Annotated in this window: 48 protein-coding genes and 2 pseudogenes; 34 read left to right on the plus strand and 16 right to left on the minus strand. The window is 72.2% G+C overall.

All coding sequences use genetic code 11. From position 1 onward, the window contains the following. The 4 genes and pseudogenes from ACH4SI_RS35805 to ACH4SI_RS35820 form a co-directional block, all read left to right on the plus strand. Nucleotides 1-246 (plus strand): annotated as a pseudogene (locus ACH4SI_RS35805) (hypothetical protein); the annotation flags it as partial. A gap of 330 nt (nt 247-576) precedes the next feature. Further along, entirely contained in the window at nt 577-1,749 is a 1,173-nt protein-coding gene (gene sucC, locus ACH4SI_RS35810) for an ADP-forming succinate--CoA ligase subunit beta (RefSeq protein ID WP_398303320.1), read from the plus strand. Nucleotides 1,750-1,770: 21 nt separating this feature from the next. After that, on the plus strand, nt 1,771-2,655 hold the full coding sequence (gene sucD / locus ACH4SI_RS35815) for a succinate--CoA ligase subunit alpha (RefSeq protein ID WP_398303322.1): 885 nt from the start codon (nt 1,771-1,773) through the stop codon (nt 2,653-2,655). 180 nt (nt 2,656-2,835) lie between these two features. Next, nucleotides 2,836-4,650, plus strand: coding sequence for a DUF6350 family protein (locus ACH4SI_RS35820; protein ID WP_398303324.1), 1,815 nt, complete (start codon nt 2,836-2,838; stop codon nt 4,648-4,650). Between the two features lie 84 nt (nt 4,651-4,734). Here ACH4SI_RS35820 and ACH4SI_RS35825 read toward each other — a convergent pair whose 3' ends face one another. Beyond that, a complete protein-coding gene (locus ACH4SI_RS35825; protein ID WP_398303326.1) occupies nt 4,735-5,625 on the minus strand; it encodes a hypothetical protein in 891 nt (296 codons plus the stop codon). 354 nt (nt 5,626-5,979) lie between these two features. On the opposite strand from ACH4SI_RS35825, the gene purN reads away from it, so the two are divergent. The 15 genes from purN (at nt 5,980) to ACH4SI_RS35900 (ending at nt 24,302) form a co-directional block, all read left to right on the plus strand. Continuing rightward, the gene (purN, locus tag ACH4SI_RS35830) at nt 5,980-6,627 is read left to right on the plus strand and encodes a phosphoribosylglycinamide formyltransferase (protein WP_398303328.1); all 648 of its coding nucleotides are present in this window, start codon (nt 5,980-5,982) and stop codon (nt 6,625-6,627) included. Further along, nucleotides 6,624-8,186 carry a bifunctional phosphoribosylaminoimidazolecarboxamide formyltransferase/IMP cyclohydrolase gene (purH, locus tag ACH4SI_RS35835; RefSeq protein ID WP_398303330.1) on the plus strand — a complete coding sequence of 521 codons (1,563 nt, stop codon included), beginning with the start codon at nt 6,624-6,626 and terminating at the stop codon, nt 8,184-8,186. Before purN ends, purH begins: the two co-directional genes overlap by 4 nt. Before the next feature lie 152 nt (nt 8,187-8,338). Continuing rightward, nucleotides 8,339-9,226, plus strand: a complete 888-nt coding sequence (locus ACH4SI_RS35840; protein WP_398303332.1) for a bifunctional methylenetetrahydrofolate dehydrogenase/methenyltetrahydrofolate cyclohydrolase — start codon at nt 8,339-8,341, stop codon at nt 9,224-9,226. Then, nucleotides 9,216-9,749 carry a DUF3017 domain-containing protein gene (locus tag ACH4SI_RS35845; RefSeq protein ID WP_398303334.1) on the plus strand — a complete coding sequence of 178 codons (534 nt, stop codon included), beginning with the start codon at nt 9,216-9,218 and terminating at the stop codon, nt 9,747-9,749. Before ACH4SI_RS35840 ends, ACH4SI_RS35845 begins: the two co-directional genes overlap by 11 nt. Before the next feature lie 423 nt (nt 9,750-10,172). Then, on the plus strand, nt 10,173-11,369 hold the full coding sequence (locus ACH4SI_RS35850; RefSeq protein ID WP_398303336.1) for a helix-turn-helix domain-containing protein: 1,197 nt from the start codon (nt 10,173-10,175) through the stop codon (nt 11,367-11,369). A 277-nt stretch (nt 11,370-11,646) separates the two neighbouring features. After that, complete coding sequence (locus tag ACH4SI_RS35855) at nt 11,647-12,636, plus strand: malate dehydrogenase (protein WP_398303338.1); 990 nt, start codon at nt 11,647-11,649, stop codon at nt 12,634-12,636. Between the two features lie 172 nt (nt 12,637-12,808). Beyond that, nucleotides 12,809-14,509 (plus strand): hypothetical protein, encoded by a 1,701-nt coding sequence (locus ACH4SI_RS35860; RefSeq protein ID WP_398303340.1) that lies wholly within the window; start codon nt 12,809-12,811, stop codon nt 14,507-14,509. Then, nucleotides 14,496-14,915, plus strand: a complete 420-nt coding sequence (locus ACH4SI_RS35865; RefSeq protein ID WP_398303342.1) for a hypothetical protein — start codon at nt 14,496-14,498, stop codon at nt 14,913-14,915. Before ACH4SI_RS35860 ends, ACH4SI_RS35865 begins: the two co-directional genes overlap by 14 nt. Nucleotide 14,916: 1 nt before the next feature. Then, nucleotides 14,917-15,708, plus strand: a complete 792-nt coding sequence (locus ACH4SI_RS35870; RefSeq protein ID WP_398303344.1) for a hypothetical protein — start codon at nt 14,917-14,919, stop codon at nt 15,706-15,708. Between the two features lie 98 nt (nt 15,709-15,806). Next, a complete protein-coding gene (locus ACH4SI_RS35875) occupies nt 15,807-16,706 on the plus strand; it encodes a serine/arginine repetitive matrix protein 2 (RefSeq protein ID WP_398303346.1) in 900 nt (299 codons plus the stop codon). Nucleotides 16,707-16,855: 149 nt separating this feature from the next. Then, entirely contained in the window at nt 16,856-18,358 is a 1,503-nt protein-coding gene (locus ACH4SI_RS35880; protein ID WP_398303348.1) for an aldehyde dehydrogenase family protein, read from the plus strand. A gap of 201 nt (nt 18,359-18,559) precedes the next feature. Then, nucleotides 18,560-20,146 carry a GMC family oxidoreductase gene (locus ACH4SI_RS35885; protein ID WP_398303350.1) on the plus strand — a complete coding sequence of 529 codons (1,587 nt, stop codon included), beginning with the start codon at nt 18,560-18,562 and terminating at the stop codon, nt 20,144-20,146. After that, nucleotides 20,146-21,237: a glycine betaine/L-proline ABC transporter ATP-binding protein gene (locus tag ACH4SI_RS35890; RefSeq protein WP_398303352.1), complete on the plus strand. Its 1,092-nt coding sequence runs from the start codon at nt 20,146-20,148 to the stop codon at nt 21,235-21,237. The genes ACH4SI_RS35885 and ACH4SI_RS35890 overlap by 1 nt, the downstream gene beginning before the upstream one ends. Nucleotides 21,238-21,373: 136 nt before the next feature. After that, entirely contained in the window at nt 21,374-23,305 is a 1,932-nt protein-coding gene (locus ACH4SI_RS35895; protein WP_398303620.1) for an ABC transporter permease, read from the plus strand. 1 nt (nt 23,306) lies between these two features. Beyond that, nucleotides 23,307-24,302, plus strand: coding sequence for an ABC transporter substrate-binding protein (locus ACH4SI_RS35900; RefSeq protein ID WP_398303354.1), 996 nt, complete (start codon nt 23,307-23,309; stop codon nt 24,300-24,302). A gap of 64 nt (nt 24,303-24,366) precedes the next feature. Here the strand turns inward: ACH4SI_RS35900 and ACH4SI_RS35905 are convergent, their stop codons facing one another. Both ACH4SI_RS35905 and ACH4SI_RS35910 read right to left on the minus strand, forming a co-directional pair. After that, nucleotides 24,367-25,152 (minus strand): isocitrate lyase/phosphoenolpyruvate mutase family protein, encoded by a 786-nt coding sequence (locus ACH4SI_RS35905; RefSeq protein WP_398303356.1) that lies wholly within the window; start codon nt 25,150-25,152, stop codon nt 24,367-24,369. 15 nt (nt 25,153-25,167) lie between these two features. Continuing rightward, a complete protein-coding gene (locus tag ACH4SI_RS35910) occupies nt 25,168-25,650 on the minus strand; it encodes a carboxymuconolactone decarboxylase family protein (protein ID WP_398303358.1) in 483 nt (160 codons plus the stop codon). 47 nt (nt 25,651-25,697) lie between these two features. Here ACH4SI_RS35910 and ACH4SI_RS35915 point away from each other — a divergent pair, with 47 nt between their 5' ends. The 3 genes from ACH4SI_RS35915 (at nt 25,698) to ACH4SI_RS35925 (ending at nt 28,838) form a co-directional block, all read left to right on the plus strand. Continuing rightward, nucleotides 25,698-27,197 carry a PLP-dependent aminotransferase family protein gene (locus ACH4SI_RS35915; RefSeq protein WP_398303360.1) on the plus strand — a complete coding sequence of 500 codons (1,500 nt, stop codon included), beginning with the start codon at nt 25,698-25,700 and terminating at the stop codon, nt 27,195-27,197. 84 nt (nt 27,198-27,281) lie between these two features. After that, on the plus strand, nt 27,282-27,635 hold the full coding sequence (locus tag ACH4SI_RS35920; protein ID WP_398303362.1) for a hypothetical protein: 354 nt from the start codon (nt 27,282-27,284) through the stop codon (nt 27,633-27,635). Between the two features lie 15 nt (nt 27,636-27,650). Continuing rightward, on the plus strand, nt 27,651-28,838 hold the full coding sequence (locus ACH4SI_RS35925) for a glutathionylspermidine synthase family protein (protein ID WP_398303364.1): 1,188 nt from the start codon (nt 27,651-27,653) through the stop codon (nt 28,836-28,838). Nucleotides 28,839-28,978: 140 nt separating this feature from the next. On the opposite strand, the gene rocD is transcribed toward ACH4SI_RS35925, so the two are convergent. Both rocD and ACH4SI_RS35935 read right to left on the minus strand, forming a co-directional pair. After that, nucleotides 28,979-30,205, minus strand: coding sequence for an ornithine--oxo-acid transaminase (rocD, locus tag ACH4SI_RS35930; protein WP_398303366.1), 1,227 nt, complete (start codon nt 30,203-30,205; stop codon nt 28,979-28,981). Between the two features lie 497 nt (nt 30,206-30,702). Then, nucleotides 30,703-31,434 (minus strand): annotated as a pseudogene (locus ACH4SI_RS35935) (RNA polymerase sigma factor); the annotation flags it as partial. Between ACH4SI_RS35935 and trpS the strand changes: the two are divergent. From trpS to ACH4SI_RS35950, 3 genes are all read left to right on the plus strand, one after another. Beyond that, nucleotides 31,433-32,446: a tryptophan--tRNA ligase gene (trpS, locus tag ACH4SI_RS35940; RefSeq protein ID WP_398303368.1), complete on the plus strand. Its 1,014-nt coding sequence runs from the start codon at nt 31,433-31,435 to the stop codon at nt 32,444-32,446. The pseudogene ACH4SI_RS35935 and the gene trpS overlap by 2 nt on opposite strands. Before the next feature lie 222 nt (nt 32,447-32,668). Then, on the plus strand, nt 32,669-33,271 hold the full coding sequence (locus tag ACH4SI_RS35945; protein ID WP_398303370.1) for a 2'-5' RNA ligase family protein: 603 nt from the start codon (nt 32,669-32,671) through the stop codon (nt 33,269-33,271). Nucleotides 33,272-33,430: 159 nt separating this feature from the next. Next, on the plus strand, nt 33,431-34,510 hold the full coding sequence (locus tag ACH4SI_RS35950) for a YihY/virulence factor BrkB family protein (RefSeq protein ID WP_398303372.1): 1,080 nt from the start codon (nt 33,431-33,433) through the stop codon (nt 34,508-34,510). A 5-nt stretch (nt 34,511-34,515) separates the two neighbouring features. On the opposite strand, the gene ACH4SI_RS35955 is transcribed toward ACH4SI_RS35950, so the two are convergent. After that, nucleotides 34,516-35,892, minus strand: coding sequence for a D-alanyl-D-alanine carboxypeptidase family protein (locus ACH4SI_RS35955; protein WP_398303374.1), 1,377 nt, complete (start codon nt 35,890-35,892; stop codon nt 34,516-34,518). Between ACH4SI_RS35955 and ACH4SI_RS35960 the strand changes: the two genes are divergently transcribed. Continuing rightward, complete coding sequence (locus tag ACH4SI_RS35960; RefSeq protein ID WP_398303376.1) at nt 35,891-36,142, plus strand: SCO4848 family membrane protein; 252 nt, start codon at nt 35,891-35,893, stop codon at nt 36,140-36,142. The two genes, ACH4SI_RS35955 and ACH4SI_RS35960, sit on opposite strands and share 2 nt — an antisense overlap. Before the next feature lie 66 nt (nt 36,143-36,208). Beyond that, a complete protein-coding gene (locus ACH4SI_RS35965; RefSeq protein WP_398303378.1) occupies nt 36,209-37,519 on the plus strand; it encodes a metallophosphoesterase in 1,311 nt (436 codons plus the stop codon). A 19-nt stretch (nt 37,520-37,538) separates the two neighbouring features. On the opposite strand, the gene ACH4SI_RS35970 is transcribed toward ACH4SI_RS35965, so the two are convergent. The 6 genes from ACH4SI_RS35970 to ACH4SI_RS35995 all read right to left on the minus strand — a co-directional run bounded on the left by ACH4SI_RS35970 (nt 37,539) and on the right by ACH4SI_RS35995 (nt 43,187). Next, complete coding sequence (locus ACH4SI_RS35970) at nt 37,539-38,912, minus strand: serine/threonine protein kinase (RefSeq protein WP_398303380.1); 1,374 nt, start codon at nt 38,910-38,912, stop codon at nt 37,539-37,541. A gap of 223 nt (nt 38,913-39,135) precedes the next feature. Then, nucleotides 39,136-39,909 carry a succinate dehydrogenase iron-sulfur subunit gene (locus ACH4SI_RS35975; protein ID WP_398303382.1) on the minus strand — a complete coding sequence of 258 codons (774 nt, stop codon included), beginning with the start codon at nt 39,907-39,909 and terminating at the stop codon, nt 39,136-39,138. Continuing rightward, entirely contained in the window at nt 39,909-41,663 is a 1,755-nt protein-coding gene (sdhA, locus tag ACH4SI_RS35980; protein ID WP_398303384.1) for a succinate dehydrogenase flavoprotein subunit, read from the minus strand. The genes ACH4SI_RS35975 and sdhA overlap by 1 nt, the downstream gene beginning before the upstream one ends. Before the next feature lie 24 nt (nt 41,664-41,687). Beyond that, a complete protein-coding gene (locus ACH4SI_RS35985) occupies nt 41,688-42,158 on the minus strand; it encodes a succinate dehydrogenase hydrophobic membrane anchor subunit (protein WP_123107238.1) in 471 nt (156 codons plus the stop codon). A 5-nt stretch (nt 42,159-42,163) separates the two neighbouring features. After that, nucleotides 42,164-42,544: a succinate dehydrogenase, cytochrome b556 subunit gene (gene sdhC, locus ACH4SI_RS35990; RefSeq protein WP_398303387.1), complete on the minus strand. Its 381-nt coding sequence runs from the start codon at nt 42,542-42,544 to the stop codon at nt 42,164-42,166. Between the two features lie 157 nt (nt 42,545-42,701). After that, nucleotides 42,702-43,187, minus strand: a complete 486-nt coding sequence (locus ACH4SI_RS35995) for a 2-oxo-4-hydroxy-4-carboxy-5-ureidoimidazoline decarboxylase (RefSeq protein WP_398303389.1) — start codon at nt 43,185-43,187, stop codon at nt 42,702-42,704. Between the two features lie 296 nt (nt 43,188-43,483). Between ACH4SI_RS35995 and ACH4SI_RS36000 the strand changes: the two genes are divergently transcribed. From ACH4SI_RS36000 to ACH4SI_RS36015, 4 genes are all read left to right on the plus strand, one after another. Continuing rightward, the gene (locus tag ACH4SI_RS36000) at nt 43,484-45,133 is read left to right on the plus strand and encodes a glycoside hydrolase family 20 protein (protein ID WP_398303391.1); all 1,650 of its coding nucleotides are present in this window, start codon (nt 43,484-43,486) and stop codon (nt 45,131-45,133) included. 292 nt (nt 45,134-45,425) lie between these two features. Then, nucleotides 45,426-46,466 (plus strand): DUF4328 domain-containing protein, encoded by a 1,041-nt coding sequence (locus ACH4SI_RS36005; protein ID WP_398303393.1) that lies wholly within the window; start codon nt 45,426-45,428, stop codon nt 46,464-46,466. Nucleotides 46,467-46,521: 55 nt separating this feature from the next. Beyond that, entirely contained in the window at nt 46,522-47,166 is a 645-nt protein-coding gene (locus ACH4SI_RS36010; RefSeq protein ID WP_398303395.1) for an RNA polymerase sigma factor, read from the plus strand. Beyond that, nucleotides 47,166-48,386 carry a hypothetical protein gene (locus tag ACH4SI_RS36015; protein WP_398303397.1) on the plus strand — a complete coding sequence of 407 codons (1,221 nt, stop codon included), beginning with the start codon at nt 47,166-47,168 and terminating at the stop codon, nt 48,384-48,386. The genes ACH4SI_RS36010 and ACH4SI_RS36015 overlap by 1 nt, the downstream gene beginning before the upstream one ends. A 192-nt stretch (nt 48,387-48,578) precedes the next feature. Here ACH4SI_RS36015 and ACH4SI_RS36020 read toward each other — a convergent pair whose 3' ends face one another. After that, entirely contained in the window at nt 48,579-49,487 is a 909-nt protein-coding gene (locus ACH4SI_RS36020) for a peptidoglycan-binding protein (RefSeq protein WP_398303399.1), read from the minus strand. A 133-nt stretch (nt 49,488-49,620) separates the two neighbouring features. On the opposite strand from ACH4SI_RS36020, the gene ACH4SI_RS36025 reads away from it, so the two are divergent. Together ACH4SI_RS36025 and ACH4SI_RS36030 are read left to right on the plus strand one after the other, a co-directional pair. After that, nucleotides 49,621-51,207, plus strand: a complete 1,587-nt coding sequence (locus ACH4SI_RS36025; protein ID WP_398303401.1) for a methylmalonyl-CoA mutase — start codon at nt 49,621-49,623, stop codon at nt 51,205-51,207. Nucleotides 51,208-51,252: 45 nt separating this feature from the next. After that, on the plus strand, nt 51,253-51,465 hold the full coding sequence (locus ACH4SI_RS36030; protein ID WP_055546847.1) for a hypothetical protein: 213 nt from the start codon (nt 51,253-51,255) through the stop codon (nt 51,463-51,465). 28 nt (nt 51,466-51,493) lie between these two features. Here ACH4SI_RS36030 and ACH4SI_RS36035 read toward each other — a convergent pair whose 3' ends face one another. Together ACH4SI_RS36035 and ACH4SI_RS36040 are read right to left on the minus strand one after the other, a co-directional pair. Next, nucleotides 51,494-52,204, minus strand: a complete 711-nt coding sequence (locus tag ACH4SI_RS36035; RefSeq protein WP_398303404.1) for a B3/4 domain-containing protein — start codon at nt 52,202-52,204, stop codon at nt 51,494-51,496. Nucleotides 52,205-52,327: 123 nt separating this feature from the next. After that, nucleotides 52,328-52,465 (minus strand): SCO1431 family membrane protein, encoded by a 138-nt coding sequence (locus ACH4SI_RS36040; RefSeq protein WP_398303406.1) that lies wholly within the window; start codon nt 52,463-52,465, stop codon nt 52,328-52,330. 154 nt (nt 52,466-52,619) lie between these two features. Here ACH4SI_RS36040 and ACH4SI_RS36045 point away from each other — a divergent pair, with 154 nt between their 5' ends. Continuing rightward, complete coding sequence (locus ACH4SI_RS36045) at nt 52,620-54,014, plus strand: amidase (RefSeq protein WP_398303408.1); 1,395 nt, start codon at nt 52,620-52,622, stop codon at nt 54,012-54,014. 379 nt (nt 54,015-54,393) lie between these two features. Here ACH4SI_RS36045 and ACH4SI_RS36050 read toward each other — a convergent pair whose 3' ends face one another. Further along, entirely contained in the window at nt 54,394-56,868 is a 2,475-nt protein-coding gene (locus ACH4SI_RS36050) for a BTAD domain-containing putative transcriptional regulator (protein ID WP_398303410.1), read from the minus strand. Between the last annotated feature and the right edge of the window lie 17 nt (nt 56,869-56,885).

The following is a 56,885-nucleotide window of genomic DNA, read 5'->3' on the forward strand; positions in this document are numbered from 1 at the left end:
CTGCCCACCGACCTGCCGCAGGTCCCGGCGCACCTGCCCACCGACCTGCCGCAGGTTCCGGCCCAGCTGCCGACCAACATCCCGAACGTTCCGGCTGACCTGCCGCAGGTCCCGGCGCACCTGCCCACCGTCCTGCCGCAGGTTCCGGCGCACCTGCCCACCGACCTGCCGCAGGTTCCGGCCCAGCTGCCCACCGACCTGCCCATCAACCTGCCGGGCGCCGCGGGCACCCTCCCGGCCGTCTGATGACCCGGGCCGTATGACCGCCGCGTACGGCGGCGCCGACGCCGTACGCGGCCGCTTGAACTGATCGCGGGCAGTCCTCTTTGGGGAGGGGACTGCCCGCTTTGGTTGCGAGATAGGTGTGTACGGTCGCGATCTGTGACCGTAATCACCGCTCCAGTGTGATCTGCGATTTAGGGGCACACGTCTCGTGGTTATAGCCTGCGAGACGGACATGCCGCGTACCCGGCGCACGTGTGCCGCCCTCGTTATAGATCGCGTCCTCACGCTGCCGCCCGCGGCACGCCCGCGCAGATAACGACCGCGATATCCATGGAAAAGGGACGGACGCGCGTGGACCTGTTCGAGTACCAGGCGAGGGACCTCTTCGCCAAGCACGGTGTACCGGTGCTGGCCGGTGAAGTCATCGACACGCCTGAGGCGGCGCGCGAGGTGGCCGAGCGACTGGGCGGCCGCGCGGTCGTCAAGGCGCAGGTGAAGGTCGGTGGCCGCGGCAAGGCCGGCGGCGTCAAGCTGGCCTCCGACCCGGCCGATGCCGTGGAGAAGGCGACCCAGATCCTGGGTATGGACATCAAGGGCCACACGGTCCACAAGGTGATGCTCGCCCAGACCGCGGACATCAAGGAGGAGTACTACGTCTCCTTCCTGCTGGACCGCACCAACCGCACCTTCCTCGCCATGGCCTCCGTCGAGGGCGGCGTGGAGATCGAGGTCGTCGCGGAGCAGAACCCCGAAGCGCTCGCCAAGATCCCGGTGGACGCCATTGAGGGCGTGACCGCCGAGAAGGCCGCCGAGATCGTCGCCGCCGCGAAGTTCCCGGCCGAGATCGCCGACCAGGTGGCGGACGTCCTCCAGCAGCTGTGGACCGTCTTCATCAAGGAAGACGCCCTCCTCGTCGAGGTCAACCCGCTGGTCAAGACCGGTGACGGCAAGATCATCGCGCTGGACGGCAAGGTGACGCTGGACGCCAACGCCGAGTTCCGTCAGCCGGAGCACGCGGCGCTCGAGGACAAGGCCGCGGCCAACCCCCTCGAGGCGGCCGCCAAGGCCAAGGGCCTCAACTACGTGAAGCTCGACGGCGAGGTCGGCATCATCGGCAACGGCGCGGGTCTGGTCATGTCGACCCTCGACGTCGTCGCGTACGCCGGTGAGAACCACGGCAACGTGAAGCCCGCCAACTTCCTCGACATCGGTGGCGGCGCCTCCGCCGAGGTGATGGCCAACGGTCTTGAGATCATCCTCGGCGACCCGGACGTCAAGTCCGTCTTCGTCAACGTCTTCGGCGGGATCACCGCGTGCGACGCCGTCGCCAACGGCATCGTGCAGGCCCTGGAGCTGCTGAAGTCCAAGGGCGAGGACGTCAGCAAGCCGCTCGTCGTGCGTCTCGACGGCAACAACGCGGAGCTGGGTCGCAAGATCCTCACCGACGCCAACCACCCGCTGGTTCAGCAGGTGGACACCATGGACGGCGCGGCCGAGCGTGCCGCCGAGCTGGCTGCGAAGTAAGGGACGAGGTCACCAGAAACCATGGCTATCTTCCTCACCAAGGAAAGCAAGGTCATCGTCCAGGGGATGACCGGGTCCGAGGGTCAGAAGCACACCCGTCGGATGCTCGCCTCGGGCACCAACATCGTCGGTGGCGTGAACCCGCGCAAGGCCGGCACCAGCGTTGACTTCGACGGCAACGAGGTTCCGGTCTTCGGCTCCGTCAAGGAGGCCATCGAGGCCACCGGCGCAGACGTCACGGTCATCTTCGTCCCGGAGAAGTTCACCAAGAGCGCGGTCATCGAGGCGATCGACGCCGAGATCCCGCTCGCCGTGGTGATCACCGAGGGCATTGCCGTTCACGACTCCGCCAACTTCTGGGCCTACGCCGGTCAGAAGGGCAACAAGACCCGCATCATCGGCCCGAACTGCCCGGGCCTGATCACGCCGGGTCAGTCGAACGCGGGCATCATCCCGGCCGACATCACCAAGCCCGGCCGCATCGGTCTGGTGTCGAAGTCCGGCACCCTGACGTACCAGATGATGTACGAGCTGCGGGACATCGGCTTCTCGTCCTGCGTCGGCATCGGCGGTGACCCGGTCATCGGCACCACCCACATCGACGCGCTGGCCGCCTTCGAGGCCGACCCCGACACCGACCTGATCGTGATGATCGGCGAGATCGGCGGCGACGCCGAGGAGCGGGCCGCGGACTTCATCAAGGCCAACGTCACCAAGCCGGTCGTCGGCTACGTGGCGGGCTTCACCGCGCCCGAGGGCAAGACCATGGGCCACGCCGGTGCGATCGTGTCCGGTTCCTCCGGCACCGCCCAGGCGAAGAAGGAGGCCCTGGAGGCCGCGGGCGTGAAGGTCGGCAAGACGCCGACCGAGACCGCGGGTCTGGCGCGCGCCGCGCTGGCCGGCTGACGCCTCCGTCACACGCGGGCGCGGGCTCGTACCGCCGAATGGGTGGTGCGGGCCCGCGCCTTTCGCGTTCCTGGGTGCCGTGGGCGTCCTTCCGCAAAAGGTACATAAGCCGATTACGTCCGACACGCGACCATTCTCTTGATGTACGGATGAAACGACTGTTATTGGCAGCATGGGTCCGTGACCCAAACGACCGATCGCAGTCCATCGGTGTCCTCACGCGGCAGCGCCGCGCTCCAGCGCCCCTCCGTCGCCAGGGAGGCGTTCCTCGGCGGCGTGGTGGCCGCGGGGCTCGGGCTGGGCACGCTCGCCGTCGTCGTCCTGCTGCTGTGGATCACCTCCTCGTCCCCCGACAGCAGCCCCGACGGGGCGCTGCACGTCGCCGCCGACCTGTGGCTCCTCGGGCACGGCGCCGACCTCGTACGGACCGAGACGCTGTCCGGGCATCCGGCACCCGTCGGGCTGACCCCGCTGCTCATCAGCGCGGTGCCCTGCTGGATGCTCTACCGCGCCGCGCAGCACGCGGTCTACCAGGGCCAGGCGGAGGAGGCGGAGGGGCAGTGGGTGCCCGAGGAGTCCGTCGTCGACCCCCGCATCGCCTTCGGCTGGGTGACGGGCGGCTATCTGCTCGTCGGCACGGCGGCCGTGCTGTACGCCACGGCCGGGCCGCTGCACGTCGACCCGCTCAGCGCGGCGCTTCATCTGCCGCTCGTCGCCGCGGCCGTCGCCGCACTCGGCGTATGGGTGGCGGACGGCCGGTTCCCGGTGCGGCTGCCCGCGCGGGCGAAGGCCGAGCTGGCCCGGATCCCCGGCGCCGCGCTGCTGGCGGCGGGCGCCGTCCGATGCGCGTCGTGGCTGCGCGGCAGCTGGTGCCGACGGCGCCGGCTGCTCGCCGCGTGCCGCGCCGGGGCCAGCGGGCTCCTGGTGCTGCTCGGCAGCGGCGCCTTGCTCACCGCGCTCTCGATGCTGAGCCACACCGGATCCGTGCAGCTGGCGTTCCTCCAGCTCAGCAACGTATGGCAGGGCCGCTTCGCGGTGCTGCTGGTCAGCCTGGCGCTGCTGCCGAACGCCATCGTGTGGGGCGCGGCGTACGCGATCGGCGCCGGATTCACGGCCGGGGGCGGCAGCGTGGTCGCCCCGCTCGGCGTCACCTCCTACCCCCAGCTGCCGCACTTCCCCCTGGTCGCGGCGCTGCCCGCGGAGGGCCCGCACTGGCCGTTGAACTGGCTGGCCGGGGCCCTGGCGGGGGCGTCGGTGGCCTGGCTGACGGCGGTGGCGGCGGCCCGGCGGCCCGGCCAGGGCGCGCCCCGCCCGGCCTGGGGCTGGGGCGAGACCGCGGTGCTGTCGGCGCTCGCGGCGATCGGCTGCTCGGCCGTGATGGCGCTGCTGGCCGCCGTATCGGGCGGGCCGCTGGGCGTGGGCATCCTCTCCGACCTCGGCCCCGACTGGTGGCGCACCGGCACGGCCACGCTCGCCTGGACCGGGTCGATCGCGGTGCCCGGCGCGCTGGTGGTGCGCTGGGTGCGGCTGTACGTCCCCTCGCGGGCGACCTGGGCGGAGTGGAAGGCGGCCCGCGCGGCGAAGGCCCGGGCCCGGGCGGAGGCGCGCGCGAAGGCGCGGGCGGCCCACGAGGAGGCGCTGGCCCGGGTGGCGCTGGAGCCGGAACCGGAGGCCGAGCCGATCGACCTGCGGAAGGTCATGGCCGAGCCCTGGTGGCAATGGATGAGGCCGAGCCCGCGGGAGGGCGGCAAGCGGAAGCGCGCCATGCGCAAGGGCGGCCTGCGGAAGGTCGGCCAGTGGAGGCGCGGACCGGAGCGCCCCCAGGACCCGGCGACCAGCCCGGGCTTCGGCTCCGGGGTCGGCACCGGCATGGGGGCGGGCACCATGGCCGACTTCATGGGCGGCATGGTGGGCGCGACAGGACCGATGGGCCCGATGGGCGCGGTGGACCCGCCGCCGCACCGGAAGCCCGACGCGCCGGAGGAGGCCCCGTAGACCGGGCCACCGCCGCATGACGCGGGGCGCCGCACCCGGATGGGGGCGGCGCCCCGCGGCGCGTCTGTGTCCCGGCGCTCGCGGCTATTCGCCGCCGGTGCTGAGGAGGGGCCGCAGCTCCTTGGGGAGCTGGGTCTCGCAGGCGTGCCGGGAGGTCTGGGTGAGGGCGTCGTTCACGCAGGCGTAGTAGTCCTTGTAAACGATCTGGAAGCTGAACGTCGCCGCCACGATGGCGAGCGCGAGCCCGCCCGTCACCAGACCGCTGATCGCCGCCGTCGACTGCGGCTTCGAGGAGCCGGAGCCGGGCGCGGGCAGCCGGGCCGGAGTGGCGCCGGGCGGCGGGGGCGGGGCGTTCAGCGGGGCGTTCGCCGAGCCGCCGCTCACCGCGGCGGACGAGGCCGTGGCGGTACGGCGCGGCTTGGCCCGGAGCGAGCTGATGCCCCAGTACAGGGCGAGCGCGCCGAGCAGCAGCGCGATCTGCGCCAGGCTGAACAGGGCGAAGAAGAACGCCCACATGCCCGCCAGCAGTGCGTACCGCGCGCGCCGCTGGGCCGGGTCGGTGGGGTCCCAGCCGCGCGGACCGGCCGGTCCGCCGCCCTGGCCGCCGGGCCCGGACGGGCGGGTGCCGCCGGGGCCGGTGCCGAAGCCGCCGCTCTGGCGGCCGGGCTGGCGGCTGCTCCACTGGCTGCCCCAGGCCGGGGGCTGCTGCGGCTGATCGTCCTGGGCGCCGGAGCCGTCGTCGCCGTTCCTGCCGCCGTCCCTGCTGCCGCCGCCGTCCTCCGGCTGGTGCCGGGGCTGCCAGGGCTGGTCGGGCCTGCCCTCGGGCGGCGGGGCGAACGGATTGTCCTCATGCCGGTCCTCGCCGTGGTGGTCCCCGGGCGAGGCGGAGGACGACGAGGGGGACGAGGAGGAGGACGACGGTGACTGCTGCTCGCGCAGCAGCGGCGTCGTACGCGACGGGCGGGCGCGCCTCATCGCCGCCCCCCGGTGCGGGCGGGGGTCGGAGTGAGGCGATGAGCCGCGCGGCGGCGTCGGTCCGGCATCTGGAATGTGTCTTCCCCTTGTGTCGTCGTCCTGCACATCCGGTCCGGGTACGGCTCCTGCCGTACGGCCCGGCGGGGCGGGCGCGACGGTCGTTCACCACGGCATCAGTTGGATTCGCAGTCCAGACGCTACCTCCCGTGCCCGCCCCCGTCCCCCGGGGGCCGCTTCGTGTGCCGGTATCGTTGCTGACGGTCGGCGGCTTCGTAGAGTTCCCCGGAATTCAACAGGCCATGACCTTGTACGACCACACAAACGGCAGCACCGCCCGCGAGAAAGATCCCCGCCGTGGCCTCCCCGCCCCTCCCCGCCCGTTCCGGGTCCCCTGCCCGCCTCGTCGTTCTCGTCTCCGGCTCCGGTACGAACCTGCAGGCGCTCCTCGACGCCATCGCCGACGAGGGCGCCGCGGCCTATGGCGCCCAGGTGGTGGCCGTCGGCGCCGACCGCCGTGACATCGCCGGCCTGGAGCGCGCCGAGCGCGCCGGTATCCCCACCTTCGTGTGCCGCGTGAAGGACTACGCGAACCGCGCCGAGTGGGACGCGGCACTGGCGGCGGAGACGGCCGCGTACGCGCCGGACCTGGTGGTCTCGGCGGGGTTCATGAAGATCCTGGGCAAGGAGTTCCTGGCCCGCTTCGGCGGCCGGTGTGTCAACACTCACCCGGCCCTGCTGCCCAGCTTTCCCGGCGCCCACGGGGTGCGCGACGCGCTCGCGTACGGCGTGCGGGCGACCGGGTGCACCGTCCACTTCGTCGACGACGGGGTCGACACCGGCCCGATCATCGCCCAGGGCGTGGTCGAGGTCCGGGACGAGGACGACGAGTCCGCTCTGCACGAGCGGATCAAGGAAGTCGAGCGTTCGCTGCTCGTCGAGGTCGTGGGGCGTCTGGCCCGTCACGGCTATCGCATTGAGGGACGAAAGGTAAGGATCCCGTGACCGCCGAAGGTACCAAGCGGCCCATCCGCCGCGCGCTGGTCAGCGTGTACGACAAGACGGGGCTCGAGGAGCTGGCCCAAGGGCTGCACGCGGCGGGTGTCCAGCTCGTCTCGACGGGCTCGACGGCCGCGAAGATCGCGGCGGCGGGCGTTCCGGTGACCAAGGTCGAGGAGCTGACCGGCTTCCCGGAGTGTCTGGACGGCCGCGTCAAGACCCTGCACCCGCGCGTCCACGCGGGCATCCTCGCCGACCAGCGGCTCGACGCGCACCGCGATCAGCTCGCCGAGCTGGGCGTCGAGCCGTTCGAGCTGGTCGTCGTCAACCTCTACCCGTTCCGCGAGACGGTCGCCTCGGGCGCCTCGCCCGACGAGTGCGTCGAGCAGATCGACATCGGCGGCCCTTCGATGGTCCGCGCCGCCGCCAAGAACCACCCGTCCGTTGCGGTCGTCGTCAACCCGGCCGCCTACGGTGACGTCCTCAAGGCCGCCGCCGACGGCGGCTTCGACCTGGAGCGGCGCAAGCGCCTCGCGGCCGAGGCGTTCCAGCACACGGCGGCGTACGACGTGGCCGTGGCCAACTGGTTCGTTGAAGGCTACGCGGCCGACGAGGGCGACTGGCCGGACTTCACCGGCGCGACCTTCACCCGGAAGCAGGTCCTGCGCTACGGCGAGAACCCGCACCAGCCCGCCGCGCTCTACAGCGACGGCAGCGGCACGGGCCTCGCGCACGCGGAGCAGCTGCACGGCAAGGAGATGTCGTACAACAACTACGTCGACACCGAGGCCGCCCGGCGCGCCGCCCACGACCACGCCGACCCGTGCGTCGCGATCATCAAGCACGCCAACCCCTGCGGGATCGCGACCGGCGCGGACGTCGCCGAGGCGCACCGCAAGGCGCACGCGTGCGACTCGCTGTCGGCCTTCGGCGGCGTGATCGCCGTCAACCGTCCCGTGACGGTCGCCATGGCGGAGCAGGTCGCCGAGATCTTCACCGAGGTCATCGTCGCCCCCGCGTACGAGGACGGCGCGGTCGAGGTGCTGGCCCGTAAGAAGAACATCCGCGTGCTGCGCTGCGCCGACGCCCCCGCGGCGGTCACCGAGCAGCGCCCCATCGAGGGCGGCACGCTCGTCCAGGCCAAGGACCGGTTCCAGGCCGAGGGCGACGACCCGGCCCACTGGACCCTGGCGTCCGGCGAGGCGCTGGGCGCCGACGGCCTCGCCGAGCTGGCCTTCGCCTGGCGCGCCTGCCGGGCGGTCAAGTCCAACGCGATCCTGCTCGCCAAGGACAACGCCACGGTCGGCGTCGGCATGGGCCAGGTCAACCGCGTCGACTCGGCGAAGCTGGCCGTGGCCCGGGCGGGCGAGGAGCGGGCGGCCGGTTCGTACGCCGCCTCCGACGCCTTCTTCCCGTTCCCGGACGGCTTCGAGGTGCTGGCCGAGGCGGGCGTCAAGGCCGTGGTGCAGCCGGGCGGCTCGGTCCGCGACGAGCAGGTGGTCGAGGCGGCCCGGAAGGCGGGCGTGACCATGTACTTCACCGGTACGCGGCACTTCTTCCACTGAGCCGTCCCGCTGAGCCGTCCCGCGCGACGTACGCAACCGCCAGGCCGCATCCCTGAGTCATCAGGGGTGCGGCCTCCGCCGCCCACCCCCACTCACGCCCTCCGACGGGACCTGGGTGGAATCGATGTCCCCGCATCCGGGAGGATGAAGCCATGACCGCCCAGATTCTCGATGGCAAGGCAACCGCCGCCGCGATCAAGTCCGATCTCGTCAGCCGCGTGGAGGCGCTGAAGGCCAAGGGCGTCCATCCCGGCCTCGGAACCCTGCTCGTCGGCGACGACCCGGGCAGCAAGTGGTACGTCGCGGGCAAGCACCGCGACTGCGCCCAGGTGGGCATCGCGTCCATCCGCCGCGACCTGCCCGACACCGCCACCCAGGAGGAGATCGAGGCGGCGGTCCGCGAGCTGAACGAGGACCCGTCCTGCACGGGCTACATCGTCCAGCTGCCGCTGCCCAAGGGCATCGACACCAACCGGGTGCTGGAGCTGATCGACCCGGCCAAGGACGCCGACGGGCTGCACCCGATGAGCCTCGGCAAGCTGGTGCTGAACGAGACCGCGCCGCTGCCGTGCACTCCGCAGGGCATCATCCAGCTGCTGCGCCACCACGGCGTGGAGATCAACGGCGCGCACGTGGTGGTCGTCGGCCGCGGCATCACGGTCGGCCGGTCGATCGGGCTGCTGCTCACCCGCCGCTCCGAGAACGCGACGGTCACCCTGTGCCACACCGGCACCCGCGACCTGTCCGCGCAGCTCCGCCAGGCCGACATCATCGTGGCGGCCGCCGGGGTGCGGCACCTGGTCAAGGCCGAGGACGTCAAGCCGGGCGCCGCGGTGCTCGACGTGGGCGTCAGCCGGGACGAGGAGGGCAAGATCGCCGGCGATGTGCACCCCGACGTGACCGAGGTCGCGGCCTGGATCTCCCCGAACCCGGGCGGTGTCGGCCCGATGACGCGCGCTCAGCTGCTGGTCAACGTCGTGGAGGCGGCCGAGCGTGACGCGAAGGCGGCCGCCGACGGCGGTGCCGGTCATGACGGCTGAGGCGAGCGAGGAGCCCGCGGCCGGGCAGGCGGCGGCCGACGAGCCCGCGGCCGGTCAGGCCCCGGGCGCCGGTCAGGCATCGACGGGCAAACCGACGGTCGCGGAGACGGTCGCGGACCTGCCAGGGCTGCTGCTCCGCAAGTCCCGACGCTTCCCGCTGATCACCCGGGACACCGCGCGTCCGCAGGGCGGCGGCCGGGCCGCGCCCGGCAGCGCCCCGGCGACCGCCCGGCAGTGGCCATTCCTGGCGGTGGTGGGCGGCGTCGCGCTGGGGCTGCTGATCGTCTCGCTGGACGGGTTCCGGCTGGGCACGGCGCTGATCGGGCTGTCCCTGCTGGCGGGCGCGGCGCTGCGGTGGGCGCTGCCGGAGGTGGGGATGCTGGCCGTACGGTCGCGCTTCACCGACCTGCTGACGTACGGCGGGCTCGGCGCGGTGATCCTGCTGCTGTCGCTGATGGTTCAGCCGGACCCCTTGATCAAGCTCCCGTTCCTTCAGGACGTGGTGCACTTCACGGTCCGCTAGTCCGCGCCTCCGCGCGGCCCGTCGAACAAAACGGCGGCCCGTCCTCACCCCCTGCGGGAGGACGGGCCGCCGTTGGCTTGTTCGCGTCCCTCACGGTCCGGGCGGCGGTCCGCCCTCTCCCCCGAAGAAGGACGGACCGCCTGATGAACAGGGTTGTGTGTCGGCTGTTCGGGATCAATGGACGTCGAACGCCTGTGGCTCGGAAGTGACAGTTCCGCAACGAGGTATCGGCCGCGCAACGACGAGCGGACGCCGGAGGAGTGCGCTCCCGGGCCCGAAATGCTCCGATGCGCCCCCGCTGGAGGAACTGACATCCTGGGGCAAGGCATCTCTTTGGGTAGTCAGACCGACGCCCGGGAGGCCGCCACGGGGACCAGACCAAGGGGAACCACCAGGTACGTACGGGGGGACAGGGGGAGGCACATGCCTCGTTGGAGGGACCTGCCCGAGGAACTCGACCCGCAGGTGCGGGAGTTCACCGGGCAGTTACGCGGACTCGTCGACCGCAGCGGGATGAGCGTCGTGGCCATCGCCGACCGCACGGGCTACAGCAAGAGCTCATGGGAGCGCTACCTCGGCGGCAGACTCCTGCCGCCGCAGGGCGCGGTGGAGGCGCTGGCCGAGGCGACGGGCGCGGACGCGGGTCACCTCGGCACCCTGTGGGAGCTGGCGGAACGGGCTTGGAGCCGCGCCGAGATGCGGCACGACCACACGATGGAGGCGATCCGGGTCGACCGGGCGCGGGCCGCGCTGGAGGAGTTCGCGCCGCCGCCGGTGGAGAAGAAGAGCGGACGCAAATCGGCGAAGTCCCGCCCGAGCGCCTCCCCCAGCATCTCCCCGAGCGAGTCCCCGAGGGACGCGGCGGGCGGCCCGAGCGCCCCGAACGCCCAGAGCGTCCGGGGAGTTGACGTACCCGAACCCGCACACCCGCTGGTGGAGTCCGTTCCGGCGGCAGCGTCGCCCGCGTGGCCCACGCTGTCCGTACCGGACGCGACACCCGCGCCACCCCCGTCGGACGCGCCGCCGGTACCGCCCGCCGCCGACGAGCCGGGCCCGCCGCGTCCCGCCGGGCGGCCCCGGCGCCGTATCGCGCTGTTCGCCGGGGGCGTCGTCGGCACGCTGCTGATCGTGGCCGGCGCCGTACTCGTGACCGGCCAGGGCGACGACGGCGGGAAGGGGGACCGGAAACCGGCCAAGTCCCCTGCCACCACCGCCTCCCGGCTCCCGGCCGGGGTGAAGTGCTCCGGGAACGGCTGCGCGGGGAAGGACCCGGAGGCCATGGGGTGCGGCGGCAAGCACGCCAGTACGACCGCGAACGCGATGGTCGGGACGGCGTACATCGAGGTCCGCTACAGCAAGGTGTGCGGTGCCGCATGGGCCCGCATCGCCCGGGCGGCCCCCGGCGATCTGGTACAGGTCAGCGCCCCCGCCAAGGGCGGCGGGCCGGGCCGTACCGAGCGCGGCACGGTCGACGCGGACGGCGACGCGTACACCGGGATGGTCACGGCGGACGCCACCGCGCGGGCCACCGCGTGCGCGACCCTCACCGGCGGACAGCGCGGCTGCACGCCGCGGGAGGGCACCCCGCAGGGCGCCTCCCAGGGCACCCCTCAGGGGTGACCGGCCGACGCGCCGGGCCCGCCGCGGGATCCGTCCGGGGGAATTTTCGCGCCCGTGGGAATGACCCCGGGGAATCGGGGCAAGCGCACGCGAGCCCCCCACGGGTGCGGCACCGGGCGGCCGTCTGTACTCCCCCCTCCTGGCAGACGGCCGCCGGGGCGTGCCCGGTGAGAAGCGACACAGAGGCCCGGGGACGCGGGCGCTGCGCCGTCGGATAGCCTGACGCCGGTATCTCGACACCAAGAGATCTCGGACAAACACAGCGCAGGAGACCGCCATGACCCGCACTCCCGTCAATGTCACCGTCACCGGCGCGGCAGGCCAGATCGGCTACGCGCTGCTCTTCCGCATCGCCTCCGGTCAGCTGCTCGGCGCGGACGTGCCGGTCAAACTGCGACTCCTGGAGATCCCCCAGGGTCTGAAGGCCGCCGAGGGCACCGCGATGGAGCTGGACGACTGCGCCTTCCCGCTGCTGCGCGGCATCGACATCTCCGACGACCCGAACGTCGGCTTCGACGGCGCCAACGTCGCGCTGCTGGTCGGCGCCCGCCCGCGCACCAAGGGCATGGAGCGCGGCGACCTGCTGGAGGCCAACGGCGGCATCTTCAAGCCGCAGGGCAAGGCCATCAACGACCACGCCGCGGACGACATCAAGGTCCTGGTCGTGGGCAACCCGGCCAACACCAACGCGCTGATCGCCCAGGCCGCCGCCCCGGACGTACCGGGCGACCGCTTCACCGCGATGACGCGCCTGGACCACAACCGCGCGCTGTCGCAGCTGGCCCAGAAGACCGGGGTGCCGGTCGGTGAGATCAAGAAGCTCACGATCTGGGGCAACCACTCGGCCACCCAGTACCCGGACGTCTTCCACGCCGAGGTCGCGGGCAAGAACGCGGCCGAGGTCGTCAACGACGAGCAGTGGCTGGCCGACACCTTCATCCCGACCGTCGCCAAGCGCGGCGCCGCGATCATCGAGGCCCGGGGCGCGTCCTCGGCCGCCTCCGCCGCCAACGCCGCCGTCGACCACGTCCACACCTGGGTCAACGGCACCGCGGCGGGCGACTGGACCTCCATGGGTATCCCGTCGGACGGCTCGTACGGCGTCCCGGAGGGCCTGATCTCGTCGTTCCCGGTCACCACCAAGGACGGCAAGTACGAGATCGTCCAGGGCCTGGAGATCAACGACTTCTCCCGCACCCGCATCGACGCTTCGGTGAAGGAGCTGGAGGAGGAGCGCGAGGCCGTGCGCGGTCTCGGCCTCATCTGACGCACCACTTCGTCTGGCGCGCCAACCGCGTCCGACGCACCCCCGCGTGCGGACTTCCGACGGGTCACCCTCCGTTATTCACTCCGGAGGGTGACCCTTCGGCTATTCACTGTTCTTGCGCCCCACCGTCTCCTACCGTAGGAGGGGTTGACGCCGGCCTCGGGGGGAGAGCATGGGCTCAGGCAGTCGCAGTGATCACGCAGCCAGTGAGGCCACGCGTTTGCTGTGCGCGGGTGCGTATCTGGACGATGATTTCCGGGACGCGGTCGTGGACGAGCTGTTGGTCCACGAGGAGCGCGTGGTGGCGCCGTCGCTGGGCATCGACGTGTCCCGGGTGCTCGCCCACGCGTTGCGCGCCCGTCGGCTGGAGGCGGGCTGGATCCTGCTGCTGATCGCGCTCTGGCTACTGCACGCCCTGCTGGCCAAGGGCTTCTTCGTCATCTTCCTGCTGTCCTGCGGGCTGTTGCTGCTGGCGACCTGGGCCAGGGGCGGCGCCTCGGGCCCCTTCCGCGCCGACTATCCGGGCTCCGACGGGATCCCGCCCGCCCGCAGGCGGCTGGCCGCGGTCCTGCGGGTGTTCGGGGTGCTGCTGCTGATCCTCTACGTGTTCTCCGCGCTGGAGCTGGTCTTCAAGGACGATCCGGAGCCCAGCTCCCTGGAGAGCGCCGTGCTGCCGGGGCTGACGGCCGGGGCGGGCGCCGGGGCCGCCTGGGCGGCGCTGCTGATCCCCGCCGCGATGGCCGCGGCGGTCGCCCTGCACCGCGAGCATGTGGCCCGGGTGCTGTCCACCGACCTCGATCCGCGGACCTTCGCCGCTCCGGCCGACGGCCCCGCCGAGCGCTCCACCGGCGCCCGCTTCCGGCGGGTGCGGGAGCTGATCCGGCGCGAGCAGCACGCGCCCGTGATCCTCTACCACGATCAGCACCCCTTTCTCGGTGCGGGCACCGCGCACGCCACCTGGACGCTCGCGGTCGAGCTGCGGCCGCGCGAGGGGCGCACGGCGGTGCCGCTCGACAACCGGGTGATCCTGGAGCGGATCCGGCCGCTGGTGGAGAATCTGCGCACCCCGTCCGCCAGGACCCCCGCCCGGAACGGTGTGGTGCCGAGGCAGTCGGTCGAGGTCCGCGACCGGCTGCGCGGTCTGGAGCTGGACGAGTGCGTGTTCGTGAAGGCCACCGGGTTACGCAGCCGCTCCCTCGCGCCGCACGGTGAGGAGCACTTCGAGCGGCAGCGGGCCGAGGCGGTCGAGGAGGGCGGCGAGGTCCGGCGGCACTTCCTGCGCATCCGGGTCGGAGCCTGGCAGGAGGAGGTCGTCACCACCGTCTTCGTCCGGGTGCACACCCAAGGCGGCATGCTGATGGTGGAGTTCGCCCCGCATGTGCTGCGCCCGATCCGCCCGGACTTCCGCGCGATCGACCGGCTCACCGACTCCCACCGCCGCGGCGGGCTGCCGGGCAAGGCGCTGTGGGCGCTGGCCCGGACGCCCACGGCCGCGGGGCGCGTGCTGATCCACGGCTTCCGAATGATCGCCTTCTTCGTGCGGATGTACACGGGCGCCTACGCCGCGGCCATCCCCGACGGGCCCTGGAGGTCCGTGCGCGAGCTGGGCAGCGACGGCGGCGCCTCGCTCTTCCAGGAGATGGACGTCAGCCGCTATCTGAAGAGCGTCGAGGACCGGGTGGCCAACGGGGTGCGGCAGGCGCTGGACGAAGCCGGATGGGAGACCGGCGAGTTCGAGCAGAAGATCATCAACGTGAGCGGTGGCGGCATCTTCATCGAGTCCGCACAGGACAGCGCCATCACCGTCGGCGACAACAACACGATCAGCAACACCAGGGGCAACGGAGGGGGAGGCGGCCATGGGGACGGCTGAGAAGGACGAGGACACCGGCGCGGGCGAGGCCGGAGGCCGTGGCGGCCGGCGGTTCGGGAACATCCGCATCGGCAATGTGCGCGGCGGTGTCGTCGGCATCGGCGACAACAACCACATCGTGAACGGGCCGCAGGACGGTGCCGTCTGCGAGCCCGCGTACGAGGAGCTGCTGCGCGCCGTCCAGCAGCTCTCCGCCGATCTGGAGCGGCTGGTGGCCACCCCCGAGGTCGGTGCGCTGTCGGACGAACTGGCCGGCGCCCAGGACGAGATCCAGCGCACCGGCCGGGCCGGTGCGGGCCGTCTCGCCCGGCTCCGGGTGCTGTTGCAGGACGCCGGGGCCGGTATCGGCATGCTGGCGTCAGGTGTCGCCGTCGGCCAGGCGGTCGGCGCGCTGCTGGGCGGCTGAGATGAGCACGCCGAGCGAGGAGGGCGGCCCCCGCTGGGACGAGGCCGCGCAGCGCTGGGTGGGGGAGGGCGCCGAGCCGCCCGCCCCGGGCAGACGGCCGCCCAGCCCGCACCGGGGGCCGGTGCTGCTCGTGGTGCTGGCCGTGGTGCTCATCGGCGGCATCGGCGTCGGCACCTGGCATCTGCTGTCGGGCAGCGGCGACGACACGGCGAAGGAGAGTGGCGGCCCGAGCGCGACGTCGTCCGGCTGGGACAGCGGCTCGCCCTCGCCGTCCGATTCCGTTCCGTCGTCGGTGCCGCCGTCCGAGTCGCAGTCCGGGTCGGCCGTCGCGGGCAGTGGGCCGCCGCCGGGGTATCAACGCACCTCGGACCCGGAGGGATTCACGCTGGACGTCCCCACGAGCTGGCAGCGCGTCAAGCGCGATACGGGGGTCTTCTACGAGTCGTCCGACGGGAGCGGTCTGATCCAGGTCTTCGCCCTGACCAGCCCTCAGGTCAGCCCGTACGAGGCGCTGAAGCAGGCCGAGACCAGGCTCAAGAAGAACCCGGGCTACAAGCGGTACGGGCTGAAGCGGCTCGGCCCGGGGGACGACGCCGACGCGGAGCTGGAATACGGCTATCGCAGCGAGAAGTACGGTCCGCGCCGCGTCGTCGACCGTGCCTTCACCGGACCGGACGGGGTGCAGTACGCGGTCCTGGTGGCGGGCCCGTCCGATGAGTGGCCGGGTCAGGTGGAGCGGCAGCGGATCGTGTTGGGCGCCTTCTGCCCCACCGCGTACTGCCCGGCCACCTGACGGACGTGACCGAGGCGCGCATACTGGGTACGCCATATGTCGGGTAACTCGGTTAACTCTGCTTATTGGTCGATGAATGCGATTTTGGGGGAGCGGGCATGACTGACGGGGGATCGGAGGAGCAGTGGACTCCGGAGGAGCGGTGGGGCCCGGGGGATACGCAGGAGTGGGAGACCCGGCAGTGGGGGCCCGGCGACGTCCAGTCGGCGCAGCCGGGCGCCGAGACGCGGCGGGTGTGGCAGGCGGTCGCGGTCACCGTGTTCCTGACCGCCGGGATCGCGTTCTCCGGCTGGGTGGCGTTCGGCGGTGACGGCACGACCCGGAACCAGGCGGGCCCGCTGCCCTGGGACCGCGCGACGCCCACTCGCTCGGCGACCGCGGACGCCACCGCGCCCGGTGATGTCTATCCCGCGCCCGAGACCGGCGCGCCCACCGGTCGGCCGTCGGGACCGGCGAGCGCCTCGCCGTCCGGTCTGCCCTCGGCGTATCCGTCCGGGTCGCCGTATGCGTCCCCGTCGGCGGTTCCGTCCCTGACGGGCTCCGCCGCGCCCTCGGGCTTCACCACCGAGCGGGATCCGAAGGGCTTCGACATCGCCGTCCCCGACGGATGGCGGCGGACGGTGGAGGGCCCGAGCGTCTTCTACACCTCGCCCGACGACTCCACCATGATCCAGGTGTTCGAGCTGCACGGCCCCGAGGCCACACCGTACGAGTCGGCGCAGGAGGCCGAGCGGCTGGCGTCCCGCAGCCGTGGCTACGAGCAGGTCACCCTCGCCCAGCTCGGCGCGGCCGCCATGGACCCCGCCCAGCTGGAGTACACGTACCGGAGCAAGGAGTCCGGCGACCGCCGGATCCTCGACCGCCGCTTCGCCGCGCAGAACGGCACCATGTACGCGGTGCTGATCATCGGCCCCGCCGGCGACCGGGCGCAGGAGCAGTCGCTCCATGACGCCGTGCTGGAGACCTTCTGCCCCACCGCCTACTGCACCGCTTCCTAGATCCCGCCAGGTCCCGTACCTTGCTGTCTCGGGTGAGCCGTGCCACTTTCAAGGAAAATTCGCGCATACGTTCCGCGTAACCGGTAAGGGGTCCTGATTGCTGGCGTGGCCAGCGGAAACGTTCGCAACACCGGAAGGCAGAGGTAGACGTGTCGGCAGTCGAGACCATTCATGTGGACGGGGTGTGGCGGGCGGCCGCATCCGGCGCGCAGCGGGAGGTTCTCGACCCCGCGGATGCCAAGACGCTCGCGGTCGTGGCCGAGGGCGGCGCCGAGGACACCGACGCCGCCATCGCCGCCGCGCGCCGCGCCTTCGACAGCGGCCCCTGGCCGCACACCCCGGTCGCCGAGCGGGCCGCGCTGCTGCGACGGGTCGCCGATCTGCTCCAGCGCGACCGGGAGATGATCGCGCTCCTGGAGAGCCGGGACACCGGCAAGACCCTGGAGGAGGGCCGGGTCGACGTCGACGACGTGACCAACGCCTTCCGCTACTTCGCCGAGCTGGTCGCCGGTGAGTCCGCCGGGCGCGTGGTCGACGCGGGTAGCGCCGATGTGCACAGCGTCGTGGTGCACGAGCCGGTCGGCGTCTGCGCGATGATCACGCCCTGGAACTATCCGCTGCTCCAGGCCAGCTGGAAGGTGGCCCCGGCGCTCGCCGCGGGCAACACCTTCGTCATCAAGCCCAGCGAAGTGACCCCGCTGTCCACCATCCACCTGGTGCAGCTGCTGGCCGAGGCGGGCCTGCCGAACGGTGTGGCCAACCTGGTGACCGGAGCCGGCGACCCGGTCGGCGCCCGGCTGTCCGACCACCCGGATGTGGACCTGGTGTCCTTCACCGGCGGCCTGGCCAGCGGCACCAAGGTGGCCCAGGCCGCCGCGCCGAGCGTGAAGAAGGTCGCCCTGGAGCTGGGCGGCAAGAACCCGAACGTCGTCTTCGCCGACGCCTGCGCCACCGACGAGGGCTTCGACACCGCCGTCGACCAGGCCCTCAACGCCGCCTTCATCCACAGCGGCCAGGTCTGCTCGGCCGGCGCCCGGCTGATCATCGAGGAGTCGGTGCGCGACCGGTTCGTCGCCGAGCTGGTCAGCCGCGCCGAGAAGATCAAGCTGGGCCGCGGCACCGAAGAGGGTGTCGAGTGCGGTCCGCTCGTCTCGGCCCAGCAGCTCGCCAAGACCCAGGCGTATGTGGCGTCCGCCCTGGAGGAGGGCGCCGTGCTGCGCTGCGGCGGCAAGCAGCCCGAGCCGTCCGAGGTGCGCCCCGCGACCGGCTACTTCTACCTGCCGACGGTGCTGGACCAGTGCCACCGGGAAATGCGGGTTGTCCGCGAAGAAACGTTTGGCCCGATTCTTTCGGTGGAGACCTTCAGCACCGAAGATGAGGCCGTGACCCTCGCCAACGACACGGAATACGGCCTGGCCGGCGCCGTCTGGTCCTCCGACACCGCGCGCGCCCGCCGGGTCGCCGCGCGGCTGCGCCACGGCACCGTGTGGATCAACGACTTCCACCCCTACCTCCCGCAGGCCGAATGGGGCGGCTTCGGCAAGTCCGGCGTCGGGCGTGAACTGGGCCCGGCGGGCCTGGACGAGTACCGCGAGACCAAGCATGTCTACGAGAACCTGCGGCCCAGCCCGGTGCGCTGGTTCGGCGGCTGACGCCCCGCCGCCGGCCCCCGCCCGGGGCGGCACGCCCGGGCCCGGACCTCCCACCGGGCCCGGGGCCCGGCGCATTCGCTGACGGCGTCCGGCGTCTCTCCCCCTTCGCCCGCAACCCCCACCCCTCCGGGACAGGTCCCCGGCCCGCACTCGTGTGGCCCGCCCCGGAAGACCGGAAGACCGCGAGGAGTAACCCCCACCATGCCCGTACCTGACGCATACGATTACGTCGTCATCGGCGGAGGCACCGCAGGATCGGTGATCGCTTCCCGGCTCACGGAGGATCCGGACGTTCGCGTCGCCGTCATCGAGGGCGGCCCCTCCGACATCGACCGCCCCGACGTCCTCACCCTGCGCCGCTGGCTGGGTCTGCTCGGCGGCGATCTGGATTACGACTACCCCACGGTCGAGCAGCCACGTGGCAACTCCCACATCCGGCACAGCCGCGCCCGGGTGCTCGGCGGGTGCTCCTCGCACAACACACTGATCTCCTTCAAACCGCTGCCGGGCGACTGGGACGAGTGGGCCGAGGCGGGTGCCGAGGGCTGGGACGCCGCCTCGATGGACCCGTACTTCACCAAGCTGCGCAACAACATCGTGCCGGTCGACGAGAAGGACCGGAACGCGATCGCCCGGGACTTCGTGGAGGCCGCCCAGGCCGCCGCCGATGTGCCGCGCGTCGAGGGCTTCAACAAGAAGCCGTTCCACGAGGGCGTCGGCTTCTTCGACCTCTCGTACCACCCGGAGAACAACAAGCGCTCCTCGGCGTCGGTCGCCTATCTCCACCCCTTCCTGGACCGGCCGAACCTCCACATCATGCTGGAGACCTGGGCGTACAAGCTGGATCTTGACGACAGCGGCCGGGCCACCGGCGTCCACGTCCGCACCAAGGACGGCGAGGAGATCCTGGTCCGGGCGCGGACCGAGGTGCTGGTCTGCGCGGGCGCGGTGGACACCCCGCGGCTGCTGATGCACTCCGGCATCGGCCCCAAGGCCGACCTGGAGGCCCTGGGCATACCGGTCAAGGTCGATCTGCCGGGCGTCGGTGAGAACCTGCTCGACCACCCCGAGTCGGTGATCGTGTGGGAGACGGACGGCCCGATCCCGGACAACTCCGCGATGGACTCGGACGCCGGCCTGTTCGTCCGCCGCGACCCCGAATCCAAGGGTCCGGATCTGATGTTCCACTTCTACCAAATTCCGTTCACCGACAACCCGGAGCGGCTGGGCTACGAGAAGCCCGAGCACGGCGTGTCGATGACCCCCAACATCCCCAAGCCGCGCAGCCGCGGCCGGCTCTATCTGACGAGCGCCGACCCCGAGGTCAAGCCCGCCCTCGACTTCCGCTACTTCACGGACGAGGAGGACTACGACGGCCGCACCCTGGTCGACGGCATCCGGCTCGCCCGCGAGATCGCCAAGACCGAGCCGCTGGCCGGCTGGCTCAAGCGCGAGGTGTGCCCGGGCCCGGAGATCACCTCGGACGAGGAGATCAGCGAGTACGCCCGTAAGGTCGCGCACACCGTCTACCACCCCGCGGGCACCTGCAAGATGGGCGCCGCGAACGACGAGCAGGCCGTGGTCGGCCCCGATCTGCGGATCCGCGGACTGTCCGGCATCCGGATCGCCGACGCGTCCGTCTTCCCGACCATGCCCGCTGTGAACCCGATGATTGGAGTGCTGATGGTCGGCGAGAAGTGCGCGGACCTGCTGGTCGGCGAGCGTGATCAGGTCCGTTACCGATCGCGCGAACGAGCCGCCCAGCTCGCTCCGGGAGGTGAGGCGTGATGGCGACGACCCTGGCCCCCGAGACGCCCGACACCCCCGGGACCGGCGACCGCTCCCCGGTGTTCTCGGTCCGCGACATGTGGAAGGTCTTCGGTCCGAAGGCCGACCGCGTCCCCGGCTCGCCCGAGGCCGAGCTGTCCGCCGCTGACCTGCGCGCCCGCACCGGCTGCACGGCCGCCGTCCGGGACGTCTCCTTCGACGTCCAGCCGGGCGAAGTGTTCGTGGTGATGGGGCTGTCCGGCTCCGGCAAGTCCACCCTGGTGCGCTGCCTCACCCGTCTGATCGAGCCGACCTCCGGGACGCTGAAGATCGACGGTGAGGACGTCATGGCCATGGACAAGGCCCGGCTGCGCGACCTGCGCCGCCATCGCGCCGCCATGGTCTTCCAGCACTTCGGGCTGCTGCCGCACCGCTCCGTCCTCGACAACATCGCCTACGGCCTGGAGATCCAGGGTGTCGGCAAGGCCGAGCGCCGCGCCAAGGCCGCCCAGATGGCCGAGAAGGTCGGCCTCGACGGTCTGGAGCGCCGCCGCCCCGGCCAGCTCTCCGGCGGTCAGCAGCAGCGCGTGGGCCTGGCCCGAGCGCTCGCCGTCGACCCCGAGGTGCTGCTGTTCGACGAACCGTTCAGCGCGCTCGACCCGCTGATCCGCCGTGACATGCAGGAGGAGGTCATCCGGCTGCATCACGAAGAGGGCCGGACGATGGTGTTCATCACCCATGACCTCAGCGAGGCGCTGCGGCTCGGCGACCGCATCATGCTGATGCGCGACGGCGGCATCGTGCAGCTCGGCACCCCCGAGGAGATCGTCGGCTCCCCGGCCGACGACTACGTACGGGACTTCGTCCGTGACGTGCCGCGCGAGCAGGTGCTGACCGTGCGCCGCGCGATGCGCCCGGCGACGTCCGACGAGATGGACGACGGCCCCGCGCTGACCCCGGGCACCACCGTCGCCGACGCGATCGAGGCCGTGGCCCGTACCGGCGGCCCCGCGCGCGTTGTCGACGGCGGCCGCTGCGTGGGCGTCGTGGACCACGCCTGCCTGCTCAGCGTCGTGGCGGGCCTGGACGGAAAGGAGGGGGCCGCAGCATGAGCACGCCCCTGACCTTCTTCCCGCCCGGCGGCACGGGGAGGCGCGTGTGAGCGCGACGACCACCCGCCCCACCACGGACCCGAACACCGGGCCGTCCGCAGGCACGACCGCCGCGGACGAACCGCGCCCGTCGCGCCTGCGTGCGGCCGTGAACAGCCCGGTCGTCCGCAAGCTCGCGGTGCTCGCGGTGATAGCCGCCGTGCTCATACCGCTCGCCCACGCCAAGTGGGCCGGCGCGAGCTGGCCCGACGCGCTGACCGTCGACGTGTCCGGACCGCTGGGCAAGGCCAGCGACTGGATCCTCGACAACCGCGACAGCCACTGGATCTTCCTCTACTTCTTCGGCCACATCAGCCAGGCCATCATCATCGGCGTCCGCGCCGTCTACGTCGCCCTGCTCACCCTCGGCTGGGCCGGTGTCACCGCCGGGCTGACCCTGCTCGCCTGGCGGGTCGCCGGGGTGCGGGTCGCGGTGACGTCCCTGGTGTCCCTCGCCGTCTGCGGGCTGCTGGGCATGTGGGTGCCGACGATGCAGACGCTCGCGCTGATGGCCGTCGCCGTCACCGCCTCCGTCGTCGTCGGCGGACTGCTGGGCCTGGCCGGCGGGCTCTGGGAGTGGGCGTTCCGGGCCCTGCGGCCGGTGCTCGACACCATGCAGGTGCTGCCCGCGTTCGCGTATCTGCTGCCCGTCGTGATGATCTTCGGCAACGGCGTGCCCGGTGCGGTGCTGGCCACCGTGATCTACGCGGCTCCGCCCATGGCCCGGCTCACCGCCCTCGGCCTGCGCGGCGCGGACGCCGGGGTGCTGGAGGCCGTGGCCTCGCTCGGCGCGACCTGGCGGCAGCGGCTGCTGTCCGCCCGGCTGCCGCTGGCCCGCAAGGAACTGCTGCTGGGTGTCAACCAGACGATCATGATGGCGCTGTCCATGGCCGTGATCGCGTCCGTGATCGGTGGCGGCGGTCTTGGTGACCGCGTCTACCAGGCGCTGTCCAGCGTCGACGTCGGCAAGGCGCTCGCCGCGGGACTCCCGATCGTTCTCCTCGCCGTCGTGATGGACCGCACCATCGGGTCGGCGGGCGAGCGGCTCGGCGAGCCCCCGGCCGAGGGCGGCTCCCGGCTGCTGCGCGGCTGGCCCGCGTGGGCGGGTGTCGCGGTGATCACCGCGGTCATCACCGTCGCCGGACGGCTGAGCGGCTCCCAGACCTGGCCGGGCGGCTGGACCGTCGCCATCGAGGGGCCCGTCAACCAGTTCAAGGAGTGGATGGTCAACCACCTGTACACGGATGTGCCGGTCGTCGGCGGCACCGCCGAATGGGCCGCGAACTACCTCAAGTGGGTCCTCGACCCGCTGCGTGAGGGGCTGCAGGGCATCCCGTGGTACGGAGTCCTGCTGATCGTCGCGGCGCTGGCCTGGCTGATCGGCACCTGGGCCACCGCGCTGACCGCCACCGCCGCCATGGCCGCGATCGGCGTGCTCGGCGTGTGGAAGTCGTCCCTGGACACCCTCTCCCAGGTGCTGGCGGCCGTCGTCGTCACGCTGGTGCTCGGCTTCGCGATCGGCATCTGGGCCGCGCGCAGCGCCCGGCTGGAGCGGATGCTGCGACCGGTGCTGGACGTGTGCCAGACCATGCCACAGTTCGTGTACCTGATCCCCGTGGTCGCGCTGTTCGGCATCGGCCGCGCCCCGGCGGCGGCCGCGGCCATCGTCTACGCGCTGCCCGCCGTCATCCGCATCACCACCCAGGGGATCCGGAACGTCGACCCGGCCGCGCTGGAGTCGGCGCGGTCGCTCGGCGCCACGCAGGGGCAGCAGCTGCGCCAGGTCCAGCTTCCGCTGGCCCGTCCGGCGCTGCTGCTCGCCGTCAACCAGGGCGTGGTGCTGGTGCTGGCCGTGGTCGTCATCGGTGGTCTGGTCGGCTCGGGCGCGCTCGGCTACGACGTGCTGTTCGGCCTGGCGCAGGGCGATCTGGCGACCGGTCTGGTGGCGGGCGCGGCGATCGTCTGCCTGGGGCTGATGCTCGACCGGGTGACGCAGCCGACCGCACGCCGCGAGAAGAAGGGGGCCTGAGATGGCTACGGCCCGAAACCCTCGCCGTCGGCAGCTGCTGATGGCCGCCACCGGGGTCACGGCCCTGCTCACCGCGACCGGCTGCGGCGCGGCGGACATGTCCAAGCAGTCCTCGCCGTACGCCAATGTGGGCGGTGCGAAGAGCGTGACGCTCTCGGTCCAGTCCTGGGTCGGCGCACAGGCCAACGTGGCCGTCGCGCAGTATCTGCTGGAGCATGAGCTGGGCTACCACGTCGACACCGTCCAGGTGGACGAGGTGCCGGCGTGGGACGCGCTCAGCCAGGGCCGGGTGGACGCGATCCTGGAGGACTGGGGCCACCCGGAGCAGGAGCAGCGCTACGTCAAGGACAAGAAGACGATCGCGTCGGGCGGCGGCCTCGGCGTCACCGGCCACATCGGCTGGTGGGTGCCGAAGTACTTCGCCGACAAGCATCCGGACGTCCTCGACTGGAAGAACCTCAACAAGTACGCGAAGGACTTCAAGACCGCGGAAAGCGGTGGGAAGGGCCAGCTGCTGGACGGTTCCCCGTCCTATGTCACCAATGACAAGGCGCTGGTGAAGAACCTGAAGCTGAACTACTCGATTGTCTTCGCCGGTTCGGAATCCGCCCAGATCACCCAGCTGAAGCAGTTCGCCAAGCAGAAGAAGCCCTTCCTGACGTACTGGTACGAACCGCAGTGGCTGTTCAACCAGGTGCCGATGGAAGAGGTGAAGCTGCCCAAGTACACGGACAAGTGCGCTGCCAAGGGGGCCAAGGACCCCGAGTCCTTCGACTGCGCCTACCCGACCACCCCGCTGCAGAAGTACCTGAACGCGGACTTCTCGAAGAAGGGCGGCGCGGCCGCCGCCTTCCTGAAGAAGTTCCGCTGGACCAAGAAGGACCAGAACCAGGTGTCCGAGCTGATCGCCTCGGACGGGATGTCGGCGCAGGACGCGGCCGAGAAGTGGGTCAAGGCGCACCCGGACGTCTGGAAGAAGTGGCTGCCCAAGCGCTGATCACACCCTGAAGCGCTGGTCACACCCTGAAAGACGCACCAGGCCGGGCCCCGCCTCGTCCCCCTCATGGGGTGGACGGAGCGGGGCCCAGCTGCTGGGCGAGGTCCCGGGCGGCGGCCATCGTCGCGCGGAAGAGCCGGGGGCCGAAGGTGACGCGGGTGGCGCCGAGGCGGCCCAGCTCGGCGGGCGAGGGGCCGTCCGGTGCGAAGGCCGCCGCGTTGACCGGCACACCGATGGCGGACGCGAGCCGAGGCAGCAGCTCAGGGGGCGCGAAGATCGGATAGACGCAGTCCGCGCCCGCCGCCGCATAGGCTCGCCCGCGCTCGATCGCCGACTCGGCCGCGCCCTCGGTGTCGACGGTCCCGTCCTGGACGAACTCGCCGCGAGCGAAGGTGTCGATCCGGGCGTTGATCACCAGGCCGTCGCCTGCCTCGGCCCGCACCGCCGCCAGCCGGTCCGCCTGCTCCCGAGGGTCGGCCAGCCGCTCGGTCAGCGGGTCGGAGTCCTCCAGGTTGCAGCCCACGGCCCCGGTCTCCAGCAGCCGTTCGACCAGCTCCTTGGCGTCGAGGCCGTAGCCGCTCTCCAAGTCCGCCGACACCGGCACCTCCACGGCCCGGACGATCCGGGCCACCGCGGCGAACATCTCCTCGGCCGGCATCCGGCCGTCCTGGTAGCCCAGCGATGCCGAGATCCCGGCGCTCGGCGTCGCCAGCGCCGGGAAGCCCGCGTCCACGAAGGCGCGGGCCGAACCGGCGTCCCAGGGACCGGGCAGTACGAGCGGCGCCTCCGCGTCCCGGCCGTGGTGCATCGCCCGGAACGCCCTGGCCTCGGCCGTGGTGCTGGTCGTCATGGAAACCCCTCGTTCTCAGCCCGCGGTCGGCTTGTAGGAGCCAGGGACCTTGCGGGTGGTCACCCCGATGCGGTTCCAGGCGTTGATGGTGAAGATGAGCGCGATGAGCTGGGCCAGCTCCTGCTCCTCGAAGTGCTTGGCGGCCCGGTCGTACACCTCGTCCGAGACGCCGTCGGGCAGGACGGTGACCGCCTCGGTCAGGGCGAGCGCGGCCTGCTCCTTCTCGGTGTAGACGCCGGCCGTCTCCTCCCAGGCGTTGAGCAGATAGATCCGCTCCTCGGACTCGCCCGCCGCCCGGGCGTCCTTGATGTGCATGTCGATGCAGAACGCGCAGTGGTTGATCTGCGAGGCGCGGATCTTGACCAGCTCCGTCAGCGACGGCTCCAGGCCCTGACGGGCCGCCGCGTCCAGCTGGATCATGGCCTTGTAGACCGCGGGGGCCGCGTGCGCGAAGCTCATCCGGGGACCGTGCGGCGAGGTGCTCTCCGATGTCGTCATGCGGCCCACGCTAGAACCTCATCAGCCCAGGGGTATGGTCCAATCCCATGGAGGATTCGTGGGCCACTTCCGGGCCCGGACCGGCACGTTCCGCGTCTGGACAGGCCGCTTCCGGGCCGAGGAGGACCAGCGGGCTCGGCGCCGATCTGCATCTGGACCTGCCGCGGGGCGGAACCACCGGGGTGCGGGCCGCGCTCATCCGCTCCCTGCGCGACGCCGTACGCAGCGGCCGCCTCGCCCCCGGCACCCGGCTGCCCTCCTCCCGTACGCTCGCCGCCGACCTCGGCGTCGCCCGCAACACGGTGGCCGACGCCTACGGCGAACTCGTCGCCGAGGGCTGGCTCACCGCCCGGCAGGGCTCCGGCACCCAGGTCGCCCAGCGCGTCGTCCCGCCCGAGCCCGCGCCGCCGCGCACCCCGCCGACCGCCGCCGTGGCCGCCACCCGCCCGGCGTACGACCTGCGGGCCGGGGCGCCCGACGTCTCCGCTTTCCCCCGCTCCGCCTGGCTGTCCGCCGCCCGGCGCGCCCTGACCGCGGCGCCCAGCGACGCCTTCAACTACGGCCACCCCAGCGGGCGGCTCGAACTGCGCCGGGTCCTGGCCGACTATCTCGCGCGCGCCCGCGGGGTGCGGGCCGCGCCCGAACGGATCGTGGTCTGCGCCGGGTTCATCCAGGGACTCGCCCTGCTCGGCCGGACGCTGCACCGGGACGGCCACCGTGCGCTGGCCGTCGAGTCGTACGGGCTCGACCTCCACTGGAACGTGCTGCGCCGCGGCGGACTGCGCACCGTGCCGCTGCCGGTCGACGGGAGGGGCGCCCGCACCGGCGAACTGGACCGCCACAGCGACGTACGGGCCGCGCTGCTCACCCCGGCGCACCAGTTCCCCACCGGGGTCGCCCTGGACCCCGACCGGCGGGCCGCCGTGGTCGACTGGGCATCCCGGACCGACGGGCTGGTGCTGGAGGACGACTACGACGGCGAATTCCGCTACGACCGCCAGCCGGTGGGCGCACTCCAGGGACTGGACCCGGAACGGGTGGTCTATCTGGGCACGGCGAGCAAGAGCCTGGCGCCCGCGCTGCGGCTGGCCTGGATGGTGGTGCCGGACCATCTGCTGGACCGGCTGCTGGCCGTCAAGCGGACGGGGGAGTGGCAGTCGGGCGCGCTGGATCAGCTGACGCTCGCGGAGTTCATCGCCTCGGGCGCGTACGACCGCCATGTGCGCGGGATGCGGCTGCGCTACCAGCGCCGCCGCGACCAGTTGGTGGCCTCCCTGGCCGAACGCGCCCCGCAGGTGCACGTGAAGGGCATCGCGGCCGGGCTGCACGCGGTGCTCGAACTGCCGCCGGGCACCGTGCGCTCCGTCCTCCAGGGCGCGGCCTGGCAGGGGCTGGCCATGGAGGGCCTGAACCGCTTCCGGTACCGCGACGAGGACACGCCGGGGGGTGGTGAATCCGAGCCGGACGAACTGGTCTTCGCCTATGGGACGCCGCCCGATCACGCCTTCGCGGGAGCCCTGGAGGCGCTGTGCCGGGTGCTGCCCTGAGTGGGCCACTCCCCACCCCCGGCGTTCACTTGTGCGATAACCCCCTCTAGGGTGGGCGGACCATTCAACGGGGGAGCAGAACCAATGGAACGGAAAATTCCACGACGCCTGCGGTCGAGCACGGTGATCCTGGGCGGGATGGGCGCCCTCGCGGCGGCCCTCACCTCCTGCGGGTCGGAGCCCGACAAGCGCTGCGTCGACCGGGACAGCTACGACCTGTCCAGGGGCTACCGCATCGTCGACTCCAGTGCCTGCAACAGCTCTTCGGGCTCCACGGGCGGCAAGAAGAAGAGCAGCCGCGGCACCACCAAGCGGGTCGACGGCGACTGGTACTACGACGCCGACGTCGACGGCCGCTGGGCGGACTACGGCACCTTCAGCAAGAGCCAGGCCGCCGACAGGGGCGGCTTCGGCTGCTCGGGGTCCGGCGGCGGCTGACCGGACGACGACCCGATGAAGCGTCACACCATCGACCCCCGCCCCGACTGGCAGGCCACGGTCGAGGAGCAGGGGGTCATCTACCCGCTGACCCGCTACCCGGACGACTCGCTGCGCCCGTACTGGGACGAGAGCGCCTACTACGCCTTCACGCTGCCCGAGGTCGAGGCCCTGGAGGAGGTGGTCGAGGAGCTGCACCGGATGTGTCTGGAGGCGGCCGCCCACATCGTCGACCACGACCGCTTCGCCGATCTCGGCATCGAGGATCCACGGGTGGCCGAGCTGGTCGCCGAGTCCTGGCACCGGCGGTCCGAACAGCCCAGTATCTACGGCCGGTTCGACCTGCGGTACGACGGTGGCCCCGGCCCGGCGAAGCTGCTGGAGTACAACGCGGACACGCCCACCTCGCTGGTGGAGGCGGCGAGCGCCCAGTGGTTCTGGATGGAGGACCGCTTCCCCGGCGCCGACCAGTGGAACTCGCTGCACGAGCGGCTGGTCGACGCCTGGCGGAACCAGGCCGCCCTGCTGCCGCCGGGCGCGCCCCTGTACTTCGCCCACTCGGCCGGAGACGAGCTGGGCGAGGACCTGATGACCGTCGCCTACCTGCGGGAGACGGCCGAACAGGCGGGGCTGCGGACCGAGGCGATCTCCATGGAGGACATCGGCTGGGAACGGCTCTCCGGCCGCTTCGTGGACATGCGGCACCGCTTCATCCGCGGCTGCTTCAAGCTCTACCCCTGGGAGTGGCTGGTCACCGACCGGTTCGGCTCCCATGTGCTGGACACGATCGACAACGGCGGCGGCACCGGCTCCACCCTGTGGATCGAGCCCGCCTGGAAGATGCTGCTGTCCAACAAGGCGCTGCTGGCCATCCTGTGGGAGCTGTTCCCCGGCCACCCCCATCTGCTGCCCGCCTACCTCGACGGACCCCGCGAACTGGCCCGCACCACCGGCTACGTGGCCAAGCCGCTGCTCGGCCGGGAGGGCGCGGGCGTCACCCTCCACGAGCCGGGCGCGGAGCCCGTCATCCGGGACGAGGCCTGCTGCTACCAGGAGTTGGCCCCGCTGCCGGATGTCGAGGGCAACCGGGTGGTCCTCGGGGCGTGGGTGGTGGAGGACGAGCCGGCGGGGCTCGGCATCCGGGAGTCGGCCGGGCTGATCACGGACGAGTACGCGCGCTTTGTGCCGCACGTGATTCTCTAGGCGGCGGCACGGTAGCGGCTGTGGCACCGACCGGCGCCACAGCAGTCGGCGCCATGACGACCGGCGCCATAACGACCGGTCCCATGACGACGGGCGCCATGACGACGACGGGCGGCTTCGGGTCATTCCGTCGGGGCTGGTCATGCCGCCAGCACCGCCCTGAGCTGGTCCAGGGCCCAGTCCAGATCCTCCTTGCCGATCACCAGCGGCGGTGCGATCCGGATGGTGGACCCATGGGTGTCCTTGACCAGCACCCCGCGGTCCATCAGCCGCTCGGAGATCTGCCGCCCGGTGCCGCGCGACGGCTCGATGTCCACGCCGGCCCACAGCCCGCGCCCCCGCACCGCCTCCACCGCCCCGCCGCGGGCCATCCGCGCCAGCTCCCGGTGCAGATGGCTCCCCAGCTCCGCCGCGCGCTCCTGGAACTCCCCGGTCCGCAGCATGGCGATCACCTCGAGCGCGACCGCGCAGGCGAGCGGATTGCCGCCGAAGGTCGAGCCGTGCTCACCGGGGTGGTGGACGCCCAGCACCTCGGCGGAGGACACCACGGCCGACACCGGCACCACCCCGCCGCCCAGCGCCTTGCCCAGCACATAGACGTCCGGAACGACGCCCTCGTGCTCACAGGCGAAGGTCTTCCCGGTGCGGCCCAGGCCCGACTGGATCTCGTCGGCCATGAACAGCACGCCCCGTGCCCGGGTCAGCTCGCGCACCCCGGCCAGATATCCGGGCGGCGGCACCAGCACCCCCGCCTCGCCCTGGATGGGCTCCAGCAGCACGGCGACCGTCTCCCCGGCCCCGGCGTCGAGCGCCGCCTCCATCGCCGCCAGATCGCCATACGGCACGATGTCGAACCCCGGGGTGTACGGACCGTGGTCCGCGCGGGCCTCCTGATCGGTGGAGAAGCTGATGATCGTGGTCGTACGCCCGTGGAAGTTGTTGTCCGCGACGATGATCCTGGCCCGCCCGTCGGGCACGCCTTTGACCCGGTAGCCCCATTTGCGGGCGGTCTTGATCGCCGTCTCGATCGCCTCCGCGCCGGTGTTCATGGGCAGCACCGTCTCCATCCCGCACAGCGCGGCCAGCTCCGTGCAGAAGGCGGCGAACCGGTCGTGGTGGAACGCGCGCGAGGTGAGCGTGACCCGCTCCAGCTGCGCCTTGGCGGCGTCGATCAGCCGCCGGTTGTGGTGCCCGAAGTTCAGCGCCGAATACCCGGCGAGCAGATCCAGATACCGGCGGCCCTCGACATCGGTCATCCACGCCCCCTCGGCGGAGGCGACGACGACCGGAAGCGGGTGGTAATTGTGCGCACTGTGGGCCTCCGCGGCCGCGATCGCGCGCTCCGAGGGGCGTTCGGTGGGGGTCAAGATCTCCTCCGTTCTGTGAACCGCTCTGCGACACCGCTCTGTGGCACCGCTCTGTGACACCGTTCTGGGGCACCGACGAGGGTCTGCGACACCACCCAGGGTGGGGGTGCGTACTGCTGCCGGCGAGCCGAGCGTCGATCCGTCGGCCGGTCCGTCACGGTCAGGGCCGAGGCCGCCGGGCCGGGGGCGGCCTGTCGCGCCGCCGGTCCGCCGACCGGGGGAGGGCGCTTATGGGCCCCTGCCCGGCCTCAAGCCCGGGCAGGTCCTGCCACCACTGCTCCTCCCGGATCCGGCCGCCGGGCGCCGCGCGATTCGGCATCCCCACGATCCGGGCCAGCACCCGCTCGGCCATCGTCTCGCCGCCGACCAGGGGTCCGGCCTCCTGGGGGCCGTCCCCCTGGGGGCCGTCCGCCGGTGGGTCGGCGGGCGGTGGTCCCTCCAGTGCGCGCCCGAGCGCCCGCAGCTCGCCGGGCAGCCCTTCCCCGTCCATCCCCTATGCCTCCCTGTGCTCCCTGCCGCGCCCGCTCCGGGCCGTCCGCCTCCAGCAGCAGCTCCAGCCGCCGCAGCGCGCGGCTCAGCCGCGACTTCACCGTGCCGCGCGGCCAGCCCAGGGCCGCCGCGGTCTCCGCCTCGTCCAGATCCAGCAGATAGCGATAGGTGACCACCCACCGCTGTGGCTCGCTCAGCTCCTCCAGCGCGGCCATCAGCCGCGCCCGCCGCTCGCCCGCGAGCGCCACGGCCGCCGGATCCGCGCTCTCCGGTATGGCCGGATCGGCTCCGGCCATGGCCCCTTCCCGGTCGACCGCCGTCTGCTGCCGACGTGCCGAGCGCACCGCATTCCGCGTCTCATTGGCCACGATTCGGAACAGCCACGGCCGGAACGCCGCATCGCCCCGGAAGGTGCCCAGCGCGAGATACGCCTTCACGAAGGCGTCCTGCACCACATCCTCGGCGTCCGCGCCCGCGCCCATCAGCGCGGCGGTACGCAGCGCTATCGGTGTGTGGGCGCGGACCAGCTCCGCATAGGCCTCGGTCTCCCCGGCCCGCACCCGAGCGATCACGGCCGCATCCGGCCCCGCCGCGATCCCTGCCGCATCCGGCCCTGCCGCGTCCTGCACTGCTTCGTCCTGCGCGACGAGGTCCCCCTCCCGCGCCCCCTCACGAGTCCTCACACCTTTGATACACCGGCGGACCGAGTCTGGTTCCACACCTGAGAGAATGGGTGGCATGGCCCTTGATCGTCCCCGTGCGCTCTCCGGTATCCAGCCCACCGCAGGCTCCTTCCATCTCGGGAACTACCTCGGTGCGATCCGGCAGTACGTCGCGCTGCAGGAGACCCACGACGCCTTCTACACCGTCGTCGACCTGCACGCGATCACCGTTCCGCAGGATCCGGCGGAGCTGCGAGCCAACAGCCGGCTCGCCGCCGCCCAGCTGCTCGCCTCCGGTCTCGACCCGGACCGCTGCACGCTCTTCATCCAGAGCCATGTGCCCGAGCACGCCCAGCTCGGCTGGGTGATGAACTGCCTCACCGGCTTCGGCGAGGCCTCCCGCATGACCCAGTTCAAGGACAAGTCGGCCAAGCAGGGTGCCGACCGGTCGACCGTCGGCCTCTTCACATACCCGATCCTCCAGGTCGCGGACATCCTGCTCTACCAGGCCAACCACGTCCCCGTCGGCGAGGACCAGCGCCAGCACATCGAGCTGACCCGCGATCTCGCGGACCGTTTCAACGGCCGCTTCGGCGAGACCTTCACCGTCCCCGAACCGTTCATCGTCAAGGAGACCGGGAAGATCTACGATCTCCAGGATCCGACGATCAAGATGAGCAAGTCGGCCTCCACCCCCAAGGGCATCGTCAACCTCCTCGACGAGCCGAAGGTCTCCGCGAAGAAGATCAAGAGCGCGGTCACCGACCTGGAGACCGAGATCCGCTTCGACGAGGAGAAGAAGCCCGGCGTCAGCAATCTGCTGACCATCTACTCCACCCTCACCGGCATCTCCATCGCGGAGTTGGAGGGGAAGTACGAGGGCAAGGGATACGGCGCGCTCAAGACCGACTTGGCCGAGGTGCTGGTCGAGTGGGTGACGCCGTTCCGCGAGCGGACCCAGGAATACCTGGGGGACCCGGGGACGTTGGACGGAATCCTGGCCAAGGGGGCGGACAAGGCCCGTGCCGTGGCCGCCGAGACGCTGGCGCTCGCCTACGACAAGGTGGGGTTCCTGCCCGCGACGCGCTGAGCGTCCAGGCGGGCGACCGCGGGCGTCAACGCCGTCAACGGCGTGCGCGGCCCCGGCGATCGCCGACGCAGTGTACCGCGGCCCACCCCTGACCAGGGGGTTCTTCGGCCCGAGTGCCGAAGAATCGAGGAATCTAGCCGCGAAGGCGGCACAGCCGCCACACTGGCACCGGTGCAGCGGACTGAAGCCCAGCAGCCCGGGAGGGCCAGGAGGGAGAACGCAGTGGGGACCGTAACGCTCGGCGTTTCGATCGCGGTCCCGGAGCCGTACGGCAGCTTCCTCCAGGAGCGGCGCGCGGGCTTCGGGGACCCGGCCGCTCATGGCATCCCCACGCACGTGACCCTCTTGCCGCCGACCGAGGTCGAGGTGTCGGCGCTGGCCGCCGTCGAGGACCATCTGGCCCAGGTCGCGGCGGAGGGGCGGGCGTTCCCGATGCGGCTGGAGGGAACCGGCACCTTCCGGCCCCTCTCGCCCGTCGTCTTCGTCAAGATCGTCGAAGGCGCGGAGGAGTGCATGGTGCTGCAGGAGCGGATCCGGGCGGCGCACGGGCCGTGCGCCCGTGAGCTGCAGTTCCCGTACCACCCGCACGTCACCGTCGCGCACGGCATCGACGAGGACGCGATGGACCGGGCGTTCGCGGAGCTGAAGGACTTCGAAGCGGCCTGGACGATCAACGGCTTCGCGCTGTACGAGCAGGGAGCGGACGGGGTGTGGCGGCTCGACCGCGAGTACCCCTTCGGCTCGGGCGAATCGCGGGAGGGGGCCTCCCCCGTGGTGCCCCGTCAGGCCGATCTCACCCGCCCGGCCGCCCCCTCGCACTGGTAAGCCCACGGGTAAGCGGTGAGCCCACCGGTAAGCGTGTGTCAGCCCGCCGCCTCGCCCGGACGGGCGATCGGCGAAGTGGCGTAGCGCAGTCGTGGAGTAGCGGAGAAACGGGAACCCGCCGCCGAGGAGTAAAAATCGGCGGAAGGGTAGTTGTTGATCATGGACTGGCTGACCCGCTTGCCGCTCATCGGCCCCGCCCTCGCCCGGGTGACGCGCACCCACGCCTGGCGTTCCTACGAACGGCTGGACCGCGTCCATTGGTCCCGCCTGGCGGCCGCGATCACCTTCATCAGCTTTATCGCCTTCTTCCCCCTGGTCACCGTGGGGGCGGCCATCGGTGCCGCGACGCTCACCGAGTCGCAGATGCATCAGCTGCAGCGGAGGCTCGCCCAGCAGATTCCCGGCATCTCCGGTCAGCTCGATCTGAGCGGTCTGATCCAGAACGCCGGGACCATCGGGATCGTCGCGGGCGCCCTGCTGCTGTTCACCGGCATCGGATGGGTGGGCTCCCTGCGCGAATGCCTGCGCGCCGTCTGGGAGCTGGAGGAGGACCCCGGCAACCCCGTGGTGCGCAAGCTCAAGGACGGGCTGGTGCTCCTCGGCCTGGGCGGCGTCGCCCTCGCCTCGTTCGCCGTCTCGACGCTCGCCGTCACCTTCATCCGCCGATTGACGCAGCTCCTCCAGATCCCCGAGAACGGGGTGGGCGGCTGGCTGCTGTGGATCGCCGCGTTCCTGATCGCCGTCGGGGCCGACTTCCTGCTGCTGTGCTACGTCCTGACCTGGCTGCCCAGGGTCGAACCGCCGCGCCGGAGGGTCGTGGTCGCGGCGCTCATCGGCGCGATCGGCTTCGAACTGCTGAAGCTGCTGCTGAGCAGCTATCTGCGGGGGGTGGCGGCCAAGAGCATGTACGGGGCGTTCGGCGTGCCCATCGCGCTGCTGCTGTGGATCAACTTCACCGCGAAGCTCACCCTGTACTGCGCCGCCTGGACCGCCACCGGATCGGCCGCGCAGGAGGCAGAGGCACAGGAGGCAGAGGAAGAGAAGCAGGCAGTGGCGGAGAAGGCAGCGCAAGAGAAGGCAGCGCAAGAGAAGGCAGCGCAAGAGAAGGCAGAGCAAGAGAACGCGGGGCAAGAGAAGGCGGACGAGGCCACCGAAACTGACACGGGCGGCCCCGAACCCGACACGGGCGGCCCCGGGCCGGACGGCCGGGCCGAAGGGCCCGGCCGCTCGGCGGCGTAACCCCGTCAGCCCCGGCGCGGCCAGCGGCGGTGCACCGCGTACGCCACCGCGCCCAGCACGGCCAGCGAACCGGCCGCGATCCCGGCCGCCGTCCACATGCCGCCCGCGCCCCCGCCGGAGACGGACGCCTGGGTGTGCTCGTCGCCCTTCTTCGCGCGGTCCGCCGAGGCATGGCTCTGGTTCAGGCCCGCCGGGCCGGGGCGGACGAGGGTGCCGACCGGATTCACCTTGTCCGCCGCGTTGAAGCCCCAGTCGAACAGCTTCGCGGTCTCCTTGTAGACCCCGAAGGGCTCCGACTTCTGCGGGTTCATGACCGTGACCAGCAGTACCCGTTTGCCGCGCTGGGCCACACCGGTGAAGGTGGAGCCCGCGTGGCTCGTATAGCCGTTCTTGACCCCCGCCAGGCCCTTGTATGCCGGGACGTCGATGCCGGTCAGCAGGCGGTCGGTGTTCTGGATCCCGAAGCTCATGCGGACCTTCTTGCCCTTTTTGTCCTTTTTGTATTCCCCTGGGAACTGGGCCGTCGCCGTCGAGCAGTACTCCCGGAAGTCCGCCTTCTGCAGCCCGGACCGGGCGAACAGCGTGAGGTCGTACGCGCTGCTGTACTGGCCGTCCTCGTCGTAGCCGTCCGGCGTGACGACATGGGTGTCCAGCGCGTTCAGCTGCTTGGCGTGCGCCTGCATGTCCCGCACGGTCGCCGGGACGCCGCCGTTCATCGCGGACAGGACGTGCACCGCGTCGTTGCCCGAGCGCAGGAAGACGCCCAGCCACAGGTCGTGCACCGTGTAGCTGAGGTTCTCCTTCACGCCGACCAGGCTGCTGCCCGCGCCCATTCCGGCCAGGTCGGACATCCGTACCGTGTGCTTCTTCGTCTTGGGGAACTTCGGCAGCACGGTGTCCGCGAACAGCATCTTCAGCGTGCTCGCGGGCGGCAGCTGCCAGTGGGCGTTGTGCGAGGCCAGCACAGCGCCCGACTCGGCGTCAGCCACCATCCAGGACTTGCCGCTCAGCTCCCTCGGCAGCGCGGGCGCGCCGCGCTTCGGATCCACCTGGGTGCCGGGGCGGCCGAGCCGCGTCCCGCCCACCGTGGACATCCGGGCGGGAGGCTTCACGGCCTCGGACCCCTTGGCGCCGCCCGGGTCGTCGGCGGCGAGCGCGGGGGAGGCGAGCAGGGGGGACATCAGGGTGGACAGCAACAGGGCGGCGGTGATGGCCAGCGGCGCGGCGGCGCCTCGCGAGTCTCGCGACGTGAAGGTGTTCGAAGAGATCGGCACGTCTGCGAACGTACCCGGACCCGTCGCGGACGGCGAAAGCACCGCCGTCTTACGGGTGGTGGCCCCCCGCGTGGAGGTGCGCATCCGGGTGCCCATACTGGAGACCATGAAGCTCAGCCGCCCCGTGTCCTGGTTCCTGCTCGCCTTCGGGGTCTGGAGCTGGGTCATCTGGTTCACCTTTGTCAAAAATTTGTGGAAGGACGCCAGCGGGCTCGCTTTCAACGACGCCGGCGACCCCACCGCGTACTTTTGGGTGCACCTGCTGCTCGCGATCACGTCCTTTCTCCTGGGGACGGCCATCGGGGTGATCGGGTTGCGTGGGTTGCGCGCTCTGCGCCGAAATGACGCCGAAGAGTAGCCGTTCCGGATAGCCGGATAGCCGTATAGCCGTATAGCTGAACAGCCGCATAGGGGAGGACCGGGGATGGTCGTGCTCTTCGTCCTGATCGCACTGGCCGTCGTCGGTCTGCTCGTCGGCGTGCACTGGTACGTGTGGCGGCGGCTGATCCGCGACACGACGGCGCCCGGCGGGCGGGCACGCCGTACGGGCACGGCGGCGGCCTTCACGCTCCCGCTGATCACCGTCGGAGCCCTGGTCGCGGGGCGTACGGGCGTGCCCTTCCCGATCCAGCGGGCGCTGGCCTGGCCGGGGTACCTGTGGCTGGCGCTGCTGCTGTACCTGACCCTGGCCCTGCTGGCCGGCGAGGCGGTACGGCCCCTCCTGCACGCCTGGCTGAAGCGCCGCCCCGCCGCCGCAACGGCTGCCGCACCGGCCCCCGCACCGACCCCGACCCCGGCACCGGCCCCAGTGCCCGCAGCGGCGCCGGCAGGGGCGGCACCCGAAGCGGCGGAGGCACCCGAGACGGCAGAGCCACCCCGGACGGCAGAGGCGCCCGGGACCGGCCGTCCGACCTCCCGGCGGCTGTTCGTCGCACGGGCCGTGGCCACGGGCGCCACGGCGGCGGCCGCCGGGACGGTCGGGTACGGGGCGTACACCGTGTTGCGCGGGCCGCGGGTCAAGCGGGTCACCGTGCCGCTCGCCAAGCTGCCGCGCCGCGCGCACGGCTTCCGGATCGCCGTCGTCAGCGACATCCACCTCGGCCCGATCCTCGGCCGCTCGCACACCCGGCGCGTGGTCGAGACGATCAACCGCACGAACCCCGACCTCGTCGCTGTCGTCGGCGACCTCGTGGACGGCAGCGTCGCGGACCTCGGCCCGGCCGCCGAGCCGTTGCGCGGGCTGCACAGCCGGCTCGGGAGCTTCTTCGTCACAGGCAACCACGAGTACTTCTCCGGCGCCCAGCAGTGGGTCGACCACGTCCGCGAACTCGGCGTCCGCCCCTTGGAGAACGAGCGCGTCGAGCTGCCCTGGTTCGACCTCGCCGGGGTCAACGACGTGGCGGGGGAGGACGAGGGGCAGGGGCCCGACTTCGACCGGGCGCTAGGCGACCGCGATCGGGCGCGGGCGTCCGTCCTGCTCGCCCACCAGCCGGTGGTGATCGACGACGCGGTGGAGCGCGGTGTCGACCTCCAGCTGTCCGGCCATACGCACGGCGGGCAGCTGTGGCCCGGCAAGTACGTCGCGGCGCTGGCCAACCCCACCGTCGCGGGGCTGGAACGGTACGGCGACACCCAGCTCTACGTCACCCGCGGCGCGGGCGCCTGGGGCCCGCCGGTGCGGGTCGGGGCGCCGCCGGACGTGACCGTCGTGGAACTGGCCTCGACCCGCGCCTGAGCCGCCGCGTTCAAGGGTCCTAGCCCTTGCTCTGGTCGAAGGAGCCGAGGAAGATCCCGAGCGCCTGCTTGTTCTCCTTGGCGTTCCAGTCGTGCGCCGGTGTCGTCCACCTGATGGAGAAGCCCCGGCCGCCGCCGACCAGGAATCCGCGGCCGAACGTGCGGAGCCGGTCCTTCCCGACCGCGGTGCTCCACTCCATGTCGGCGGCCTTCCAGCCGCGGTAGTCGACGCGGCGGATGTCGTCGATCCGCTGGAAGCCGGGGTAGATCTTCTCGATCGTCGGGATCAGCCGCTTCCAGCCTTCGACGGGGTCCTGCTCGGGGCCCTTCCCGAAGGTCACCACCAGATCGCGGTCGTCGCCTTCCGCTGCGAACTTGATGTGGAAGCGCGAGCCGCTCTCGACCTGCTTCCAGCCCTTGGGGAGGTCGATGGAGAACCCGCCTCTCTCGCTGGTGTAGCGGTAGTAGCCGGACGGCGGCGGGTCGTCGGGGCCGGGGTACGCACCGCCCCCGGCTCCGGCGGCGGGGGGCGAGGAAGAGGGGGGCCGGCCCGAGGCGGACGAGCCTGGCGGGCTCGGGGCGTCCGAGGCGGAGGGCGGAGGGGTGTCGCGCGGCAGGCTCGGGGCGGCTCCGCCCGCCGGCGGGGCGGAGGGGGAGGCGTCGGAGGCGCGGTCGTCGCCGCCGGTCACGCCGCTGGTGGTGGCCAGGGCCAGTACGGAGGCCACCGTTCCGAGGACCAGGGTCGCGACGGCCAGCGCGAACGGAGCGACCCGGCGGCCGCCGCGCCCGCCGCCGCGCCGCGCCGACGGGAACCACGCCTCGTACGTGTTGCGCAGCCACGGCATGCGCGGCGCGGCGCGGAACGCGACGGGCTCGCCCTCGTTGAGGATGCGTTCCAGAGCCTGGCGCACCACCGGCGCGGTCAGCCGCTCCTTCGGATCGTCGCGCAGCAGCCCGTGGATCACCTGGACGAGTGGGCCGGCGTGTGGCGGGTGCGGTACGGGTTCCTCCCGTACGACCCGCAGCGTCTCCTCCGGCGAGGCCCGGCTCCGGTGCGGCGGGCGGCCCTCGACCATGGCGAACAGGACCGCGCCCAGCGCCCACATGTCGGACGCGGAGCAGGCGCCGGTGCCGCGCGCCTGCTCGGGGGAGGCGTACGCGGGGTCGGTGACCTGCCGGGACGGCTCGGCGCCGACATGGCCGAAACCGGAGAGGACGACCTCGCCGTCCGAGCGCATCAGGACGCGCGCGGGGCTGATGTCACCGTGGACGATGCCCGCGCGATGGGCGGAGTCGAGAACGGCGAGGAGTTGCAGCCCGATACGGGTGGCGCGGACCGGATCGAGCCCGCCGCGCCACGCGAGTTCATCACTTAACGGGCGGCTGTCACTCATGGGCCGGCCGATTCGTTCCTCTGCGCCGCGCTCCTGCGTGCCGGTCACGCTTTCACCCCTTGATGAACGTGCCCCATCCACCCTCTGCCCCAGGAGGTACGTCGGGGTCGTGGCGGGCGTTCAACGGCTGTGAAAACGCTATGGGCCCGCCCCCGGGCAAGGGGGCGGGCCCATGGCCATAAGCCTCAAGAAGGCTCAGAAGCGACGGCTCAGAAGCGACGGCTCAGAAGCGACGCGTGATCAGCGCGCGCTTGACCTCCTGGATGGCCTTGGTGACCTCGATGCCACGGGGGCACGCGTCGGTGCAGTTGAAGGTGGTGCGGCAGCGCCAGACGCCGTCCTTGTCGTTCAGGATCTCCAGCCGCTGCTCACCGCCCTCGTCACGCGAGTCGAAGATGAAACGATGCGCGTTGACGATCGCCGCCGGGCCGAAGTACTGGCCGTCGTTCCAGAACACCGGGCACGAGGACGTGCACGCGGCGCACAGGATGCACTTGGTGGTGTCGTCGAAGCGCTCGCGGTCCTCGGCGGACTGGAGGCGCTCCCGCGTCGGCTCGTTGCCCGTCGTGATCAGGAAGGGCATCACATCGCGGTAGGCCTGGAAGAACGGCTCCATGTCCACGACCAGGTCCTTGAGGACCGTGAGGCCCTTGATGGCCTCGACCGTGATGGGCTTCTCGGGGTTGATGTCCTTGATCAGCGTCTTGCAGGCCAGCCGGTTACGGCCGTTGATCCGCATGGCGTCGGAGCCGCAGATGCCGTGGGCGCAGGAACGGCGGAAGGTCAGGGTGCCGTCCAGATCCCACTTGATCTTGTGGAGGCCGTCGAGGACGCGCTCCTTGGGGTCGATGTCGAGCTGGAAGTCCTCCCAGTACGCATCGGCCGCGACCTCCGGGTTGAAGCGGCGGATCCGGAAGGTGACCGTGATCGTGTGCGCGGCGGTGGCGTCGGTCGGCTCCGGGGCCTTGTCGGCCTTCTCTAGCGTGGGGGTGCTCATCAGTACTTACGCTCCATCGGCTGGTAGCGGGTCTGCACGACCGGCTTGTAGTCGAGGCGGATGGACTCGGAGCCGTCCGCGCCCACCTCTCGGTACGCCATGGTGTGCCGCATGAAGTTGACGTCGTCGCGGTTCGGGTAGTCCTCGCGGTAGTGGCCGCCGCGCGACTCCTTGCGGGCCAGCGCGGAGATGGCCATGACCTCGGCCAGGTCGAGCAGGTTGCCCAGCTCGAGGGCCTCCAGCAGGTCGGTGTTGAACCGCTTGCCCTTGTCCTGGACGGAGCAGTTCTTGTAGCGCGCGCGCAGGCTGCCGATCTCCTCGACGGCCTCCTTGAGCGTCTGCTCGGTGCGGAAGACCATGACGTTCTTGTCCATGGTCTCCTGAAGCGCCCGGCGCACCTCGGTGACCCGCTCGGTGCCGGTGGCGTCGCGCAGGTTCTCGACCTGGTCGCGGACGAACCCGGCCGGGTCCTCCGGGAGTTCGATGAAGTCGGCCGTGGCGGCGTACTCGGCGGCGGCGATGCCCGCGCGGCGGCCGAACACGTTGATGTCGAGCAGCGAGTTGGTGCCCAGCCGGTTGGCGCCGTGCACGGACACGCACGCGACCTCGCCCGCGGCGTACAGCCCCGGCACGACGGTGTCGTTGTCGGACAGCACCTCGCCCTCGACGTTGGTCGGGATGCCGCCCATCGTGTAGTGCGCGGTCGGCTGGATCGGGATCGGGTCGGTGTACGGCTCGATGCCCAGGTAGGTGCGCGCGAACTCGGTGATGTCCGGCAGCTTGGCGTCCAGCTGCTCCGGCGGCAGGTGGGTCAGGTCGAGGAAGACGTGGTCGCCCTCGGGACCGCAGCCGCGGCCCTCGCGGATCTCCGTGTAGATGGAGCGGGAGACCACGTCCCGCGAGGCGAGGTCCTTCATGACCGGCGCGTACTTCTCCATGAAGCGCTCGCCGTCCTTGTTGCGGAGGATGCCGCCCTCACCGCGGGCGCCCTCCGTCAGCAGGATGCCCATGCGCCAGATGCCGGTCGGGTGGAACTGGAAGAACTCCATGTCCTCCAGCGGCAGCCCGCGCCGGTAAGCGACGGCCTGGCCGTCACCGGTGAGGGTGTGCGCGTTGGAGGTCACCTTGAAGAACTTGCCGCAGCCGCCGGAGGCGAAGACGACGGCCTTCGCCTGGAAGACGTGCAGCTCGCCGGTGGCCAGTTCGTACGCCACGACACCGGCCGTGCGCTTGACCCCGTCGACCTCGGTCATCAGGAGGTCCAGGACGTAGAACTCGTTGTAGAACTCCACGCCCTCCTTGACGCAGTTCTGGTACAGCGTCTGGAGGATCATGTGGCCGGTGCGGTCCGAGGCGTAGCAGGACCGGCGGACCGGGGCCTCGCCGTGGTTACGGCTGTGGCCGCCGAAGCGGCGCTGGTCGATCGTGCCGTCCGGGGTCCGGTTGAACGGCAGGCCCATCTTCTCCAGGTCGAGGACCGAGTCGATGGCCTCCTTCGCCAGGATCTCGGCGGCGTCCTGGTCGACCAGGTAGTCGCCGCCCTTGATCGTGTCGAAGGTGTGCCACTCCCAGTTGTCCTCCTCGACGTTCGCGAGGGCGGCGGCCATGCCGCCCTGGGCGGCGCCGGTGTGGGAGCGGGTGGGGTACAGCTTGGTGAGCACCGCCGTGCGGCTGCGCTTCGTCGACTCGATGGCCGCGCGCATGCCGGCGCCGCCGGCGCCCACGATGACGGTGTCGTACTTGTGGATCTTCATGAGTGGATACCTCAGCCCCGGGGCCTAGCGGATGTTCGGGTCGAAGGTGAAGATCACCAGGGTGCCGAGCACGATGGTGAATCCGGCCGCCGTGTAGAGCAGCCCCTTCAGCCACAGGCGGGTGTTGTCCCGCTCCGCGTAGTCGTTGATGATCGTGCGCAGGCCGTTCGCGCCGTGCAGCGTGGCGAGCCACAGCATGATCAGGTCCCATGCCTGCCAGAACGGCGAGGCCCAGCGGCCGGCCACGAAGGCGAAGCCGATCTTGGTGACACCGCCGTCCAGCACCAGCTGGATCAGCAGATGGCCCAGGACGAGGACGACCAGCACGATGCCGGACAGGCGCATGAAGAGCCAGCCGTACATCTCGAAGTTGGTACGGGTCGTCTTGGGCGTCTTGCGCGTACGGGCCCGCGGCGGCTCGATGACGGGGGCCGGGTGGTCCACGTCGTACGCGCTGACCGCGTCGGTCGCGGGGGTGGTGGTCTCGGCGGACATGTGCGTCAGCTCCCGAACAGTTCGCGCAGCGTGTGCTGAAGGATCGGGTAGAACGCCCCGATCATGAGCACGACCCAGATACCGACGACGGACCACAGCATCTGACGCTGGTACTTCGGGCCCTTGGACCAGAAGTCCACGGCGATGACGCGCAGCCCGTTGAGGGCGTGGAACAGGATGGCGGCCACCAGGCCGTACTCCATCACGTTGACGATGGGCGTCTTGTACGTCGCGACCACGTCGTCGTACGCCTCGGGGGACACCCTCACGAGCGAGGTGTCCAGGACATGCACGAACAGGAAGAAGAAGATGAGGACGCCGGTGACTCGATGAGCCACCCAGGACCACATGCCTTCCCGGCCGCGGTACAGCGTTCCAGCCGGCACGGAAAACCCTCCGGAAGCGGGGACTGGGGCCTGCCGGCTTGACTGTCGGTCGGGCCCGGCCGGGTATGGTCCACCGGCCCTGGCCATCGTAGCGACGTGTTGTCGGAGGGTTCGCGCGGGGGGCTCCGGTGTGATCAAAGAGGCACGGGTGCGCAGGTCACACGGGACGGAACCGGGCGATACCCGGCATGGGGGCGTTTGGAGCGGCCAGCCGGGTCAGCCGCCCGCGGGCGATGTGGCGCAGCTCCTCGGCGGCCGTGACCCATTCCTCGTCGGGCTCGTTCCCCAGCCGGGACCGGATTCCGGTCAGCAGCCGGTCCAGCGTCTCGTCGGGCGCCAGGCCGTCCAGGCAGATCACGAAGGCGTGGCCGAACTTCTGCTCGTACGCGGCGTGCGCGGCCCGTAACGCGGTGTGCGCGGCCAGCGCGCCGACCCCGGCCTCGACGGGCAGCGGATGACCGGTCATGGACTCGTCGGCCAGCGCCTCGGCGAGATCGGCCGGGGTGAGGTCGTAGCTCGCCTCGTCCCCGGCGGCCAGCAGCGCGCCCAGATCGGGATACGGGCGGTGGTCCGCGATCAGCCGGGCCCAGCGGCGGCTGCCGCAGCAGGAGAGGAGCGACGCCTCGGCGGCGTCGGCGGTCATGTGGTTGAGCCGGTCGAGGCCGCCTGCGCCGCCGGGCCGGGGACGGGGGCCGGGGCTGGATCTGGGACTGGACCTGGACAGCGGAGACTCCTTGGGCGCGCGGGGACACACGGGGCGCGTGGGGGAGATGTGCTGGGGGGTGTGAGCAGTACACGGTAACGACGCGGAGAGGCCGGTGTGGCGGAGAGAGCGTAAATTCACTCGTAGGGGGACGTTTTATGGCGTGAAGTAGACAAGCGAAGAGACAGGAGCGTGACGGAGACAGCAGTGCCGCCCCGACACAGGAGGTGCGCGCCATGGGGTTGTCCGGCAGAGCCGCCAAGGCGGCCATCCTCCGCGGCGGCGTCGCCGGTGCCGCCGCGACCGTCGTCCTGATCGGCCTCGGCTGCCAGCAGACGCAGTCGACGAACCACGGCTCGGCCTCCCCGCGGCCGCCCACCCTCCCCACGCGGCAGCACACCTCGGCCCCCCACACCACCGCGGCGCCCACCTCCGCCCCGGCCACCTGGCCGCGCTCCGCCGCACCTCGCACGATCCCCTCCGTCCGCACGTTCACGCCGGAGTCCGGGCCCGGCTGGAAGCCCAGCGGGAACAGCCGGGTGGTCGCCGACCTCAGGGGTCCGCTCGCCGACGAGGCCCGCATGATCGCCGACGAGCTGGGGCTGCACACCGCCTCCGGCGCCCCGCACCGCGGCGATCTGTCCCTCGCCGTCGCGCCCGGTCAGGGCGGCGGTGCCGAGGGATACACGCTCACCGTCCGCAAGGGCAGCGCCCGCGTCACCGGCCCGGCCACCGCGGGCGTCTTCTACGGCACCCGGACCGTGAAGCAGGCCCTTGCTTCCGGCGGCAAGCTCCCCGAGGGCGTCATCCACGACCGCCCCGACCGCTCCCAGCGCGGGCTGAACCTGGACATCGCGCGCAAGTTCTACACCGCCGGATGGATAGAGGCGCGGCTGCGCCAGATGGCCGACCTCAAGCTCAACCAGCTGGGCCTGCACTTCTCGGACGACCAGGGATTCCGTATCCAAAGCGATACCCACCCCGAGATCGTCTCGGCGCAGCACCTCACCAAGGCCCAGGTCCGGCGGATCGTCGGACTCGCCCGGCAATTGCACATCACCGTCGTCCCCGAGATCGACTCGCCCGGGCACCTCGGCGCGGTGATCCGCCGGCACCCGGACCTCCAGCTGCGCAACGCGGGCGGCACCTCGTTCCAGGGCGACGTGGACATCTCCAAACCGGCCTCCGCCCGGATCGTGGACCAGCTGATGCGCGAGTACGCCCCGCTCTTCCCCGGCCGCTACTGGCATTTGGGCGCGGACGAGTATCTGGCGCTCACCGTCAAGGACCCCGAGGCGTCGTTCCCGCAGCTCGTCGCCGCCGCGCACCGCAAGTACGGCGCGCGGGCCACGGTCCAGGACCTGGCCACCGGCTGGCTGAACGACCGGGCGGCGGTCGCCCGCGCGCTCGGCAAGGAGCCCAAGGCGTGGAACGACGGCTTCTTCAGCGGCGGCGTCATCACGCCCGACAAGAACATCCAGGTCGAGTACTGGACCGGCCGCACCAAGTGGCCCGCCCGGCCGCCGGTGGAGTACCTGCGCGAGGGCCGGAACGTGGTGAACCTCAACTCCGAGTACCTCTACTACGTGCTCGGCCAGCCCAACGGCTTCTTCTACCCCACCGGCAAGCGCATCTACGCCGAATGGACCCCCGGCACCCTGCGCGGGACCCAGCCCGTCTCCGACAAACAGCTGACCGGCCCGAGCCGCGTCCTCGGCGCCCGCTTCGCGGTCTGGTCCGACCAGCCCGGTGCCCAGACCGAGCAGCAGGTGGCCAGGGGCATCCGGCTGCCGCTCGCCGCGCTCTCCCAGCGCCTGTGGGATCCCGGAAATCCGCCGCTGAGCTGGTCGGCCTTCATCCGTCTCGCCGACCAACTGGGGGTATGAGCCGAGGAAGGACGGCCGGGGCCGCCACCCCCCACAGGAGAGGCCCCGACCGCCGTCCAGCTCGGGCCCGTGAAGGCCCTCGCTCCTTATAGCGTCGCACGCTTCGAATGCGTCACACCCGCCGTGGACGCGATACCTGACCGTTACGGGCATGCCCGGCCTGTCCATGCCCTGGGCCGACTCTGGACGGGACCGGTCGGATGCCCGTAACGTGCAGGTCCGCGCTGTGGGCGCGGTCAGATTGTTTTCTCGCGTGGTTCCGATCGGTCCACGTCCCCAGGGGGATCAAGAAATGTATCCGTGCGGGAACTGCCGCGCCGTCGCCGTCGGGCCCGACGGTCGCTGCGCGGCGTGCGGTACCTATCAGCAGCAGTTGCGGCAGCAACCGGCGCCGACGACCGGGCCCGGGGCCTACGGCTACCCTGCGGCGCCGCCGGTGTCCATGCCCGCGGCGGGTGCCATGCCGGCCGGTGGCGTCGACCTGCGGCGCGGGATGTCCACCGCGCTCCAGGTGCTGTTCGGCGCGACCATCGCCGTGCTGATCCTGGCGTTCATCGCCCGCGTCCAGCAGTACAACCTCTACGGGGACGTCCTCGACGGCGGCTCGGTGAGCCCCGAGAAGGCCGACGACGCCGACGAGTTCTACCGCGTGGCGCTGCTCCTGTCCTCGGCGGTCATGCTCGCGCTCGGCATCGTCTGGCCGATCTGGTTCCGGCGGCTGCGGCTGAACGCCGAGGTGTTCGCCCCGGGCCAGCACCGCTTCAGCCCCGGCTGGGCGGCGGGCGCCTGGTTCACCCCCGTGGTCAGCCTGTGGTTCCCGAAGCAGATCGCCAACGACATCTGGCGCGCCAGCTCCCCGCAGGGCCCGCACCAGGCCGGCCGCGGTCTGCTCAACGGATGGTGGGTGTGCTGGGTCATCAGCGGCCCGCTGTTCAGCAGCTCGCTCCTGCAGTGGAGCAACGCCCGGCAGCGCGCCCTGGACTCGGGCCTCTTCGGGGCGCGGGGCGCCATCGAGGACATGCGGACGGCGATCGGCACGAACTGCTTCGCGTACCTGGTCACCCTCGCCGCCGCGATCCTCGGCCTGATGGTCGTCCGGCAGATCACCACGATGCAGGAGCAGCGCGCCGCGCTGCCGCAGGGCCCGCAGGGGCACATGCCGCCGCAGGCCCCGATGGCACCGGGCGCCCCCGGCAACCCGTACGGTGGCGGCGCCCCGGGCAACCCGTACGGTGGTGGCGCCCCGCAGATGCCGCCGGTCGTCCCGCAGGCCCCGCCCGCGCCGCCGTCCGCCCCGCCCGCCGGGCCACGTCCGCCGTACGGGCAGGGCTAGCGCGCGGGCCGGCATCGCTGGACCGAAATTTCTCCGAGTGTGGCAGGAAGAGAGCGTGCAGGGGGACGACGCGGAACTGACCGCCGCGGTGTACGCGGCGCAGGAAGGGAACGAGGCCGCCTTCCGGACCGTGTACCGGTGCGTCCACCCCCGCCTGCTCGGTTACGTACGCACCCTGGTCGGTGACACCGACGCGGAGGACATCACCTCCGAGGCGTGGCTGCAGATCGCCCGCGACCTCGGACGGTTCAGCGGAGACGCCGACCGGTTCCGCGGCTGGGCCGCCCGCATCGCCCGCAACCGCGCCCTCGACCACATACGGATGCGCGGTCGGCGCCCGGTCATCGGCGGTGACGAGACCGAGCTGGAGACCCGGGCGTCCGAGGCCGACACCGCCGGTGAGGCGATGGAGGCCCTCGGCACCGGCCGCGCGCTCAGCCTCATCGCCCAGCTCCCGCAGGATCAGGCCGAGGCGGTGGTGCTGCGGGTGGTCCTCGGACTGGATGCCAAGAGCGCGGCCGCCGTCCTCGGCAAGCGCCCGGGCGCGGTACGGACCGCCGCCCACCGGGGGCTGCGGCGGCTGGCCGATCTGCTCGGTGATACACCTGTGCTCGATGGGATACCCGGGCAGCGTGAGACAGGGGCGGCCAGGTCCGCGGGTGTGACGGAATCAGGCGCGCCAACGCAGAAAGATATGTGATGGCCGACGACCACCGCTACAGCTGGCTGGATGACAAGGCCGTGGAGCGGCTGCTTCGCGGTGAATCCGTCGAGGGGCAGCACGGCGCCCCAGACAACCGGAACGATCGGCCGCACGCCGAAGCGGAACGGCTGGCGGCCCTGCTCGGCGCCGTGGCCGAGGCGGCTCGCCGCGCGGACGGCGCCGCCGCCGACGGTAAGACCCCGCTCCCCGGCGAGGATGCGGCGGTGGCCGCCTTCCGGGCCGCGCACGCCAAGCCGACGGTTACCCCCGTTTCGGGAGAAGGCCAGGTCGGCCACAAGTCAACGCGCATAGCGCGATCGGCTGCCAAAGCCAGTGCGGGTGCGGGTGCCGCTGGTGGGTGGCGGACCGGATGGCGCCGGCGGCGTCCGCTGCGCGCGGGCATGGTGGCCGCGGTGGCGGGCTGCGCGCTCAGCGGCTTCGCGGTCGCGGCGGCGGCAGGCGTGCTGCCGTTCGGGCACAGCGACGGCAATCCGCGCCCGGGAGCGAGCACGTCGGACACCGGCCCCGGGAGCGGGGAGTCGGCGCGGCCGGAGATCTCCGAGAGCGGCGGTACGTCGACGTCGCCCGACGGCGACGGCAGGACATCGGAGGGCGCCCAGGGCCGGGGCGTACCGGGCGGTGGCGAGGGCCATGGCAAGCGGGACAACCACGGCAGGGGCGAGAAGGGCTCCGGGGCCGGGAACAACGGCAACGGACAGCGGGCCCTCGGGACCTGCCGCCACTACCTCGCGTCGGAGGCCGGCACCGGGGCCGACGTCGGCCAGAAGGCGCTGAAGAAGCTCACGCGAGCAGCGGGCAGCCAGTCCGGCATCCACGACTACTGCGTGCGGGTCGTCGGCGACGGCACTGCCCCGCGCGACGGCGGCGACGACACGGGCAGCACCGGCAAAACCAGCGGCAACGGCGGCACGGGCAGCACCAGCGGCACGGGTGGCGGCAGCAAGGGCAACCGTGACGACTCTGGGAGCGGGGACGACGGCGGGTCCTCCAACCCGGCGCCCCCGCCGCCGTCCGAGACGCCCTCCGGAGGCGACGGCAGTACGCCGAGCCCGGACCCCACCACGTCCGGCACTGCGAAGGAACTGTCCGACACCCCGTCCGGCACTTCTTCCGGCAGTTCTTCCAACGATCCTTCCGGCAGCCCGTCCGCGGAGCATTCCGACCCCGCGAAGACCGCTGAACCCAACGCTTCCTGAGACCCACGGGAATCTGGTGTGACGTTTTTTTCAGGGGTGACGCTGTAAGAAACGGGCCGACTGGTCATCGGCCGCGCGCGAGCCGAGGTTCCCCCCGTACCGACGGCTCCGCGCATCGGCGCGGGCAGAGCACGTTCCCCCGGCTCTGCCCGCGCCCTCTTTCTTTGTGCGCTGAATTGATGGTTGCGGTCCTTACTTGTAGACCACGACCTTGTCGCCCGCCTTCACCTGATGGAATACCGCCGCGATTTTTTTCTTGTCGCGGACGTTCACACATCCGTGCGACGCACCGCTGTAGCCCCGGGCGGCGAAGTCGGCCGAGTAGTGCACCGCCTGGCCGCCGCTGAAGAACATCGCGTACGGCATCGGGGTGTGGTAGATCGTCGAGACGTGGTCCCGGCTCTTGAAGTTGACCTGGAAGAGCCCCTCCCGGGTCGGCGTGTACTGGGAGCCGAAGCGCACGTCCATGGCCGACACGACCCGGCCGTTGATCATCCACGCCAGCGTCCGGCTGTTCTTGCTGATGCACAGCACCCGCCCGGTCAGGCACCGTGAGTCCGGCTTGGCCAGGGGGTTGGTGGTCGGCGGGTACAGCTCGTCGCGCGTGGGCGGGTGGGTGCGGGACCGCAGGGAGGTCCAGGTGCGGCTGTCCACCGAGCCGGTGGCCGACAGGCCGCGGGCGCGCTGGTACGAGGTGACCGACGCGCGCGTCACCGTGCCGAAGTAGCCGGTCGGGTTGCGGCCGAAGTGCCCGAGCTGGCGCAGCCGCGCCTGGAGTTCGCGCACTCGTTCGCCACTGGTGCCGAAGGCGATGACGGGCGGTGCCACCCGCGGGGCGGTGCGCGGCTTCGCCGCCACCCGGGTGCGGGGCGGCCGCGCCGGGCGGGGCGTGGCCCGCGGGCTGTGCGTGAACGTGTGGCGCGGGCGCGGCGCGGCGGCCGGGGTGTGGGGCGCCGCGCCGACCGTACTGGCGGCCGCGCGCGGCTCCGCTCTGGTATGTCGCTGTCCGTCCAGGGTCACCGTCTCGCCCCGGCAGCCCGCCAGCAGGGCCGCCGCGGCGGCCGTGGCGAGCGCGGTGCGGACGACCGATCTTCCACGCATGTATCCCCCTCTTCGCCGGTTCGTCGCCCGGAATGTTGCCCGGGGCTGCCGTGCGGTGAACATCGGCGCATGCTGTGAAGAAGGCCCTGAATGGGTACAAGGGCAGATATAAGCCACCAGAAGGCAGGGACTCATGGCGCGCGAGTCGGAGTCGGGATTCCCGATCGAGCCGGTGTACGGGCCCGGTCGTGACCACGGCGGAGGTGGCGGCCGTGTCGGCGAGCCCGGCGCGTACCCCTTCACCCGTGGCGTCTATCCGTCGATGTATACCGGCCGCCCGTGGACGATGCGTCAGTACGCGGGGTTCGGCACCGCCGCCGAGTCCAACGCCCGCTACCGGCAGCTGATCGAGCACGGCACCACCGGTCTGTCGGTCGCCTTCGACCTGCCCACCCAGATGGGCTACGACTCCGACGCGGCGCTCGCGCACGGGGAGGTCGGCAAGGTCGGCGTCGCCGTCGACTCGGTCGAGGACATGCGGATCCTGTTCGACGGAATTCCGCTCGACCAGGTCTCGACGTCGATGACGATCAACGCGCCCGCCGCGCTGCTGCTGCTCCTCTATCAACTCGTCGCCGAGGAGCAGGGGGTGCCGGGGGACCGGCTGACCGGCACCATCCAGAACGACGTCCTCAAGGAGTACATCGCGCGCGGCACGTACATCTTCCCGCCCGCACCCTCTCTGCGACTCATCGCGGACATCTTCCAGTACTGTCGGACTGTCCTGCCCAAGTGGAACACGATCTCGATCTCCGGCTATCACATGGCCGAGGCCGGTGCCTCGCCCGCGCAGGAGATCGCCTTCACGCTCGCGGACGGCATCGAGTACGTCCGTACGGCCCTCGCGGCGGGCATGGGCGTGGACGACTTCGCGCCGCGCCTCTCGTTCTTCTTCGTCTCCCGTACGACCCTCCTCGAAGAGGTCGCCAAGTTCCGCGCCGCGCGCCGGATCTGGGCGCGGGTGATGCGCGAGGAGTTCGGTGCGCGCGATCCGAAGTCGCAGATGCTGCGCTTCCACACGCAGACGGCGGGCGTCCAACTCACCGCCCAGCAGCCCGAGGTGAACCTCGTCCGGGTCGCCGTCCAGGGGCTGGCGGCGGTCCTCGGCGGCACCCAGTCCCTGCACACCAACGCCTTCGACGAGGCCATCGCCCTGCCCACCGCCACCTCGGCCCGGCTCGCGCTGCGCACCCAGCAGGTGCTGGCGTACGAGACGGACGTGACGGCGACCGTCGACCCGTTCGCCGGCTCGTACGCGGTGGAGGCGCTGACCGACGCGGTCGAGGAGGCGGCGGTGGACCTGATGCGCCGGGTCGAGGATCTGGGCGGCGCCGTGGCCGCCATCGAACGGGGCTTCCAGAAGGACGAGATCGAGCGCAACGCGTACCGCATCGCCCGCGAACAGGAGGCAGGGGAGCGGGTGGTGGTCGGCGTGAACCGGTTCCGGATCGACGAGGAGGAGCCGTACGAGCCGCTGCGCGTGGACCCGGCCATCGAGGAGCGCCAGCGCGCCCGGCTCGCGCGGCTGCGGGCCGAGCGGGACCGGGCGGGTGTGGGGGCGGCGCTGTCGGCGCTGAAGAAGGCGGCCGAGAGCGAGCCGGGGACGGCCAATGTGCTCTACCCGATGAAGGACGCGCTCGCGGCGCGGGCCACGCTCGGCGAAGTGTGCGACGCGCTGCGGGACGTGTGGGGCACGTATGTCCCGGCCGATGCGTCCTGAGAAGCTCGCCCTGGGCATCCGGGGCGGGTGAGCGACACTGGGGTCATGTCTGCTCCCCGCCGCACCTGTCCGGTCTGCACCCGTGAGATCGCGGTGGTCGGCGGGCGCTTCGCCCGCCACGACCCGCCGGGCCGCCGCTCCGACTACGAGCTGGTCTCCTGCCCCGGGTCACGGCGGATCGCGCCGCTGCTGACCACACCGCCGAAGCTGTTCGGCGGGGACGAGCCGCCGACGCCGGGCCAGCAGCCGCTGTTCTGAGCGCCCGTAGGCGGTCAGAACGACGCGGTCAGCTCACCAGCCGGGAGGCGAGCACGACCCCCGGGCTGGACTCCGTCAGCGCCTCGCTGAGCCGGTCACCGGCCGCCGTCAGCGCGGCGTCGTCCATCGGCCCGAGCGCGTCCAGTACGAACATGGCCCGGGTGGTGGTGCCGGTGAGTCGGGTGCGGGTGCACTGCCGCCAGTTCCAGCGCCGGCAGGTGACGCCCGTGTCGTCCCGCCACACCACTTCGCCGGGCGCGGGGTGCTCCACGGCGGGCTCGCCGCTCGCCGTCGTCTCGAACGCCTCGTCGCCCGTGGCGCGCACCAGCCGGGCCGCGCCGGTGTAGTGGTCGAGGTCCTCGCCGCCCAGCGGGATCACATGGCCGACCGAGATCGCGTTGTAGAGGTCCGTCAGCCGGTCCACCCGCGGCAGCCCGGCCCCCAGCCTGCGCAGCAGCGCCTCCGCGCTGGGCCGGGTGCGCTGCGGCTTCGCGCCGAAGCCGCGGAACGCCTCGCGCCACGCGGCCAGATGCGGATGCTCCTCCACCGGCCTGTCCCCGAACCGCTCGCGCGCCTCCGCCTCGGCGGCGGACAGCCACTTCTCGCTCACCTCGTCACTGGGCCCGGGGCGCAGTCCCTCGGCCGTGATGAGCAGCGCGCGGTAGTCGGGGCGCAGGGCGTGGACGGCGGGGTCGACGGTGGCGGAAGCGAGCCAGTGGGATGCGGTGGACGTCGTCATGGAGTCCACTATGACATACGCGAGAGTGTAGTTTTCTGTACTGGCCGGTCTCTGGAGCGGGCTCTGGGGCAGGCTCCGGAACAGGCCCTGGAGCAGGCTCCGGAACAGGCCCTGGAGCAGGCTCTAGAACAGGCCGAGCTGCGCGGCGAACATCGCCAGGGCGATGGCGAGCACCCAGCCGATGGCGTGCTCCATCAGTTTGTCGTGGCCGGAGCCCGAGGGGCCGCCGGTGCGGGCGCGGTGGACCGCGATCTCGGTCATGCGGGTCGTCCTTGCTGCTTGGAGATGCTGAGGAGGATGGTGATGATGGTGAGGAAACGGGCAATCATTGTTGCCCAGGGTGCGTGGCCGCCCCTCCTCGGGTAAAGGGGGAGTGGCCTAACTCACCCAGGTGTTCGAGCGAGGAGGTTGTCCGTTGACCAGCGTCATTCCGAAAGGTCTTGCCCAGCAGGTCAGAGCGCTGGCCGACGGCGAGGTGACCTCGCGGGCGCTGGTCGAGCAGGCGCTGCGGCGCATCGCCGAGACCCAGGCCACGCTCAACGCCTTCCGGCGCGTCCGGGCCGAGGCCGCGCTGCGCGAGGCCGCCGACGCCGATCGGCGGCTGGCGGCCGGTGAGCGGCTGCCGCTCCTCGGAGTGCCGATCGCGGTCAAGGACGACACTGATGTGGCGGGCGAGCCGACCGCCTTCGGCTGCTGCGGCGACTTTCCGGCCAAGACGGAGGACGGCGAGGCGGTACGGCGGCTCCGGGCGGCCGGGGCCGTGATCGTCGGCAAGACCAACACGCCCGAGCTGGGCCAGTGGCCGTTCACCGAGGGCCCCGCCTTCGGCGAGACCCGCAACCCCTGGAACCTCGCCCACACCCCCGGCGGCTCCTCCGGCGGCGCCGCGGCTGCCGTCGCCGCCGGGCTGGTCCCCGCCGCGCTCGGCTCGGACGGCGCGGGCTCGGTCCGTATCCCCGCCGCCTGGACCCATCTCGTCGGCATCAAGCCGCAGCGCGGCCGGATCTCCACCTGGCCGGACGCCGAGTCCTTCAACGGCATCACCTGTAACGGCCCCCTCGCCCGCACCGTCGCCGACGCCGCCCTGCTGCTGCACGCGGCCAGCGGCAACTGCGACGGTGACCTGCACTGTCCGGACCCGATCGACGTGCTGTCCGCCTCGGGCCGCGATCCGGGGCGGCTGCGGATCGCCCTGTCGTTCAAGCCCGCCTTCACGGGCACGCCGAAAAGCCTGGACCCGGCCGTCCGCGCCGCCGTGACCCGCCTCGCCGAACGGCTCGCCGCCCTCGGCCACGAGGTCGAGGAGGCCGAGCCGCGCTACGGCGCCGTCGGGCTCTCCTTCCTGCCCCGCGCCACCGGGGGCCTGTGCGAATGGGCGGGCCGCGTCCCCGATCCGCTCCTGCTGGACGCACGTACCCGGGCCGCCGCCCGCAACGGCCGCCTGCTGCGCGGCACCCTGCGGCTGGCCCGCGCCGCCGAAGAGCCCCTGCGGCGGCGGGTCGGGACCATCTTCCGGCGGTACGACGTCGTCCTCTCCCCGACGACCGCCACCCCGCCCCTGCCGATCGGCGCCATGGCCCGGCTGTCCGGCTGGCACACCGACCGCGCGATGATCGCGGCCTGCCCGTACGCCTGGCCCTGGAACGTCCTGGGCTGGCCCGCCGTCAACGTCCCGGCGGGCTTCGCCGACCCCGACGCCACCCTCCCCCTAGGCGCCCAGCTCCTGGGCCCGGCCTGCAGCGAGCCCCTGCTGATCTCGCTGGCCGCGCAGCTGGAGGCCGACCAGCGGTGGTACGAGCGCTGGCCCTAGGCGTTCCGGCGGGTACGCGTCCCGGGCTGCCGCGTGGGCGGGTCGGCTGGTTCCGCCAGCGCGGCCGACGGCGGCCGCGTCCTCACCCTGCCGGGTACGCGTCCAGGGCCGCCGTGTGGCGGGCTGGTCGGTGACGCTGTACGCGGCCGACGGCCGACGGCGGCCCGGCCCGCGTCCTCACCCCGCCGGGCACGCGTCCCGGGCTGCCGCGTGGGCGGGTCGGCTGGTTCCGCCAGCGCGGCCGACGGCGGCCGCGTCCTCACCCCGCTGGGTACGCGTCCCGGGGTGCCGTGTGGCGGGTCGGCTGGTTCCGCTGTACGCGGCGGACGGCGGGCCGGGCCGCGGCCTCACCCTGCCGACGGCGGGCCGACCCGCGGCCTCACCTCGCCGGACGTGCGTCCAGCGCCGCCGCGATCGCGGACAGGTGGTCGTCCACCGGGCCGAGCGTCAGCAGGCCGCTGCCCGCGCCCGCGAGCTGCCCCGCCGCCGGGAGCAGGCGGTGGTGGGCCCGCTCCAGGACCTCCCGGTCGCCGAGTTCCCGGGCGACCGCCGCCTCCAGGCAGCACAGCGCCTCGTACAGCAGGTCCGCCGGCGGCTCCGGCAGGGCGCGCAGCGCCGCCCGCGCCCCGGCGGCATCCGTCCCCAGCAGCGCGAACGGCTCCGCCCAGGGGCGGTACGGACCCCAGTCCGCGCCCAGGTCGACACCCCGACCGGCCTCCCGCGCGGACCGCCTCCCGCCCGCCAGTCGTACGCAGAGCAGCGCCAGCGGCAACAGCCCCCGCTCCACGCCCGGCATCCCGGCCCCCTCCAGCCGCCCGGCCGCCGCCCGGTACGCGGCCTCGGCCCGTACGGTTCGCCCGGCGGCGGCGAGCCGCAGCGCCCCGTACCACTGGGTGAAGACGCCCACCAACGGCAGCTCATGGCGCGCGGCCAGCCGGTCCGCGGCGGCGGCGTGCCCGTCCGCGGCCGTGAAGTCGCCGAGCGCGCCGCGCGCCTGGAGCCGCACCAGATGGCCCAGCACCTCGTACGTCACCAGCCCGTGCCGCGCGGCCACCGCGATCAGCTCCGCGCCGATCGCGTCCCGCCGCGGCGCGAGCCCGGCCCGGGTGCAGGACTGCATGAACGCGCCGTTCAGGGCGAAGACCAGCAGCGCCGGATCGTCCAGCCGCCGGGCGATCTCCTCGGCCTCCCGCGCCGCCGCGGGCCCGCGCGGGGAGCGGGTGCCGCGCATCTCCAGCGCGACGGTGGCCAGCAGACGGCAGCGCGCCGCGTCGCCGCCCGGCGGCAGCGCGGCCAGGGCGCGCTCGGCCGCGCCGACGATCCGCTCCGCCGACTCCGGATCGTCGCTCCGGGTCCAGATCGCGGGTACGTCGTACGCGCCGATGACCCGCGCCGTCAGCTCCGGGTCGCCGCACTCCTCGGCGGCGGTGATGGCCGCCGGACGCTGCTGACGGGCCGCCTCCAGCCCCCCACCCCCGGTCACCGCAAGGTTCCGGATCAGCCCCACCGTGGCCTCCAGCCGAGCCCGCGCCCCGCCACCGACCGTACGGTCGTAGACGGCGGCCGCCTCAGCCCACACGCGCGCCGCGCCCCAGGCCTCGCCCCCGGGCGCCGCCCCGTGGCCGGGGGCCTCCCCGCCACCGGCCACCGGCCCGTGGTCGGGCCCCGAGCCGGGGCCGGGCAGTGCCCCATAGCCGGGCGGCGGCCCGTCACTGGGTATCGGCCTGCTGCCGGGCGCCGATTCACCACCGGGCGTTGGTCCGTGGCCGGGCACTCGCCCGCCGCCGGTTGTCGGCCCGTCGCCGGGCGCGGGCGCGTGGCTGGGGGCCTGCCCGCGACCGGGCATCGGCCTGCTGGCGGGCGGTGGCCCGTGGTCGGGCCCCGAGCCGGGGCCGGGCAGTGACCCATAGCCGGGCGGCGGCCCGTCGCTGGATACCGACCCGGCGCCGGGCGCTGGCCTGCCGCCGGGTGGCATCCCGTCACTGGGGACCGGACCGTGGCCGGGCGCCGATTCACCACCGGGCGTTGGCCCGTGGCCGGGCACCGGCCCCGCGCCGGGGCCGCGGATCGCCTCCGCCGGACCGGCCGCCGCCTCCAGCCCCGGGGCCTGCGCGAGGATGTCCGCCTGGAGGCGGCGCAGGCGGGGGCCGGGGTCCAGGCCCAGCTGGTCGATCAGGGTGGTGCGCGCCCGGCGCAGGACGGCCAGGGCGTCGCCCTGGCGGCCCGCGCGGTACAGCGCGAGGGCCAGCAGGCGCCAGGCGTCCTCGCGCCAGGGGTGGTCGGTCAGGTGGGCATCCAGGTCGGGCACCGCCTCGGCGGCGCGGTCCAGCGCGAGCAGGGTCTCGGCCCGCTGCTCGACGGCCCGGAGCCGCAGTTCGGCCAGGCGGGAGCGTTCGCCCCGGGCCCACCTCTCGCCCTCGAACCCGGCGTACGCCGGACCGCGCCACAGCTCCAGCGCCTCCCCGAGCCGCCGCAGCGCCGCCGCGGGCGGCAGGGTTGCGGCGGCGCCCACGGCCGTCTCGAAGCGCCACGCGTCCACGGCGTCGGGCGCCGCCCGCAGCGCGTACCCGGGGCCCTCGGTGACCAGCAGCCGGGAGCGGGCGCGCGGCGGACGGTCGGGTTCCAGGGCGCGGCGGAGGGCGCCGACGAAGGTCTGTACGGCGCCGACCGCCCCCGCCGGAGGCTCCTCCCACAGGTCCGCGACGAGGCGGGACACCGGCACGACCCGGCGGCGGGCCACGATGAGCCGCGCCAGCACCGCCCGGTGCCGTGGCCCCTTCAACGCGAGCACGCCGCCGTCGCCCTGCGCCACCACCGGCCCGAGCACACCGAACGCGACCCGCTCCCACGTCACCGGGCCACCGTAACCGG

It is taken from the genome of Streptomyces sp. NPDC021212, assembly GCF_044332925.1.
Lineage (GTDB): Bacteria > Actinomycetota > Actinomycetes > Streptomycetales > Streptomycetaceae > Streptomyces.

Excerpts from the sequence above, each read along its gene's own strand:
- ACH4SI_RS36005 (WP_398303393.1), top strand. The coding sequence starts at position 45,426 with ATGTATCCGTGCGGGAACTGCCGCGCCGTCGCCGTCGGGCCCGACGGT.
- ACH4SI_RS35920 (WP_398303362.1), top strand. The coding sequence starts at position 27,282 with ATGGAACGGAAAATTCCACGACGCCTGCGGTCGAGCACGGTGATCCTG.
- ACH4SI_RS36015 (WP_398303397.1), top strand. The coding sequence starts at position 47,166 with ATGGCCGACGACCACCGCTACAGCTGGCTGGATGACAAGGCCGTGGAG.
- ACH4SI_RS35825 (WP_398303326.1), bottom strand. The coding sequence starts at position 5,625 with ATGAGGCGCGCCCGCCCGTCGCGTACGACGCCGCTGCTGCGCGAGCAG.
- ACH4SI_RS35910 (WP_398303358.1), bottom strand. The coding sequence starts at position 25,650 with ATGACGACATCGGAGAGCACCTCGCCGCACGGTCCCCGGATGAGCTTC.
- ACH4SI_RS35915 (WP_398303360.1), top strand. The coding sequence starts at position 25,698 with ATGGAGGATTCGTGGGCCACTTCCGGGCCCGGACCGGCACGTTCCGCG.
- ACH4SI_RS36000 (WP_398303391.1), top strand. The coding sequence starts at position 43,484 with ATGGGGTTGTCCGGCAGAGCCGCCAAGGCGGCCATCCTCCGCGGCGGC.
- ACH4SI_RS35950 (WP_398303372.1), top strand. The coding sequence starts at position 33,431 with ATGGACTGGCTGACCCGCTTGCCGCTCATCGGCCCCGCCCTCGCCCGG.
- trpS (WP_398303368.1), top strand. The coding sequence starts at position 31,433 with ATGGCCCTTGATCGTCCCCGTGCGCTCTCCGGTATCCAGCCCACCGCA.
- ACH4SI_RS35975 (WP_398303382.1), bottom strand. The coding sequence starts at position 39,909 with ATGAGCACCCCCACGCTAGAGAAGGCCGACAAGGCCCCGGAGCCGACC.
- ACH4SI_RS36030 (WP_055546847.1), top strand. The coding sequence starts at position 51,253 with ATGTCTGCTCCCCGCCGCACCTGTCCGGTCTGCACCCGTGAGATCGCG.
- sdhA (WP_398303384.1), bottom strand. The coding sequence starts at position 41,663 with ATGAAGATCCACAAGTACGACACCGTCATCGTGGGCGCCGGCGGCGCC.
- ACH4SI_RS36035 (WP_398303404.1), bottom strand. The coding sequence starts at position 52,204 with ATGACGACGTCCACCGCATCCCACTGGCTCGCTTCCGCCACCGTCGAC.
- ACH4SI_RS35985 (WP_123107238.1), bottom strand. The coding sequence starts at position 42,158 with ATGTCCGCCGAGACCACCACCCCCGCGACCGACGCGGTCAGCGCGTAC.
- ACH4SI_RS35995 (WP_398303389.1), bottom strand. The coding sequence starts at position 43,187 with ATGACCGCCGACGCCGCCGAGGCGTCGCTCCTCTCCTGCTGCGGCAGC.
- ACH4SI_RS36040 (WP_398303406.1), bottom strand. The coding sequence starts at position 52,465 with ATGACCGAGATCGCGGTCCACCGCGCCCGCACCGGCGGCCCCTCGGGC.
- ACH4SI_RS35965 (WP_398303378.1), top strand. The coding sequence starts at position 36,209 with ATGGTCGTGCTCTTCGTCCTGATCGCACTGGCCGTCGTCGGTCTGCTC.
- ACH4SI_RS36020 (WP_398303399.1), bottom strand. The coding sequence starts at position 49,487 with ATGCGTGGAAGATCGGTCGTCCGCACCGCGCTCGCCACGGCCGCCGCG.
- ACH4SI_RS35960 (WP_398303376.1), top strand. The coding sequence starts at position 35,891 with ATGAAGCTCAGCCGCCCCGTGTCCTGGTTCCTGCTCGCCTTCGGGGTC.
- ACH4SI_RS35925 (WP_398303364.1), top strand. The coding sequence starts at position 27,651 with ATGAAGCGTCACACCATCGACCCCCGCCCCGACTGGCAGGCCACGGTC.
- ACH4SI_RS35865 (WP_398303342.1), top strand. The coding sequence starts at position 14,496 with ATGGGGACGGCTGAGAAGGACGAGGACACCGGCGCGGGCGAGGCCGGA.
- ACH4SI_RS35870 (WP_398303344.1), top strand. The coding sequence starts at position 14,917 with ATGAGCACGCCGAGCGAGGAGGGCGGCCCCCGCTGGGACGAGGCCGCG.
- ACH4SI_RS35875 (WP_398303346.1), top strand. The coding sequence starts at position 15,807 with ATGACTGACGGGGGATCGGAGGAGCAGTGGACTCCGGAGGAGCGGTGG.
- ACH4SI_RS35855 (WP_398303338.1), top strand. The coding sequence starts at position 11,647 with ATGACCCGCACTCCCGTCAATGTCACCGTCACCGGCGCGGCAGGCCAG.
- ACH4SI_RS35885 (WP_398303350.1), top strand. The coding sequence starts at position 18,560 with ATGCCCGTACCTGACGCATACGATTACGTCGTCATCGGCGGAGGCACC.
- ACH4SI_RS35905 (WP_398303356.1), bottom strand. The coding sequence starts at position 25,152 with ATGACGACCAGCACCACGGCCGAGGCCAGGGCGTTCCGGGCGATGCAC.
- ACH4SI_RS35955 (WP_398303374.1), bottom strand. The coding sequence starts at position 35,892 with ATGGTCTCCAGTATGGGCACCCGGATGCGCACCTCCACGCGGGGGGCC.
- ACH4SI_RS35890 (WP_398303352.1), top strand. The coding sequence starts at position 20,146 with ATGGCGACGACCCTGGCCCCCGAGACGCCCGACACCCCCGGGACCGGC.
- sucD (WP_398303322.1), top strand. The coding sequence starts at position 1,771 with ATGGCTATCTTCCTCACCAAGGAAAGCAAGGTCATCGTCCAGGGGATG.
- ACH4SI_RS35970 (WP_398303380.1), bottom strand. The coding sequence starts at position 38,912 with ATGAGTGACAGCCGCCCGTTAAGTGATGAACTCGCGTGGCGCGGCGGG.
- ACH4SI_RS35850 (WP_398303336.1), top strand. The coding sequence starts at position 10,173 with ATGCCTCGTTGGAGGGACCTGCCCGAGGAACTCGACCCGCAGGTGCGG.
- ACH4SI_RS35900 (WP_398303354.1), top strand. The coding sequence starts at position 23,307 with ATGGCTACGGCCCGAAACCCTCGCCGTCGGCAGCTGCTGATGGCCGCC.
- ACH4SI_RS35840 (WP_398303332.1), top strand. The coding sequence starts at position 8,339 with ATGACCGCCCAGATTCTCGATGGCAAGGCAACCGCCGCCGCGATCAAG.
- ACH4SI_RS35860 (WP_398303340.1), top strand. The coding sequence starts at position 12,809 with ATGGGCTCAGGCAGTCGCAGTGATCACGCAGCCAGTGAGGCCACGCGT.
- ACH4SI_RS35845 (WP_398303334.1), top strand. The coding sequence starts at position 9,216 with ATGACGGCTGAGGCGAGCGAGGAGCCCGCGGCCGGGCAGGCGGCGGCC.
- ACH4SI_RS36025 (WP_398303401.1), top strand. The coding sequence starts at position 49,621 with ATGGCGCGCGAGTCGGAGTCGGGATTCCCGATCGAGCCGGTGTACGGG.